Consider the following 57254-nt stretch of genomic DNA (forward strand, 5'->3'; position numbering starts at 1 on the left):
GGGCGCGCCGCGGGGGGCGGATTGGGGCTCGGGCCCGGGGGGGGCCCGGGCCGCCGCGCCGCGGCGGCGGGGCAGCCGCCTATCGACGGCGTCGAAGGCGGAAGGCCAGAACTCAGCGCTCGCGCAACGCTTCGGCGCGGGCGCGGAGGATCGGCTTGAGCAGGTAGCTGAGGATGCTCTTCTTGCCGGTCATGATGTCCACAGAGGCGACCATGCCGGGGATGATCAGCAGCGGCGCCTCGTCGGAACCCAGGTGGCTCCTGTCCGTGCGCAACTGGATCAGGTAGAAGCTGTTGCCGTCCTCATCCGTTACCGTGTCCGCGCCGATCTGTTCCAGCTTGGCCTGCAGGCCGCCGTAGATCGTGTAGTCGTAGGCGGTGAACTTGACCACCGCCTTCTGCCCCGGATGCAGGAAGGCGATGTCCTGCGGACGGATGCGCGCCTCGACCAGCAGGTTGTCATCCAGCGGCACGATTTCCACCAGATCGCTGCCCGGCTGGATCACCCCGCCGATGGTGTTGACCAGCATCTGCTTGACGATGCCACGCACGGGCGAGGTCACCAGCGTGCGACTGACGCGGTCCTCCAGCGCCTTGCCGGTCGCCTGCGCCTTGCTCAGGTCGGTGCGCGCCTCGTTGAGGTTGCCAAGGGCTTCGCTGCGAAAACGCCCGCGGGTCTCGTCGATCTTGCGTTGGACTTCCTTGATCGCCGCTTGGGCGCGCGGAATGGCCAGGTCGGTGGCCTCCATCTGCCCGCGGTTCTCGATCTCGGCGCGGCGCAGGCGCAGCACCTCGACCTGGGAAATCGCACCTTCCGCCACCAGCGGCTCGGACATGCGGATTTCCTGGCTGAGCAGTTCCAGGCTGCGTGCGTACTGGCTGCGCTTGGAGCCGAACTCGCGCAGTTCCTGCTGACGCTGGACCAGTTGCTCCTCGAGGCCGCCGATTTCATCCTTGAGTTGCTGCTGGCGGCTCTTGAACAGCGCCAGCTCGCTCTGCGCAAGACCTGGAGCGGCCTTGACCAGATCGGGCGAGAGTTCCAGCTCGGTGCCGTCGACTTCCGCCTGCAGGCGTTCGACACGGGCCTGCATCGCCAGGCGATCGGCCTCGGTTTCGCCGACGTTGGAGGTGAAGCGGGTGTCGTCCAGGCGCAGCAATGGCGCGCCGGCTTCGACGATCTGCCCTTCGCGGACGAACAGCTCGGCGACGATGCCACCCTCGAGGTTCTGGATCTTCTGCAGCTTGGAGGACGGAATGGCCTTGCCGTCGCCGCGGGTGACCTCGTCGACCACTGCGAAATGCGCCCAGAACAGGGCGAAGACGAAAAACCCGACCAGCACCCAGATGGTCAGCCGGACGACCCGCGGGGCATCCTCCACCAGCGCCTTGTCGACCTCCGGCACCGGTTGCCCGGCCAGCGAATCACCGCCGTTGAAGTAACCACGCAGGGCGCTGAACAGCCCCTGTCTACGCGAATCAGGCGACATTGATCTGCCCCTTCTTCAAGGCTTCCATCACTGCTTCCTTGGGTCCGTCGGCGATGATCTGGCCCTTGTCGACGATGATCAGCCGGTCCACCAGGCTGAGCATCGAGGAGCGGTGCGTGACCAGCAGCAGGGTCTTGTTCTGGATCACCGCGGCGAGACGCTGCTTGAGCCGCTCCTCGCCGGGGTTGTCCATGGCGCTGGTCGGTTCGTCGAGCAGCAGGATCGGCGGGTCGAGCAGCAGTGCGCGGGCCAGGGCCACGTTCTGCCGTTGACCACCGGACAACTGATGGCCGCGCTCGCCCACCTGCAGCTCGTAGCCTTCCGGATGCAGGCGGGCGAACTCATGCACACCGGCCAGCTCGGCCGCGCGCAGGACACGCTCGTCCTCCACGTAGCGCGCACCGGACACCAGGTTGTCGCGCAGGCTGCCGCTGAGCAGCTGGATGTCCTGCGGGACATAGCCGATGTTGTGGCGCAGGTCGCTGACATCGAGCTGACGAACGTCCACGCCGTCCACCAGCAGGCTGCCGGCGTCCGGCTCGTAGAGGCCGATCAGCAGCTTGGCCAGCGAACTCTTGCCGGAGCCGCTGCGACCGATGATGCCGATCTTCTCGCCGGGACGAACGATCAGGTTGACCCCGCTGAGCGCGGCGTTCTGCTGGTTCGGGTAGTGGAATTCCAGGCCACGGCACTCGATGGCGCCCTGCAGCGACTGGCGGACCAGCGGGCGCTGGTTCTCCTTGCGTTCCTGCGGCAGCTCCATCATCTGGTCGATGTTGACCATTGTCAGACGCGCCTGCTGGTAGCGCGTGAGCAGCCCGGAGAGCTGCCCCAGCGGCGCCATGGCGCGACCGTTGAGCATATAGCAGGCGATCAGCCCGCCCATGCTCAGCTTGCCGTCGATGATCAGGTAGACACCCAGCACGATCATCGCCACACCGGCCAGTTGCAGGATCAGCTGGGTGATGTTCAGCGCCAGGCTGGAGAGCATCTTCGCCCGCAGCTCGAGCCGGCCGAGGGTGCCGATGGTCTGCTCCCACTGATACTGGCGCTCGCTCTCGGCGTTGTTCGCCTTGATCGCATCGAGCCCGGAAAGGGTCTCGATCAGGCTCGACTGACGCTCGGCGGACAGCGCCATGGTTCGGTTGAGGGTTTCCGCCAGCGAACGCTGCAGGACCCAGCCGATCGCCAGCGCCAGCGGGAACGCCAGCAGCGGAATCCACACCAGGTGCCCGCCGAGAATGGCGATCACCGCCAATACCAGCAGGGTGAACGGCATGTCGATCACGCTGGTCATGGTCAGCGAGGCGAGGAAGTCGCGCAGCGTCTGAAACTCGTGGATGTTCTGCGCGAAACTGCCGACCCGCGCTGGGCGCATGCGCATGGCCATGCCGGCAATGCGCTCGAACAGCGTCGCCGAGATGATCATGTCGGTCTTCTTGCCGGCCAGATCCAGGCACAGGCCGCGCATGGTCTTGAGCAGCAGGTCGAACAGGTAGGCCCCGGAAATGCCGATCGCCAGCACCCAGAGCGTCGACGCGGCCTGGTTCGGCACCACGCGGTCGTAGACGTTCATCACGAACAGCGGCGCGAACAGACCGATCAGGTTGATCAGGAAACTGGCGGCGATGGCATCGACATACAGCCAGCGGGAGCGCCGGAGGGTGTCGCGGAACCAGGCGCGCGCACGCGGCACGAGGTTGCCGTGGTTGAGGTCGTACTTGTGCCGCGGCTGTGCGAAGAACACCTCGCCGCTGTAGTCGGCGGCGAGCTGTTCGGCATCCACGACCGCCTCGCCTCCCTCGCTCTCGCTGAGCATCAGCCGATAGCGGCCCTGCTCGTCGCGACCCAGCAGGATCGCCGAACGGCCTTCCTTGAGCAGCAGCAACGCCGGCAGCGCGAGCTGCGGGATCTGCCCCAGGCTGCGACGCAGCAATCGGCCCTGCAGCCCCACCCGTGCGGCGGCGCGCGGCAGCAGGTCGGCGCTCAGGCGCTGATCCGGCAACGGCAGGCCCGCCGTCAGGATCGCACGGCTGGCGGGCCGCTGATGGAGCGTGCACAGAGACAACAGACTATCGAGCAGAGGGTCGTCGTAGCGGCTACGCGGATCGCCTCCGGGCTGCGCTTGACTGGCTTGGGACACCACGCGGGAACACTCTCGTGACGGAGGAAAGGAAAGTCCGACAACCACCGAAGGTCGCGGCCGGGCCGCATGCTCCAGCATTTCGCCGGCCCGCACCAGAGCGGAACGACGAAATCCGGCCTAGCCGGACAGTCCCCGCCGGACGGCGGGGACTGCGGTGCATCAGTTCAGGCCTGGCAGCTGGACCTTGGTCTTGACGTCGGACATCGCGGTCGAGGCCATCGGCGCGACCACGCCCTGGCTCTTCAGCAGGTCACCCATGGTCGCCTTGATGCGGTACTGGGTCATCAGCTCGATGAAGTTGACGTCGGAGAGGCGGCGTTGCGCGGTGAACAGTTCGTTCTCGCTGTCCAGCAGGTCGAGCAGGGTGCGCTCGCCAAGACCGAACTGCTTCTGGTAGGCCTCACGCACACGCTTGCTGAAACCGACGTTGTCCTCGGCGATCGGCTTCTGCGTGCGGGCGTTTTCGAGGGCGTTCCAGGCCAGGCCGAGTTCTTCGTTGAGCTGGCGCAGGGCATTGTTGCGAATGTCCAGCGCTTCGTTGATCTGGTAGCTGCGGGCTTCCAGTGTGGCCTTGTTGCTGCCACCCGAATACAGGTTGTAGCGCATGCGCAGCATCGCCTGCCATTCGTTGGAGTGACCTTCGATGCCGTCGATGTTGTTGTCGAAGCTCTGCGAAACCTCGGCGTCGACGCGTGGCAGGAAGGCCGACTTGGCGGCGGCGTACTGGCTTTCGGTGGCGGCCACGTCGGACTCGGCCGAACGCAGGCTCGGGTTGGTCGCGACCATCTGCTGCTTGGCTTCGGCGAGGGTCGCCGGGAGCAGGCCGTTGAGGCTGTTGGGCATGCTCAGATCGGTCGGCTCGCTGCCGATGACGCTGTAGTAGTTGACCCGCGCATCGGCCAGGTTGGTCTGCTCGGTGATCAGGTTGTTACGCGCCAGGGCCAGACGTGCGTCGGCCTGGTCACGGTCGGCGGTGCTGCCGACGCCACGCTGGCTGCGCAGGCTGATCTGGTCATAGATGCGCTGGTGGTTCTTGAAATTGTCCTCCGCCAGACGAACCAGTTCCTCGCGACGCAGCACTTCCAGGTACACCTGGATGGCGTCCAGCGCAGTGCGCTCGGAGGTGGCGAGCAAGCCGTAGGCGCGGGAATTGACGATGGCGGTCTGCCGGCCGACCTCTTCACGGGTGGCGGACCCGTCGTAGATCATCTGTTGCAGACGAATGGAGGATTCACCGCGGGTCAAGGTGCGGTAATGATCGTTGTCGTTGCTGTTGAAACGGGTGGTGGTGTTATCGGTGCCTTCGCGGCCGATGCCGGCGAGGATGTCGACCGACGGCAGGTATGCACCACGAGCCGCTTTCAATTGATAATCAGCCGCCAGACGGCCGTTGATGCCTGCCTGTACTTCCGGGTGATTCTCGATGGCTTGCTGGACGGCTTCCGTCAGTGTCTGAGCCTGGGCGTGAACAGTGATCGCCAGGGAAAGTGGGAGCAGAGCTAAATAGGGAAGACGCATTTATGATTTCCTTGTTTGACGGTGACGGCGCGCATCGCGGAGCCAAAAAACCATTCCTTCGTACACCTTTTCTACCCAACTTTCGGAGGGCCTACAGGGCTTGAAACGGTCGATCAAGAAGTGCAATTAATATCAAAGTGACATGATGTAGCAGATTCTTTAGGATAGGCCTCGATTGGTCAAGACATTGGCGATTTTTCCCGGCAGGCGGATGCCATGCCAGATACTTGACACAGCGTATTTTGTCCATCTTTTTATTGTTCTGCGGGCACTCTTCGATGCCGGAAGCATCGAAGCGTTCGGTTTAAAATAATCGGGAGTTACCTTAGTCATGAGCAGCGTGATCGCGATCGTCAAAAGTGTTGTCGGCCAGGTCTTTGCGGTATCTCCCGAGGGCCTCAGCCGCCTGCTCGTGGAGGGTGACCGCATATTCCAGGACGACCAGGTGCTGACCGGCACGTCCGGGATGATCACGCTGGAAATGAGCGATGGACGGATGCTCGATCTGGGCCGTGATACCCAGTGGAGCGAGCAGACGGGCTCCGAGTACACCGAGGATGTCGCCGCCACCGAACAGTCGGTCGCAGACCTTCAGCAAGCCATCGCTGCCGGCGCTGACCCGACGCAAGCCTTCGAGCCCACCGCAGCAGGCCCGACCGCTGCGGGTACCGGCACAGGAAATGCCGGTGGCGGGCACAGTTTCGTGGTCCTCGACGCCACGGCGGGTAGCGTTCAGCCCACCATCGGCTATCCCACCTCCACCGATGGCTTCGCGATCGCTGCCGACGACACCTTCATCGGTGAGACTCAGCTGCCGCAGGACCTGATTCCTCCGACCGTCTCCATCGCCCTCGACCCGATCACCTCGGACGACGTGATCAACCGCGCCGAAGCCAACAGCGGCACCATTACTCTCACCGGCACCGTGGGTGGCGACGTGCGGGTCGGCGACGCCATCACGCTGAACATCGGCGGCGTGGTCTACAACGGCAACGTGATTCAGTTGGCCAACGGCAATCTGGGCTTCAGCATCGACGTCAGCAGCAGCAACCTGGCGGCGAACAACAACGTTATCGCAACCGTCACCAGCAGCGACGAGGCCGGTAACGTCGCCAGCGCGACTACCGATCGACCGTATACCGTCGATACCGAGGCCAATCTCACCGTCACCCTCGACGACCTCAACGGCGCCACCGTGGCCAATGCCGCGCTGAGCGGTACTTCCGACGTCGGCGGCGGGCGCACCGTGACGCTGGTGATCAGCGACAGCGACCCGAGCACGCCGGACATCACCGTCACCGCAGTCACCAACCCCGACGGCAGCTACAGCACCACGGCCGACCTCAGCAGCCTCAGCGACGGTCCGCTGACCGTGAATGCCAGTGTCACCGACGCCGCCGGCAACCCGGCCCAGGCGGTCGACGACGCCAACCTGGACACCATCGCCAACCTCACCGTCAGCCTCGACGACCTGAATGCCTCGAACGTCGGCGATGCCCCCATCACCGGCACCTCCGATGTGGGCGGCGGTCGCACTGTCACCCTGGTGATCAGCGACAACGACCCGAACACGCCGGACATCACCGTCACCGCGACCACCAACCCGGACGGCAGCTACAGCACCAACGTCGACCTGAGCAGCCTGAGCGACGGTCCGCTGACCGTGAATGCCAGCGTCACCGACGCCGCCGGCAACCCGGCGCAGGCCAACGACGATGCCGCGCTGGACGCCACGCCGACCGATGCACCGACCATCGTCATCACCAGTGACGTCAACAACGACGCGTTCCTGAGCAACGGCGAGCTGGGCAACAGCACCACCGTCGCGGTCACCGTGGGTCTGCCGGCAACCGCGGTAGCCGGCGACACGCTGACCGTTACCGACGGCGTCAACAGCCAGGACATCATCCTCACCGCCGACCAGATCGCGGCGGGCTCGGTGGAAACCACCGTGCCCCGTCCGCCGGAAGGTGCCGAGCTGGTCGTCACCGCGACGGTCACCGACGCGGCGGGCAACGTCTCCGCGCCGGCCACCGACAGCGCCGTGCTCGACACCACCGCGCCGTCGGCGCCCACGGTCGTCATCGTCGATGACAACAACCCGGACGACGGGCAGCTCACGGTCGGCGAGATCGGCAACGACGGCGTTCAGGTCAGCGTGCAGGTCAGCAACGCCGAGCTGGTGGCCGGTGGCTCCGTGACGCTCGAGATCACCAATGGCAACACGTCGGGCACCGTCAATCTCAGCCTCGACAACGGCACCGCCCAGTTCACCGACGCCCAGGGCAACCCGCTCAGTGGCTTCAATTACGACAACGGCACCATCACCTTCACCGAAAACGCACCGCCGCTCGGCGGCTCGCTGACCGTCGTAGCGACCCAGACCGACCTCGCCGGCAACCAGTCGGCACCGGGCAGCGACAGTGCGATCGTCATCAACACCCCACCGGACGCCGTCGACGATATTTCCGGTACGCCCTACACGGTCACGCTGGGGGACCGCAATCTCAGCTCGGCCGGCACCGGCTACGACTACGGCAACAACCGTTGGAACGAAGTCGACAGCAAAGGCAACCCGACCTCGGTCGTTGCGCTGAATGCCGACGGCAGCACCGGCACGCTCTACCAGGGCGGCTGGGATGGCAACGCCAACGCCATCGGCGTCGATGGCACCACCCGTCCGGGCAGCCAGGTGGCCCCGCAAACCGAATTCGACCCCACCACCGGCAAGTCCGAAGCGATCGTGCTGAACTTCAGCGGCAACCTGGACAAGGCGCAGTTCACCGTCGCCCACCTGATCGGTGATGAAAACGGCGGCGAAGTCGGCCGCTGGGTCGCGATGTACAACGGTGCGGAAGTCGCCAGCGGGACCTTCCAGCTGGACCCGACGAACACCACCGGCTACGCGACGTTCGGCATCGACACCGGCGGCAAGGCCTTCGACAGCATCCGCTTCGAGTCTCTGGACACCGCCGCTGGCGGCGGCGACGGCTCCGACTACTTCCTTGCCGGCTTCTCCGGCAGCGGCAGCGCGGCGCTCAACAGCCCGTACACCCTCAGCGAAAACGGGACGCTCGCTATTGCCAATGGCAGCACCAGCCTGCTCGCCAACGACAGCGACGCCGATGGGGATGCCATCGCCGTGACCGCGGTGAACGGCCAGCCGTTGAGCGGCACCGTCACCCTCGCCAGCGGCGCGCTGCTCACGGTGAATGCCGACGGCAGCTTCAGCTACGACCCGAACGGCAAGTTCGACGCCCTGACCGCCGGGCAAGTCGGCAAGGACACCTTCACCTACACGATCTCCGACGGCCACGGCGGCACGGATACCGCCACCGCAACCATCACCATCATCGGCACCAACGATGCCCCGCTCATCGCGGGCGACGATGCGAGCGCCGTCGTCGAAGACGCCGCCAATCCCGTCCTGACCGACGCAGGCACCCTCACCATTGCCGACGCCGATGCAGGCCAGTCGGTGTTCCAGACCACCGGCATCACCGCCAGCAACGGCGCGCTGGGCAGCCTGAGCATCACAGCCGCCGGCGCCTGGACCTACAGCGTCGCCAACGCCGACGTGCAGTACCTCAAGGCCGGCGAAGTGAAGACCGAAACCTTCACCGTGCGCAGCGCCGACGGCACGCCGCACGATATCGTCGTCACCATCACCGGCACCAACGATGGCGCGACCATCGCTGGCGACGACCGTGGCGCGGTGACCGAAGACGCCAGCAATCCGACCCTGACCGACAGCGGCACCCTGGCCATCACCGACCCGGACACCGGGCTAGACGGCAGCGGCGAGGCCAGCTTCCAGACCACCGGCATCACCGCCAGCAATGGCGCGCTTGGCAGCCTGAGCATCACCAGCGCCGGCGTCTGGACCTACAACGTCGCCAACGCCGATGTGCAGTACCTCAAGGCCGGCGAAGTGAAGACCGAAACCTTCACCGTGCTCAGCGCCGACGGCACCCCGCACGACATCGTCGTCACCGTCACCGGCACCAACGACCTGCCCGTCGTCAGCAGCAATACGCTGACCGTGGCGGAAGGAAGCGTGGGTACTCCGCTGGGCCTCCAGGCGCCCACCGACGTCGACGGCGATGCGCTGAGCATCACCGTCACCGGACTGCCCACCCTGGGCAGCGTCACCCTGGCCGACGGCACCGCGGTCACCAACGGCCAGACGCTGACCAGCGCCGAACTGCAGGGCCTGAAGTACAACGGGCCGGCCGACTACACCAGCGGTCAAGCGGTCGGCAACTTCACCTACAGCGTCAACGATGGCACGGCCACCGTCACCGGCACCGTCACCCTCGGTGCGACCCCCGTCAACGACAACCCGGATGCCGTGGACGACCCGAGCGGCGCGGCCTACAGCGTCGCCCTCGGTCAACTGGCCGGCGGCACCAGCGCCTCCCATTGGGATGCTCTGGACAGCAAGGGGCTGGGCATCACGCCGGTCGCGCTAAACGCCGACGGCACTCCCGGCACCCTCTACGCGGGGAATGTGGACGGTGATCGCAACGCGCTCGGCGTGGCCGGCACGCCGCGTGATTCCACCGCCGTCGCCAACCAGATCGAATACGACCGGGCTACCGACAAGAGCGAATCCGTCGAACTGAACTTCAACGGCAACCTCAACCAGGCCGAGTTCACCGTCAGCCACCTGATCGCCAACGAGAACGGCGGCGAGATTGGTCAATGGGTCGCCCTGTACAACGGCTCGGTAGTCGCCAGCGGCACCTTCAGCGCCGCGACTGGCGGCACTACGACCGTGCAGATCGATACCGGTGATCTGGTCTTCGACAGCATCCGCTTCGAATCCGTGGATACCGTCAACCGGAGCGGGGACGGCTCCGACTACTACCTCACCGGCTTCAAGGGAACCGGCCCTGCCAGCGCCAACACCGCCTACACGATCAACGAGAACGCCACGCTGTCGATTGCCGATGGCAGCCGCGACCTGCTGGCCAATGACACCGACGCCGACGGCGACACGCTGACCGTCACCCAGATCAACGGCAGCAACCTCACCAGCGGTGCGATCACGCTCGCCAGCGGCGCGCTGCTTGTCGCGAGCGCCAACGGCAGCTTCAGCTACGACCCGAACGGCAAGTTCGACGGGCTGAAAGCCGGTCAGGTAGCCACCGACACCTTCACCTACACCGTCAGCGACGGGCATGGCGGTACCGATACCGCCACGGCGACCATCACCATCATCGGCACCAACGATGCGCCCGTGGCTACCGGCACCTATGCCAGCACCATCAACGACACGCCGGCTACCGACGACTTCGCCAACATCACCGGCACCCTGGTGGCCACCGACGCCGATGACAGCGTGCTCACCTGGAGCGGCAGCGCTTCGGGCACCTACGGGCAACTGATCGTCGAAGCCAACGGCAACTACACCTACGTGGTGAACGACGCGGCGGTCAACGGGCTCAACGCCGGTCAATCGGTCACCGAAAACTTCACCGCAACGGTCACCGACCCGAATGGTGCGATCGATACCCGAACCATCGCGATCACCCTCAACGGGGCGAACGACATCCCGGTAATCACCTCCGCCGCCGCCGCGGCTACCGGTTCGGTAACCGAAGCGGGCGTCAACGGAAACGGCCAGCCCAGCGTTTCCGGCACCCTCGCCTCAAGCGACGCCGACGCAGGAGCCAGCGCGTCCTGGTCGCTGGCATCGACCGCCGGCACCTACGGCAACATCGCCATGACCAGCGCCGGCGTATGGACCTACACCTTGGACAACAACGCCGGGGCCACGCAGGCGTTGAAAGAGGGCGAGTCCAAGCTGGAGACCTTCCAGGCGACGGTTTCCGACGGCCACGGTGGCACCGCCACGCAGACCATCACGGTCAACGTGCTGGGCGCCAACGATGCACCGGTTGCCGTGGATGACCATTACAACCTGGGCCTGACCGGCCAGTACTTCGGCTATGCCCAGGGCGGCTCCAACGCCAACCTGACCAGCATCGCCCAGGTGGAAGGGTTCATCGCCGGCAAGACGCCGAACGCCACCTTCACTGCCACGTCGATCAACTACGGCTCGGTGGGTGGGGACCTCGGCCGCGCCGACCACCTGCAGCAGTTCCTCGGCAACGACAAGGGCAGCCTGTCGCAGGACCCGGGCGATACCTCTGACGCGATCATCAAGCTGAGCGGCCAGGTAACCCTGGCGGCGGGCAGCTACGACTTCAAGGTCACCTCGGACGATGGCTTCATCCTGCGCATCGACGGGCAGGACGTGGTCAAGTTCGACGGCATCCGCAGCCAGGGCGTGACCACCTCCACCGTTCCCTACACCATCGCCACCGGCGGCGCGCACCAGGTCGAGATCATCTACTGGGATCAGGGCGGCGACGCCATTCTCAAGGTGGAAAGCAAACCCGCCGGCGCTGCCGACAGCGCTTACAGCGTACTCGGCGCGAGCGGCGGCACCAGCTCGCTGGTGACCGCCGAAGACACGCCCCTGGCCATCAGCGCCGCTTCGCTGCTGGCCAACGACAAGGACGTCGACGGTACGCTGCTGACCCTCAAGAGCGTGCAATCCGCCGAGCACGGCAGCGTGTCGCTGGTCAACGGGGTCGTCACCTTCACCCCGACCGCCAACTACAACGGCGAAGCGACCTTCACCTACACCGTGCAGGACGCCAACGGCGCCACCGCCGATGCGAAGGTCACGCTCTACGTCACCGCCGCGACCGATGCCTTCAACGACACCGGCTCGGTCAAGGAAGACACGCCGATCACTCTCGACGTGCTGGCCAACGATACCTTCGGCACGGCGGCGAAGACCATCACCGCCATCGACGGGAAGGCCTTCGGCAGCGACGGCACCGTGAGCGTCGAGCACGGGGTCGTGAAGCTCGGCGCCGACGGCAAGCTGACCTTCACCCCGGCCGCCGACTACCACGGTGCCGCGACCTTCACCTACACCGTCTCCTCCGGCGGCGTGAGCGAAACGGCTACAGTCAACCTCGACGTGGTGTCGACCAACGATGCCGTCAACCCGACGCTGAACGTCACGCCGAAAGGCTTCTGGACCTTCAATGAAGCGCCTGGCAGCAGCGTCACGACCAACCAGTCCACCGGTGCCAAAGGCACCCTGGCGGACAGCGACAGCGCGGGCGGGACCGGCCTGCCGACCTTCGTCACCACGCCACGCGCCGAGGGGGCCGGCAACTACATCTCGCTGAACGACACCGGCGACCGCATCAACCTCGACGCCAGCGCGACCCATGCGCTGATGGGGGCCGCGGCCACCCTCACCTTCTGGATCAAGGCGGCTGCCCAGCCAGACAGCGGCAACGATGGCGCAGGAAGATCCTGGGACCTGCCGAGCGTCATCGGCAGCGAACACAACGGTGGCGGCAACGACATCCAGTGGGGCGCGATCAACAACGCCGGCCAGATCGGGCTGGCGGTCGGCAATGCCGCTGGCGTCTACAGCACCACCTCGGTGACCGACAACCAGTGGCACAACGTGGCGATCACTCACAGCGGATCGACCGTCGACATCTACATCGACGGCGTTCTCAACGCGAGCGGATCGACCAGCGACTCGGCGTTCAACGGCCTGTACAACCAGTTGCTGTCGATCGGCGCGACCAACCGCTTCGACCTCAACGGCAGTAACGTGACCGATTTGACGGACACCAAGTACCTGACAGCCGCCCTCGACGACCTGCGGATCTACAGCGGCGTGCTGAGCGCCGGCCAGATCGCGGCGATCCACAACGTCGAGAACGGTTACGAGCACACCGCCATCGCCAACGCCTGGGGTTCGGCCGCCGACAAGCTCAGCCTGGGCCTGGCGGAAAGCGCCGGAGTGACCTCCACCACCGTCAGCGGTCTGGCCAAGGACATCGTCATCAGCGACGGCACCCACAGCCACACATCGACAGGGGTCAACGACAACGTCGACCTGACCGGCTGGACCCTGGGCTCGCTGACCCTGAGCAACACGGGTACGGAATCCGGCACCCTGGTGTTCACCGCCACCAGCACCCTGCCCAACGGCGACTCCGCCAGCACCAGCGAGTACCTGACGCTGGCCAGCGGCAACTCGGTGCTCAGCACCGGAACCTCGGGCAACGACACGCTGAAAGGCTCCGACACCCTCGCCGCGGCCGACCTGCTGCGCGGTGGAGACGGCAACGACACGCTGTATGGCTACGGTGGCGACGATCGCCTCGAAGGCGGCAACGGTAACGACACGCTGTATGGCGGTGACGGCAACGACATCCTCATCGGCGGGAAAGGCAACGATGTACTGTGGGGGGGTGCCGGTGCGGACACCTTCGTCTGGAAATCCGGCGATGCCGGCAGCATCGGGTCGCCGGCTGCCGACATCATCAAGGACTTCAGCCTGAGCCAGAAGGACAGCATCGACCTGCGCGACCTGCTGCAGGGCGAGACCACGGACTCCATCGACCACTTCCTGCAGATGAGCACGCAGAACGGCATCAGCACGCTGCTGGTCAGCACCACCGGCCAGTTCGATACCGCTGCCAGCGCCACCGCCAACACCGGCAAGGCCGACCTGACCATCCAGCTCGACGGGGTTGACCTGAGCAGCAGCAACCTGGGCGCCAACTCGTCGCAGATCATCAGCTCGCTGATTCAAAGCGAACACCTGAAGGTCGACCACTAAGCGGCGAGGTCTCCGGCAGCACCCCAGCGGGTGCTGTCGGGATCGTCCGTTCGATAACGAGGATCAGCGATGCTTTACGTGCAACGCGACATGCAGGGACAGCTGGTTCGCGTGGAGGCGGCCGATTTTCCTGGCAGAACCGAGACGCTTCCGGCGGACGATCAGGAAGTGCTGGCCTGGTATTCCAACCAGTCGGTGGAGACCAGCCTGCTGCAACTCAAGCAGAGCGACCTGGACATGATCCGGGTGCTCGACGACCTGTTGCAGTTGCTGATGATCAAGGGCGTCATTCGCCTCACCGATCTGCCGGCCGCGGCGCAGGCCAAGCTGCTCAACCGCAACCAGGCGCGTGAAGCCCTGGGCGGGTTGAACAGCCTGATCAACGAAGAAGAAGACGGGATGATCTGAACGGCACCGCCGGACGGAACGGCATGACATCCAGCGCAATGAAAAAGGACGCGACCTCGGTCGCGTCCTTTTTCATTTCAGCCTGGCAGGCGGCGATCAGTTGCTCACCCACGGCCCCGGCTCGCCGAACAGGCGGCCCTTCACGCCCTGGATGCCCATCTCGCGCAGCACCTGCAGCTCCCCCTCGGTTTCCACGCGCTCGGCGATCAAGGGCAGGTCGATGCTGTTGGCGGCGCGCTGGACGGCCTCGATGAACAGGCGCTTGTCGCTTTCCCGGTCGATATGGCGGATGTAGCTGCCATCCACTTTCAGCCAGGCGAGGCCGAGGCGCGCCAGGTTGCCAATCATGCTGAAGCGTCCGCCGAAGTGTTGCAGGCTGAGGTTGAAGCCCAGGTCATGCAGGCGCTTGTTCAGGCGCTCCAGGCCCGCCTGGTCGGGCAGACGGTTCTCTTCCAGCTCCAGGGTCAGGCGTGAACCGAAGGCGCTGTGGTGGGCCAGTTTGTCCAGCACCGCATTGAGCGCCGTCGAGTCCTCCAGCGTCGCGCCGGAGAGATTCAGGGCCAGCGATTTGTCATGGGTGGCCATTTGCGCCAGCACCAAGTCCAGCATCACCAGGTCGAGCCGGCCAGACCAGCCGAAGCGTTCGATCCAGGGCAGGAAGCGACCCGCGGGAATCAGCGCACCCTCACCGTCCTGCAACCGCGACAGCACCTTGTAATGGAGCACGCGGTCAGTCTCGTGACTGTCCACCACCGGCTGGAAGAACAGCTGGAAGCGCTTGTGCAGCAATGCCTGGTCGAGCAGCGCATGCCAGGTATGGGTCTCGTCGCCCGGCTGCGATTCGCCGGCGAGCTCCACGCAGGCCCAGCAACGCTCGCTCAGACCTTCGGCCTGGGTAAGCGCCTCGTCCACCTGGTTCAACAGCGTGGCCGGCGAGATTCCCGGGCTGAAGGGAGCCAGCCCGATACTGGCGACCGGCAACACATCGGTGACGCCCGTGGCATGCAGGCTGGCCAGCGCGCTCTCCAGGCTGCTCGCCAGTTGCTCGGCCTCCTCGCGCACCAGGCCGGGGATCAGCAAGGCGAACTCACCACCGCGGGTGCGGGCAATCAGCACGTCGCTGCGCGTCGGCGCGATCGGATGGCGCAGCAGCTCGCCGATGGCCGTCAGCAACTGGTCGGTCCGCTGGCCGCCCAGACGGGCGTTCAGCCCGGCCAGGTCGTTTACGCGCAGCAACAGCAGGTAGCCGTGGCTGGCCTGCTCCTCGGTGCCTAAGCGGCTCTGCAGCTGCATGTCGAAGTAACGCCGGTTGGCGAGACCGGTAAGGCTGTCCTGGTAAGCCTCCTCGCGCAGCTTCTCGCTGCGCAGTGCCTGCTCCTGGAACAGCGTCTTGAGCTTCTCGACCATCTGGTTCATCGCCTGCACGACCCGGCGCAGTTCCGGCGTGCGCGGCAGGTTCGGCAGGCTGAGGAATTCGCGACGGGCGATGGCGTGGGACTGTTCGACCATGTAGTCGAGCGGGCGCAGCTGACGGCGCAGGAGAAACGCGCCGAGCAGGCAACTGACGACGCCGCAGACCGCCAGCCAGGCCAGGCTGCCGAGGGCGTTGCGCCACAGCCGGGCGACGGCGAACATCGGATGGCTGACCACCTCGACCCGCGCCGCCTGCTCCCAGCCGCGGCTGACGATTGCATCGCCGCCGGCCGGTTCGAGGCCGATCAGCTTGACGAACCAGGCGGGCACCGAGGGCACGTCCGGCGTACCGCTGCGTTCGACGATCACGTTGCCGCTGGCCAGGTCGACCACGCGGATGCTCTCGTAGTAGCCGCTGTCGAAGATGGAGCTGACCATCAGCTCGACCATTGCCGGATCATCGATGTTCGGCGTCAGCGACAGGCCAAGAGCCGTCGCGGCGTCCTGCGCGTGGGAACGCAGCTGGTTGACGTACTGCTCGCGCGAGCTTTCCAAGCCAACCAGGAAACTTCCGCTGAACGCCACTACCAGGAACAGGCAGATGGCAAGCAAGAGCTGTTTGAACAGGGACATCGTTTCTCCTATTGGGGCAAGTCCGTGGGGAAACCCTCGGCTTCCATCTTCTTCAGCAGGTCCTGCCAGCGCGACAGCCGTTTGGCGTCGCCGACACGTTTGTTGCCCGCGGCGCCCTGCAACCAGAGACCGTCGGCGTTGAAGGCATAGACCGGTAGCAGATCCTTGCGTTGACTCGCCGGCCGAATGCTGTCGATCAGGTTGTCCAGCACAAGGGGCACCGCTTCGGGGGTTTCGTAATAAGTCAGCACCATGTGTGCCTGATTCAGCTTCAACGCCTTGACGTAGGTGATGCGCAGCTTCTCGCTGGGAATCCCCAGGTGACGCAGGCTCATGTACTTGGCGATGGCGAAATCCTCGCAATCGCCGCCTCCGACCCGCAGCGCCTCGACCGGCGTTGCCCAGTAGTCCTCGGTGTTCCACAGCGAGCGGTCGTCGGTGAACTCCAGCGACCGGTTGAAGAAGTCGTTCACTTCGCGCATCTGTTCATCCACCGGCTTGCCGGCCTCCGCTTCGAGCAGACGCTGCCAGGCGTTGATCCGTCCACGCCCGGCACCCAGCGGACCGTACAGCGACTCGGCGCGTTCGGTGATCAGGGAGAAATTCCAGTCCGCCTGCAGCGAACCGATCAACACGCCCAGCAGCAGACACAGCAGCGCCGTCAGCGAACAGCGCCGACGCCATGCGCAGAACCTGACGGAGCCTTTGAACACAGCCTGGATTCCCGAAAAAGTGACGCTGGCTCGCCCAGCGACCGATGGCCGCTGGGCGAACGCCTTCATGGGGGAGGAATGGTGCGGGCTGGCGGGTGAAAAGACAATGGCACTCTAGAATCACAGCGAGCACTGCTCACCGTGGCAGGCAGGCGCCGCCGCTGCGCCCGCGACCTGGCGCAGCCGCCGTCAGCGGCGCGGCATGCCATGAATCGCCCCACCCTGCGGGCGCCCGTGCGGACGCGGCCCGCCGTAGCCAGGCGGACCGTAGTGACGCGGCGGCTGGTAATAGCGCGGCGGCGGTGGCGGCCGGCGGTAATGGTGGCGCGGCAGTGCCTGACGATAACGGTAATTATCGTTGCGGAAATCCTCGCGGTAGTAATAGCGGCCATCGTTCCAGCGACGCTCGATGGGAGTAGCCCGGTAGTACTCGTAGGAGTCGTAACGCTGCACGTTGTAGCCGCCGTAGCCACCGCCACTGTAGATACGCACGCCATCGGCGTCGGCATAGGGCGAGGCGCAGCCGACCAGCGAAAGACCAATCACGGCGAACAGCAATGCTTTGAGTGACATGGGCGGCCTCCTGCGACCGCTGGAGAACCTGCTCACGAACCACGGGGGCGGCATTCGCGGGCGATTCTGGGAAAGCGTCGACGGGCGTCGACACCCGGGATTCACTCCCTGCCAGATTGGACAACAAATCTGCGATTTTGCTGTGTGACGGCGCAAAATCTTGATTTCCAGTTATGTCGTGCACCGTTAGAGAGCACGACTGGCGACCTGCCCGTTCCGTGGAAACCCGGCGAAACGCCCAGCCCGTGCCGATCGCCCCCAGGTTGGCACGTCATTCGCTTTGACCTTGGAGTGCAGGAGCTGCCCAGGACACCGGGTACGGCACCACAATTTGCAAATAGCCGACTAGGGTTCCGGCTCGCCACCTTCGGGTGCGACGAGTGTCTGGTCCGAGAGTTGGCGACCTCCAGTCGAGGTTACACGGCGGGATAAAAGCCCGGGAGAACGCGCGCCCTCAACGCTGAGGGGATAGATCGCGCAGCTCCTGCCCGCCCCGAAACGAACTGGAGGTTACATGCACGATCCCCGCTCAATCGCCTTCCTCGTTGCCCGGCACCCGGGCGCCACGGCTCACATCGCGCTGCGTTCCGCCACCCACGGCGGCAGGCGCTGATGCACGCGCCCGCCCGACGACGCCCCGCTTCCCGCACGAGGACACGCCCATGCGCCTGATCAACCGCTACCCGGATCGGCCCAGCCGGCTGCTCCTGGTGCTCATGCCGTTCGCCCTGGTGTTGCTGGTGTACTTCATCGGCTCGGCGGACAGGCTCGCGGAAAACCCCAACGACAAGCTGCTGCCCAGCGCCGCGCAGATGGTCGATGCCGTCCACCGGCTGGCTTTCGAAGCGGACAAGCGCTCCGGCGACTACCTGTTCTGGGGCGATACCCTGTCCAGCCTGCAACGCCTCGGCATGGGCCTGGGCATCGCCGCGCTGGTCGGCCTGTGCCTGGGCATCGCCGCCGGTAGCCTGCCGCTGTTCGGCGCACCGCTGTCGCCACTGATCGGCGTGCTGTCGATGGTGCCGCCGCTGGCGATCCTGCCGATCCTGTTCATCGTCTTCGGCCTAGGCGAACTGTCCAAGGTGATGCTGATCGTGATCGGCGTCGCCCCGGTGCTGGCCCGGGACCTCGAACAGCGCGCCCGCGAGATCCCCAGCGAACTGCTGGTCAAGGCACAGACCCTGGGCGCCACCACCTGGACGCTGATCCTCCGGATAATCCTGCCGCAGTTGCTGCCGCGCCTGCTGATCGCCCTGCGCCTGGCGCTCGGCTCGGCCTGGCTGTTCCTCATCGCGGCCGAGGCGATCGCCTCCACCGATGGCCTCGGCTACCGGATCTTCCTGGTGCGCCGCTACCTGGCGATGGACGTGATCCTGCCCTATGTCGCCTGGATCACCCTGCTCGCCTGGCTGATGGACCTCGGCCTCAAGCACCTCACCCGACTGGCCTTTCCCTGGTACGAAGGGGGCCGGGCATGATCGAAGTACGCAATCTGTGGAAGCAGTACGGCGACCAGACCGTGCTCGAGCGCATCAACCTGACCATCAAGGAAGGCGAGTTCTGCTCCCTGGTCGGCGCCTCCGGCTGCGGAAAGTCGACCTTCCTGCGCATGCTGCTCGGCCAGGAACGGCCCTCGCGTGGCGAAATCCTACTCGACGGCAAACCCCTGGCGGATGAGCCGGACAGCAGCCGCGGCGTGGTTTTCCAGCGCTACTCGGTGTTCCCGCACCTGTCGGTGCTGGACAACGTCGCCCTCGGCCTTGAACTGCCGCGCGCGCCCCTGCTCGGCCGCCTGCTCGGCAGTGCCAAGGCCGAAGCCCGCGAACAGGCGCGCCAGCTGTTGCAGCGCGTCGGCCTCGGGCATGCGCTGGAGAAGTACCCGGCGCAGCTCTCCGGCGGCATGCAGCAGCGTCTGGCGATCGCCCAGGCGCTGATCATGAAACCGCGCGTGCTGCTCCTCGACGAACCTTTCGGCGCGCTCGATCCGGGCATCCGCAAGGACATGCACGCGCTGTTGCGCGAGCTCTGGCAGGAAACCCGGCTGACCGTGTTCATGGTCACCCACGACCTCAACGAAGGCTTCAGCCTGGCCAGCCGCGTGCTGGTCTTCGACAAGCTGCGCGTCGATCCGCACGAACCGGGCGCCTATGGCGCGCGCATCACCTACAACATCCCGCTCAGCCGCCGCCGCGAACCGGTGTCGCTGGCTGCAGTGGTCACGTCGCCCGGCGCTTCAGCCGCGGCCCTGATCCCGAGGTAATCGCCATGACTTCGAGCTTGCCCCTGCGTCCCGCCCTCTACCAGGAAACCGTTCCGGGCGGCGGCCACACCTCCTTCGTGCTCAAGCGCGGCCAGCTGCTGCGCATCACCGATCTCGAAGGCGGCGCCAACGTCAGCCTGATGCTGCTCAACGCGGCCGAGAAGAGCGAACGGCTGAACCTGCCGGACACCCTCAAGTGCCAGCACACCGCCAAACTGACCACCGGCCACTGCCTGTACTCGGACATGGGCCGCGTGCTGGCGGCGATCACCGCCGATACCTGCGGCTGGCACGACAGCTTCGGCGGCCTGCTCAACGCCGCCGAGGTGAAAGAGAAGTACGGCGAAGGCCGTTACCAGGAACTGCGCAACGGCTTCTTCCGCAACGGCGTGGACAACCTGCTGGTGGAAATGGGCAAGTGGAACCTCGGCCTGGCCGACCTGCTGATGGTGCTCAACCTGTTCAGCAAGGTCAGCGTCGATGCCGAGGGCTACTTCCATTTCGAGGCGGAGAACTCCAAGGCCGGCGACTACATCGAGCTGTACGCGCCGATGGACTGCCTGGCGGTGCTCACCGCCCTGCAACATCCGATGGACCCGAACCCCGAGTACGCGCCCAAACCAGTCCAGCTGAGCTGGAGCCAGGTCGCCAGCGATGGCATCAGCGTGCTCTGTCGCACGTCGCGCCCGGAAAACGGCCGCGGCTTCCACAACACCGAACGTCTGTACCTCTGAGGGCTGCCGCCATGTCCCTGACCACCAGCGAAAAACATTCCGACGCCGCCACCCGCACCTACATCCCGGCGGGCGAACCGAGCCTGACCGAGCTGAAAGCCGGGCAGACCCTGCGCATCCACGACCTGGAAGGGAACCAGGCGGTCGACACGCTGTTCTTCAGCGCGCGCAACCCGCGCGAGCGCTACGACGCCCAGCGCACGCTGCGCAAGCAGAACCGCGTCTACCTCACTACCGGCACGGTGCTCTGGTCCAACCTCGGCAACCCGATGCTGACCATCGTCGCCGACACCTGCGGCCGCCACGACACCCTCGGCGGCGCCTGCGCGCAGGAAAGCAACACCGTGCGCTACGCCCTCAACAAGCGCTACATGCACAGCTGCCGCGACAACTTCCTGCGCGCCAGCCTGCACGACGGCCGCCTGAGCAAGCCGGACATCGCGCCGAACATCAACTTCTTCATGAACGTCCCGGTGACCCCGGAAGGCGGGCTGACCTTCGAGGACGGCATCTCCGCACCGGGCAAATACGTCGAACTGCGCGCCGAGATGGACGTGATCGTGCTGATCTCCAACTGCCCGCAGCTGAACAACCCGTGCAACGGCTGGAACCCCACGGCGGCCGAGCTGCTGGTCTGGGAGTGACGCAACGTCTGGAAAGGACAACCGGAGGATGGGTTGAGCCCGCGATACCCATCGCTTTCCAACGGCGGTCCTGCTGGGTACTGCTTCGCCCGACCCAGCCTCCGAATACGCAACGCCCTGACCGTCCGAAAGGGATGAGGAAATACAGAGATACCACCCACCACGGACGACCGTGGTGTCAACCGAATAGCGGCGGGACGCCCCGCCCCTTCATGGGGAACACCTCATGTTCAGCACGCTGCTGATCGCCAACCGCGGCGCGATCGCCTGCCGCATCCTGCGAACCCTGCGCACGCTGCAGGTGCGCGGCGTCGCCGTGTACTCGGAAGCCGACGCCGCCAGCCTGCACATCAGTCAGGCCGACGAAGCCTTCAGCCTCGGCGAAGGCCCTGCGGCCGGCACCTATCTGGACGTCGCCAAGCTGCTCGACATCGCCAAACGCAGCGGCGCCCAGGCGATCCATCCCGGCTACGGCTTCCTCTCCGAAAACGCGGCGTTCGCCGAAGCCTGCGAGGCCGCCGGCATTGCATTCGTCGGGCCGACGCCCGAACAACTGCGCGTGTTCGGCCTCAAGCACACCGCCCGCGCGCTGGCCAGGCAGCACGGCGTGCCAATGCTCGAAGGCACTGAGCTGCTGGAAAACCTCGACGCCGCGCTCAGCGCCGGCGAGCAGGTCGGCTACCCGGTGATGCTGAAAAGCACGGCCGGCGGCGGCGGCATCGGCATGCGCGTGTGCCGCTCGGCGCAGGAACTGGCCGATGCATTCGACGCGGTGAAGCGCCTCGGGCAGAACAACTTCAGCGACTCGGGCGTATTCATCGAGAAATACATCCAGCGGGCCCGCCATCTGGAAGTCCAGGTGTTCGGCGACGGCCAGGGCGAAGTCATCGCCCTCGGCGTGCGCGACTGCTCGGTGCAGCGGCGCAACCAGAAGGTGCTGGAAGAAACCCCGGCACCCAACCTGCCGGCCGGCATGGCCGACGAGCTCTGCGCGGCGGCGATCAAGCTGGCCAAAGCGGTGAATTACCGCAGCGCCGGCACCGTCGAATTCGTCTACGACAGCAAGGCCGAGCGCTTCTACTTCCTCGAAGTGAACACCCGCCTGCAGGTCGAGCACGGCGTCACCGAACAGGTCTGGGGCGTCGACCTGGTGCGCTGGATGATCGAGCTGGCGGCCGGCGACCTGGCGCCGCTGGGCGAACTGACGAAGCACCTGAAACCCGGCGGCCACGCCATCCAGGCGCGTCTGTATGCCGAAGACCCGGGCCGCGACTTCCAGCCCAGCCCCGGCCTGCTCACCGCCGTGGACTTCCCCAAGGCCGACGGCAAGGCCCTGCGTATCGACACCTGGGTCGAGGCCGGTTGCGAGATTCCGCCCTACTTCGACCCGATGATCGCCAAGCTCATCGCCTGGGCACCGACCCGCGAGGCCGCCAGCGCCGGGCTCGACCGGGCGCTGGCCGACACGCGGCTGTACGGCGTGGAATCCAACCGCGACTACCTGCGGCAGATCATCGAAGACGTGCCCTTCGCCAGCGGCTCGCCCTGGACCCGCTGCCTGGAAAGCCTGGTCTACCGGGCCAACACCTTCGAGGTGCTCTCCGCCGGCACCCAGACCACCGTGCAGGACTTCCCCGGTCGCCTCGGCTACTGGGCGGTCGGCGTGCCGCCGTCGGGGCCGATGGACGACCGCGCGCTGCGCCTGGGCAATCGCCTGCTGGGCAACGACGAAGGCGCCGCCGGCCTGGAAATCACCATGAGCGGCCCGCTGCTGCGCTTCAACACCGACGCCGTGGTGGCGGTGACCGGCGCGCCGATCCCACTGAGCGTGGATGGCGTCGAACGCTCGATGAACACCGCGCTGCTGATCAAGGCCGGCAGCACGCTGAGCCTCGGCACCCTCGCCGGCAGCGGCGCGCGCGCGTACCTGACCCTGCGTGGCGGTCTGCAGGTACCGGAATACCTGGGCAGCAAAAGCACCTTCACCCTCGGCCAGTTCGGCGGCCACGCGGGCCGCGCCCTGCGCGCCGGCGACGTACTGCACCTTCCGGCCCTGAGCGACGCCGGCAACGGCGCGCAGCTGCCTGCCGAGCTGTGCCCCGCCCTGCCCGCCGTGCGCGAAATCCGCGTGATCTACGGCCCGCACGGTGCGCCGGAATACTTCACTCCGGCCTACATCGACACCTTCCTCGCCACCCATTGGGAAGTGCACTTCAACTCCAGCCGCACCGGCGTGCGCCTGATCGGCCCGAAACCGGAATGGGTGCGCGACAGCGGCGGCGAAGCCGGCCTGCATCCGTCGAACATCCACGACAACCCCTACGCCATCGGCGCGGTGGATTTCACCGGCGACATGCCGGTGATCCTCGGCCCGGACGGCCCGAGCCTGGGTGGTTTCGTCTGCCCGGTGACCATCATCGAGGCCGATCTCTGGCAGCTCGGCCAGCTCAAGGCCGGCGACAGGCTGCGTTTCGTTCCGGTGAACATCGAGACCGCCCGCGAACTGGCCAAGGCGCGCAAGGCGGAAGTCGCCGGGCTGGAAGCGATCGCGGTGAACTGGAAGCCGATCCCGCTGGAACCGCCGGTGATCCTCGACATCGGCAGCCAGGACAAGCGCCTGGTCGCCCGCCTCTCCGGCGACACCCACCTGCTGCTGGAAATCGGCCAGCCGGAACTGGACCTGGTGCTGCGCTTCCGCGGCCATGCGCTGATGCAGGCGCTGGAAGCCAAGAGCCTGAAGGGAGTAGTCGACCTAACCCCCGGCATCCGCTCGCTGCAGGTGCACTACCAGCCGGAAACCCTGTCGCTGGCGAACCTGCTGGCGGTGGTGATCGGCGAGTGGGATGCGGTGTGCAACACCCGTGACCTCAAGGTGCCGTCGCGCATTGTCCACCTGCCGCTGTCCTGGGACGATCCGGCGTGCCAGCTGGCCATCGACAAGTACATGACCACCGTGCGCAAGGACGCGCCCTGGTGCCCGAGTAACCTGGAGTTCATTCGCCGGATCAACGACCTGCCGAACCTCGACGAGGTCTACCGCACGGTATTCGACGCCAGCTACCTGGTGATGGGCCTGGGCGATGTCTACCTCGGCGCGCCGGTGGCCACGCCGCTGGACCCGCGCCACCGCCTGGTCACCACCAAGTACAACCCGGCGCGCACCTGGACCGCGGAGAACTCGGTGGGCATCGGCGGCGCCTACCTGTGCGTGTACGGCATGGAAGGCCCCGGCGGTTACCAGTTCGTCGGCCGCACCCTGCAGATGTGGAACCGCTACCGCGAAGTCGGCGCCTTCCACGGCAAACCCTGGCTGCTGCGCTTCTTCGACCAGATTCGCTTCTATCCGGTGGGGGCCGAGGAGCTGCTGCAGATCCGCCGCGACTTCCCGCTCGGGCGCTTCGACCTGCGCATCGAGGACAGTGAGCTGGCCCTGGCCGATTACCAGGGCTTCCTCAACGAGGAAGCCGAGGGCATCGACGCCTTCCGCACCCGGCAACGCGCTGCCTTCGACGCCGAACGCCAGCGCTGGATCGCCTCCGGCCAGGCCCACTACGAAAGCGAGGAAGTGGTCGCCGAGCTGGGCGACGACGCCCCGCTTGCGGCCGGCCTGCACAGCATCGACAGCCACATCGCCGGCAACCTCTGGCAGGTGCAGGTCGAGGAAGGCAGCGCGGTGAAAGCCGGCGACGTGCTGGTGATCCTCGAGTCGATGAAGATGGAAATCCCGCTCACTGCCCCGCGCGATGGCGTGGTCCGCGAAGTCCGCGTGCAACCCGGCTCGCCGGTCCGCGCCGGGCAGCGCGTGGTGGTGCTCGAAGAGGCCTGAAACCGATCCGGGAGGCGGCTGGGAACACACCCTCCGCCCCGAAACTCACAGACGCGCGGCGCCGTAGGGTGCGCCGCGCGCACCAACCGAACCTGCGGTGCGCACGGCGCACCCTACGAGGGAACTGCGATGACCCACGAATTCGACCTGCGCCTCGGCGCTCTGAAAACCGCCTATGCCGAAGGCCGCCTGAAGCCGCGCCAGCTGATCCTCGCGCTGCGCGAAAAAGCCGCCGCGCTGAACCCGGAATTCAACCTGTTCATCCACCTGCTCAGCGTGGAAGAACTGGAGCCCTACCTCGCCGCACTGGACGGCAAGGCCCCCGACAGCCTGCCGCTGTTCGGCGTGCCCTTCGCGCTGAAGGACAACATCGACCTCGCCGGCATTCCCACCACCGCCGCCTGCCCGGCCTTCGCCTACACGGCGGAGCGCTCGGCGACGCTGGTCGAGCAACTGATCGCCCTTGGCGCGGTGCCGATCGGCAAGACCAACCTCGACCAGTTCGCCACCGGCCTCAACGGCACCCGCTCGCCCTACGGCGAATGCCGCAACAGCGTGCACCCGGACTACCCGTCGGGCGGTTCCAGCGCCGGCTCCTCGCTGGCCGTGGCGCTGGGCGTGGCGAGCTTCTCGCTGGGCACCGACACCGCCGGCTCCGGCCGCGTGCCGGCGGCGCTGAACAACCTGGTCGGGCTGAAGGCGACCAAGGGCCTGGTGTCCACCGCCGGCGTGGTGCCGGCCTGCCGCACCCTGGACGTGGTCAGCTTCTTCACCGCCAGCGCCCGCGAAGCCAGCCAGCTGCTCGCCCTGACCGCCGCCCTCGACCCGCGCGACGCCTACAGCCGCGCCAACCCGCTGTGGAACGACGGCAGCGCCTTCGGCAAGCCACGTCCGTTCCGTTTCGGCGTGCCGACCCAGCTGGAGTTCCTCGGCTGCACGGAAAGCCCGGCGCTGTTCGCCGAGGCCGTCGCCAGCCTGGAAGCCCTCGGCGGCACCCCGGTGGCGCTGGACTTCGCGCCCTTCCTCGAGGCCGCACGCCTGCTCTATGAAGGCCCGTGGGTCGCCGAGCGCTACAGCGTCGCTGGCGAGCTGATGGAGAAGGACCCGGAAGCCGTGCTGCCGGTGATCCGCGCCGTGCTGGCCAAGGCGCCAGGCGCCACGGCAGTCGAGGCGTTCCGTGCGCAGTACCGCCTGCAGGAGCTCAAGGCGATCTGCGACAAGGCGCTCGAGAATCTGGATTGCGTGCTGACGCCAAGCATTCCGCGCCCGGTGACGCTGGCCGAACTGCACGCCGAACCGGTCGCGCGCAACTCCGACCTCGGCTACTACACCAACTTCATGAACCTGCTGGACTACGCGGCCGTCGCCGTGCCGAGCGCCTTCATGGCCAACGGTTTGCCGTGGGGCGTGACACTGTTCGGCCGCGCCTTCACCGACCAGTACCTGCTCGGCATCGCCGACGCACTGCAGGGCGAACGCGACCTGCCGCTGGTGGGTGGGTGGACGCTGGAAGCCGCAGTCCCGTCCACGCCGGCACGCAATGACAGGGCCCGCGTGGTGGTCTGCGGCGCGCACCTGGACGGCCTGCCGCTGAACTGGCAACTGCGCAAGCGCGGTGGCCGGTTGCTGCAGACCACCCACAGCTCGCCTGACTACCAGCTCCATGCACTGGCCGGCGGCCCGCCGTTCCGCCCGGGCATGGTGCGGGTCGCCGAGGGCGGCGTGGCGATCGAAGTGGAAGTCTGGGAGCTGCCGAGCGCCGAGCTGGGCTCCTTCCTCACCGGCATCCCCGCGCCACTCGGCCTGGGCAAGGTGCAACTGGCCGACGGCAGCTGGGAAACCGGTTTCATCTGCGAGCCCTATGGCCTGCAAGGCGCCACCGACATCACCTCGTTCGCCGGCTGGCGCGCCTACATGAAGAGCCGCTGACTCCGGCGCGACCGCGCGCCTCCCGGCGCGTGACGCCCCGGCGGCGCCACGCTAGCATGGCGGCGCGTTCAACCAGGCCCGCCGTCCATGCCGCTGACCACCGATTCCGGCGCTCGCGCCGCATCTTCCGTCGATCCCGCTCGCTGCCCGTTGTGCGGGCAAGCCAACCGCTGCGCGCAGAGCGACCCGGCGACCCGCGAGCTGCCCTGCTGGTGCTTCTCCACGCCGGTTTCGCCACGCGCCCTCGAGCGCCTGCCGGAAGAGGCACGCGACAAAGCCTGCCTGTGCCCGTACTGCGCTGCGCTCGACGAGCCGGGCTGACGCGTGCGTCTGGATCGTTTTCTCGCCAACCTGCCGCAACTCAACCGTCAGCAGACCCGGCGCCTGCTGGTGGAACGGCGCGTGCGGGTCGACGGCGAGCCGGTTACCGATGGCCGTCACGAGGTGCGTGTGTTCAGTCGCATCGAGCTGGACGATGAACTGCTGCAGGCCGGCAAGCCGGCGCGCTACTTCATGCTGCACAAGCCGGTCGGCTGGGTCAGCGCCACCGAGCATGACGAACATCCCACGGTCCTCGACCTGCTGAACGAGCCGGACAAGCACGAGCTGCACCTGGCCGGACGCCTCGACCTCAACACCACCGGGCTGCTGCTGATCACCAATGACGGCCGGTGGTCGAGACGACTGACCCAGCCGCAGACGCACCTGCCCAAGGTCTACCGTGTCGAGACCGGAGAGCCGATCCAGGAGGAATACGTCGGGGCGTTCGCCCGCGGCCTGTATTTCCGCTTCGAGAACCTCACCACCCGCCCCGCCGGGCTGCGGATTCTCGACAGCCACCATGCGCTGCTGACGCTGGTCGAGGGGCGCTACCACCAGGTCAAGCGCATGTTCGGTCACTTCCAGAACCCGGTGCTGCGCCTGCACCGGCAGAGCATCGGGCCGCTGCAGCTGGACCCGGCGCTGGCCGAAGGTGCCTACCGCGCACTGCGCGCGGATGAACTGCAGGCGCTCCAGCGCGCGGTGGCAGACGCCTCGTCGGCCGACGGCCTGGCGGATGGCATCCAACCGGACTAGTCGCCTGATGCGAGACGCCCAGCCGCAGGCAAGCCACCACGGGCTTCAGCAAATCCCAGCCTGAAAAGACGCGACGACCAGGCCGCACAGGCCGCTTTTCGCGCACGGCCGGGACGCGCGCCAACGCCCCGCAGGCCGCCAACCACGGTGCATGCAGCCACCCGTCCGAGCCGATAGGTGGCAGTTGGCCGTTACCGGGAAACGGCGCATGCTCTGGCTCGCAGCTGTCCCGGTTCGCGGCACGTCCAGCCTTTTCTGGCGGGAACCCCGAACGCCATCTGCGTCTTCGGTCCAGACTTAACTGAATGCCTCGTCAGCCCTTGCTCCCGCCAGCAACGGGCCGTTTGTGGTAAGGGGTAGATGGCCATGGGTTTCTGCTCGATCCGCAACGCCGCAGGCGCCCCTACGCCTATTCCTCACGTCCGGGCGATCGCCAGCATGAGCCGCAGGCATATTTTCAAAACCGCCGAACGTTATTGCGAGAAACCGGGTCAATTTCCGTCGCGGGATACGGGTGTTACGCACGACACGCAGTCCGGGGATAAAAATGCGCAAAGGATGGGGCTGGTATGAAGAAGTCTGATAGCGAGATCACCAAGATCGCATTCGTTTTCGTGCCCATGGTTCTGCAACCGCTGCTGAACTTCCTCTTCCTGATCCTCGTGGCCAAGCATTCTTCGCTGGAGGAATACGGCTCGCTGGCGCTGAGCATGGTGCTGGTGTCGGTGGTGGTCGGCTTCTCGGATTTCGGCCTGCGCGATTACCTGCTGAGCAAGGGAGCCATCGCCAAGGGCCTTTCCAGCGGCGAGAACCTTTTTCTGCCGGCGACCGTGGGCTACCTGATTCTGGTCATGGCCACGATGTTCTACCTGGGCAAGGTCGGCGGCACCAATGCGTCCTACTACCTGCTGATCTGCTTTCTGCCCGAGGCGCTGGCCTTCGCCGTCCTGCAGCGCTGCCTGTTCTTTCACTACCAGCGCCAGGACCGACTGGTGCGCTTCTCGTCGCTGGACTCGATCTTCAAATCGCTGCCCTTCGCGGTGAAGATCGGCGTCTTCCTGCTCACCGGCAACCTGATCCTTTCCGTGGCGCTCGGCGCGAGCGTGGCGATGGTGGCCTACCTGGCCTGGTTCTACCTGCGCTGCATCCGTGAGCCGGGTTTCTTCGCCGCCAATACCCAAGTCTTAGCGACGCTGGGCAAGATGATGACGCTGTGGCGCTCCTGGCTGCCGTTCACCATTTCCTTCTTCGCCTTCTTCCTCTACTTCGGCGCGGACCGGATTCTCATCGAGGCCCTCCTCGACTCCGAGCACCTGGCGATCTACGCCGCCGCCACCTCGTTCATCGCCATCGGCCAGATCGCCGTCACCGCCTTCTGGTCGCTGTACATGCCGCGCATCTCCCGCGGCTACAACGAACTCGGCCAGCGCAAGTTCATCGTGCTCGCCTTCGGCCTGTCGCTGGCCATGTTCGCCGCGTACCAGATCTTCGCCCTGTTCCTGTTCCACCTGTTCTATCCGAACACCTACGCCGGCGCCTCGCTGATCCTCAAGATCATGGCCTGCTTCTTCATTTTCCGGCTGGTCAACGTGGTGTTCGAGATGTACTGGGTGGCCAAGGAGCGCTACGCGATCTTCGTCAAGATGCGGGTATTCTGCGGGCTGCTCAGCGTCGGCCTGAACTGGATCTTCATCCCGGTGTTCGGGCTGATCGCGCCCGCGGTCATCGTGGTCCTCTGCGAACTGACGCTGACGCTGTTCATTCTCGTCGCCGAGTACCGCTGGAAAGCCCTGCCCGTCGCGGAATTCCAGGAAACGCCGGTGGAAATCCTGCCGGCGGCCATACCGCTCGAGGTCAACGCAGAATCGCCGCCGGGCGCGATCGCCAGCAACACCTTCGTCGAGCAGACGGTGCTGGGCTCCGGCCGGCCTGGCACCTGACCCGCCCCGCCGCTCAGCGACGGCTGCGCAGCGCGCGTTCGCGCAGGTAGTCCACCAGTTCGTCCTGCTTGCCGGCGAATTCGATGCGCTCGGCCTTGCTCTCGCGCTGGAAGGCGTACATCGGATCGTAGTACTCGCGCAGAAGCCCCTCGATCCAGCCACGGTGCAGGTCCACCGCGCCGCTGCGGCGCTGCTCGTCGAGCGCCGCCTGCATGATCGCCAGCAAGCGCTGGTAGCGCTCGCCGCCGAGGCGCTTGTGGATGTTGCCCAGGCTCTCCAGCAGCCGTGCGGCATATTGCTCGAAGCCGGCCTCGCCCTGCAGGTCGACGAATTCGGCGCACAGATCGACCACGTAATCGCGCAGGATGCGCTCCACCCGGTCGTCGAACGCATCCTCCAGCCAGACCAGCGGGAACCCCTGCATGCCCTGGTGCAGTTCCAGCGGCAGCGCGCAGCGACCGATCATCCGCCCCTCGTCCTCGACCACGAACTGTTCGATGCCGGCGGCGCGCTTCTTCAGTACGTCGACGGCCAGGCGGTTCTCGAAATCGATGTTCGACGGCTGCCCGGTGGCGCGCTTGCCGAAGCTGGAGCCGCGGTGGTTCGCGTGGCCCTCAAGGTCGAGGCTGTTGTCCAGCCGGGCGATGACGTCGGTCTTCCCGGTCCCGGTCAGGCCGCCGACGACGACGAACGCGCACTGCTCCAGCGCCTCGCGGGTGGTTTCGAGGAGAAAGGTACGCATCGCCTTGTAGCCGCCGACCACCCTCGGATAGGCGATGCCCGCCTCGCTCTGCAGCCACTGCTGGACGATCTGCGAGCGCAACCCTCCGCGGAAACAGTACAGGTAGCCCTGCGGGTTGGCCTGGGCGAACGCCGCCCAGCGGGCGATGCGCTCGGCCTTGGTGGCGCCGGAAACCAGCTGGTGACCCAGCTCGATGGCGGCCTGCTGGCCGTGCTGCTTGTAGCAGGTGCCGACGCGCTGGCGCTCGACATCGGTCATCAGCGGCAGGTTGACGGCGCCGGGGAAGGCGCCCTTGTCGAACTCGACCGGTGCGCGGGCGTCCATCATCGGCAGGTCGTTGAGGAAGATTTCGCGGTAGTCGGCGCTGTTGTCTCGCATCAGCAGACCTCGACCGCGTAACGCTGTCGCTCGACCAGCTCACCGATCGGCGCCAGGTCCAGCCCGAGCTCGGCGGCAACGGCGAGGAACTCTGCTTCCCCCTCGGCACTCACCGCCACCAGCAGGCCGCCGCTGGTCTGCGGGTCGCAGAGCAGGTGCTGCTGCTCCTCGCTGAGCACGCCGATGCGCTCGCCGTAGCTTTCGTAATTGCGCAGGGTGCCGCCGGGCACACAGCCTTCGGCGAGGTAGTGCTCAACGCCGGGCAGCCGCGGGACCCGGGCGTACTCCAGACGCGCGCTGAGCCCGCTGCCGTCGGCCATCTCCACCAGGTGGCCGAGCAGGCCGAAGCCAGTGACGTCGGTCATCGCAGTGACCCCGGCCAGCTTGCCGAAGCGGCTGCCGGGCTTGTTCAGCGTGCACATCCAGTCGCGCGCCAGGCCGACGTCCTCGGCACGCAGCCTGGCCTTCTTCTCGGCGGTGGTGAGGATGCCGATGCCCAGCGGCTTGGTCAGGTAGAGGCGGCTGCCGACGCGGGCGGTGTCGTTGCGCTTCATGTGGCGCTTGTCCACCACGCCGGTGACGGCGAGGCCGAAGATGGGCTCGGGCGCATCGATAGAGTGCCCGCCGGCCAGCGGAATTCCGGCGGCGTCGCACACCGCGCGGCCGCCGCGGATTACCTCGCGCGCTACTTCCGCAGGCAGCAGGTTGACCGGCCAGCCGAGGATGGCGATGGCCATCAGCGGATCGCCGCCCATGGCGTAGATGTCGCTGATCGCATTGGTCGCGGCGATGCGGCCGAAGTCGAACGGATCGTCGACGATCGGCATGAAGAAGTCGGTGGTGGAAACCACGCCGCGCGCCTCATCCAGCGCGTAGACCGCCGCGTCGTCGCGCGACGCGTTGCCGACCCAGAGCTTCGGGTCGAGGTTTTGCGCGCCGCTGCCGGCGAGGATCACTTCCAGGACCTTGGGAGAAATCTTGCAGCCGCAACCGGCGCCGTGGCTGTACTGGGTCAGACGAATCGGCTCGCTCATGGGGTTACCTCGGGACTGTGGCGGCGGATTCTAGCAAAGCGGGCCGCGCCTGCCCGCGTCGCTCCATCGGTTCACGCCTTGAGCCTGGAGGCCGATGCACGCAGACAGGGACAACGCTCGCGACCCGGTGCCGCCATGGCGGCACGGCGAAACCGTGAATCCATGGAGGACACCAAGCGCTGGAGTTCGAAACGCTAGCAGTCGGCGCCCAGCCGCGCGGACAACGGCTCGCAACGACCATCCGTCGAGCGAAACTGCTGACAATCGCTGGCAGTCACAGTCATCCTTCTTATAATCGCCGCCACCGCGATCCGCCGCGAAGCATGCTGCGGCATCTCTTTCCTTTTTCCGCCATTGAACCGGAGAACTCCCATGCTCAAGCGATCCCTCGCGCTCGCCGCCGGCTTTGCCCTGTCCCTGACCGCCACCCTCGCCAGCGCCGCCGACGTGCTGCGCGTCAGCGCGATTCCGGACGAAGCCCCCACCGAACTGCTGCGCAAGTTCAAGCCGCTGGGCGAGTACCTGGAGAAGCAGATCGGCATGAAGGTCGAGTTCGTCCCGGTCGCCGACTATCCGGCGGTGGTCGAAGCGCTTGCCACCGATCGCCTGGACATGGCCTGGCTCGGCGGCTTCACCTTCGTGCAGGTGCACCTGAAAGCCAAGGACGCCATTCCGTTGGTGCAGCGCGAGCAGGATGCGCAGTTCACCAGCAAATTCATCAGCGCCGATCCGGCGGTGAAATCCCTCGCCGATCTCAAGGGCAAGACCTTCGCCTTCGGCTCCATCTCGTCCACCTCCGGCAGCCTGATGCCGCGCTACTTCATGCTGCAGGACGGCATCAAGCCGGAAACCTACTTCAGCCGCGTGGCCTACTCCGGCGCGCATGACGCCACCGCCGCCTGGGTCCAGGCCGGCAAGGTCGACGCTGGCGTGCTCAATGCGAGCGTCTGGCAGAAGCTGGTGGACAGCGGCAAGGTCGACACCAGCAAGGTGCACGTCTTCGCCACCACGCCCAGCTATTACGACTACAACTGGACCGTGCGCGGCAGCCTCGACCCGGCCATCACCGCCAAGCTGAAGGCCGCCTTCCTCGCCCTCGACCCGGCCGTCCCGGAGCAGAAGGCCATCCTCGACCTGCAGGCGGCCAGCCGCTTCATCGAAACCAGCCCGGACAACTACAAGGGCATCGAGGAAGCCGCGCGCGCCGCCGACCTGCTGAAATGACTCTGCGCCTCACCCAGGCCGGCCTGCAGCATCGCGACGGCAGCCACGCCCTACGTGGCGTGGACCTGAGCATCGAAGCCGGCGAACGGGTCGCCATCATCGGCCCGTCCGGCGCCGGCAAGTCGAGCCTGCTGAATTTGCTGGGCACCGCCACGTCGCCCAGTTCGGGGCGGCTTGAGGTGCTCGGCCAGCAGCCGTGGCAGCTGTCCGGCCGCCAGCGGCAGAAGCTGCGCGCACGCATCGGCCTGATCCACCAGGCGCCACCCCTGCCGCCGCGTCAGCGGGTGGTCACCGCGGTGCTGGCGGGCAAACTCGGCCAGTGGGGGCTAGGCAAAAGCCTGCTCAACCTGCTGTATCCGCTGGACATTCCCGGCGCCTGCGGGCAACTGGCGAAGCTGGATCTGGCGGACAAACTGTTCGCCCAGTGCCAGCAACTGTCCGGCGGCCAGCTACAGCGGGTCGGCATCGCCCGCGTGCTGTACCAGGCGCCGGAGTTGCTGCTGGCCGACGAGCCGGTGTCGGCGATGGACCCGGTGCTGGCCGACCACACGCTGTCGGTGCTCTGCCGACATGCAGGCGAGCATGGCGTGACGCTGGTCGCCAGCCTGCATACGGTGGAACTGGCGCTGGCGCACTTCCCCCGGGTGATCGGCCTGCGCGAAGGACGAATCGTCTTCGACCGCCCCGCCGCGGAGGTCGACCGAAGTTTGCTCGACGCCCTCTATGCCAACGAGCAATTGCTCCCGCCGGCCCCACCGCACGTCGGGGCGGCGGCCGTACAGATTCCCCGATGCTGAAGACTGCCGAACGCGACCCCGCCGCCCTGCCGCGCCTGCTGATCGCGCTGCTGGCCATTGTCCTGCTGTGGCCGGGCGTGCGCCTGAGCGAACTGGACCTCGGGGTATTCCTGCAGTCCGGCAGCAGCGAGGTCGGCCGCTTCCTCGCCGGTTTCTGGCCGCCGGCGCGGGATGCCGAGTTTCTGCAGATCCTGCTCGACGCCACCCTGCAGACCCTGGCCATCGCCACCGCAGGGATGACCCTGGCGCTGCTCATCGCATTGCCCGCCAGCCTGGTGGCCAGCCGCGCGTTGTCGCTGTCCGCCGCGGTGCGCGGCGGCCAGCCGCTGTGGTGGGCGCAGTTGCTGCGCTGGCCGGTGCGCGGTCTGCTGATCTTCCTGCGCAGCGTGCCGGAGATCGTCTGGGCGCTGCTGTTCGTGCGCGCCGTCGGCCTCGGCCCCACGGCCGGCGTTCTGGCCATCGCCATCACCTACAGCGGCATGCTCGGCAAGGTCTATGCGGAAATCTTCGAGTCGGTGGACCAGCGCCCGGCCCAGGCCCTGATGCAGGCTGGCAGCGGTCGGCTGACGGCCTTCCTCTATGGCGTACTGCCGAATGCCGCGGCGGAAATGCTCTCCTACAGCGTCTACCGCTGGGAGTGCGCGATCCGCGCCTCGGTGGTGATGGGCTTCGTCGGCGCCGGCGGCCTCGGCCAGCAGATCGATCTCTCGCTGCGCATGTTCGCCGGCGGCGAAGTCGCCAGCATCCTGCTGACCTTCTTCGTCCTGGTGCTGCTGGCCGACCTGCTCAGCCGCCTGTTGCGCGGGAGGCTGGGATGAAGCGCCTGCTCGACGCCGGCCTGCTGCTGGCATTGCTGGCGGCAGTGATTGCCGCGTTCGCCTACCTGCGCATCGATCTCGGCGCCCTGACCGGTAGCGAAAACCTCGGCCACATGGGCGACTACGCCAAGCGCTTCCTCAGCCCGGACCTCAGCGCCGGGCACCTCGCGGCGATCGGCAAGGGCGCACTGGAAACCCTGGCGATGTCGGCCGTGGGCACGCTCCTCTCGGCCGTCTTCGGCCTGCTGCTCGCGTTGCCCGCTTCCGGGCGTTTCGGCTGGGCCGCGGCGAACCCGGCGCGGCTGCTGCTGAACGCACTGCGGGCGATTCCGGAACTGGTCTGGGCGGCGCTGATGGTGTTCGCCGCAGGCCTCGGGCCGAATGCCGGCACCCTCGCCCTCGCCCTGCACACCAGCGGCGTACTCGGCCGGTTGTTCGCCGAAGCGCTGGAAAATACCCCACCGGCACCGGCCCAGGCGATCCGCCTGCAGGGCGGCGGCGCCGTGCTGGCGTTCGTCTACGGCACCTTGCCGATCCTCTGGCCGCAACTGCTCGCCTACAGCCTGTATCGCTGGGAAAACAACATCCGTATGGCCAGCGTGCTCGGCTTCGTCGGCGCCGGCGGCCTCGGGCAGATGCTCTACGTGCACCTGAGCCTGTTCCAGGAGGCCCAGGCCAGCAGCGTGATCATCGCCATGCTGGCGCTGGTGTTCGCCGTCGACGCCTTGAGCGGCTGGAGCCGTCAGCGCTGGGTCAAGGCCTGAGCGCGGGAGTGCTCGGTTAGCGCGAATCCGCTCAGCGTTCTTCGCGCCGGGGCGCCAGTTCGTCGACCTGGAGGTCCGGCCCCCAGTCGTCGGAGGCATGCCAGTCCTCGCCGAAGAGCTCCGCCGGATGCTGGGTGCGGCTGGCGCCATTGCCGCAGTCCATCGCATCGGTCGCGCAGTAGCGGTCGCAACCCCAGCAGATGCGCTCGGGATGCTTGGGGTTCAGGGGAAATTTCTTGGCCATTGGCGTGGTGTCTTGTCGATTTCACGTTCGCAGAGGGTGCGCCGACGGCTTTTCCCGGGGCTTGACCATGCTCAAGACCTCGGCCGAAGCCGCGACATTTTGCCCGCAGTGCGGTCGACCGGAACCCTTGCTGCGCCATTCTGTCTGAGCCTCGGTTCCCCCTCATCCACCGCCCCGCCAAGCCTGCCGATCCGCGAGAACGAAGCGACGGCGCACCTGTCCACCGCTTAGCTACCTCGCCTCCGGAACCGCCGAACGACGGGGGCTGTGCTACGCTTGAAGTCACTCACCGGCTCCATTTCAATAGGGCCGGAGCGGCCGGAAACGGAGGTTGGGAAGCTGGATCGTTCATGACCAATGACCCGGACCGCAGACTGATCCGGCCCCCATTCAAGCGGCAGAGAAGCGCTGCAATGATAGGAAGAGTGAAGGGATTGTGGCTGACAGTGATGTCGGTGCCCGGCGACAATCCTCGGCTGTTGAAGGCCCAGTACGTCGCCTTGTCCCGCCAGCTGCCGATGATGTATTTCATCCTACTGGTGAATACCTGGGCGCTCGCTGTCACCCACTTCGACACGGCGCCTGGCTGGCTGACCCTTGCAATGCCGGCGTTGCTCACGATCATCAGTTTCCGGCGTGCGCAGATCTGGTGGCGCAACCGGAACGATCCGGTTTCCGAAGCCGACATTCTCGCCACCCTGACGCGCACGAATCAGTTGGCGCCGTTCATTGCCGCCGGATTCACGGCCTGGTCCCTGGCCCTTTATCCCTATGGCGATGCCTACGCCCAGGCCCATGTGGCGTTTTTCATGGGCATCACGGTGATCGTCTGCATCTTTTGCCTGATGCACCTGCGCTCGGCGGCGCTGATCACCACACTGGTGGTCGACGTGGCGTTCGTGGTGTTTTTCGCCTCCACCCATAACCCGACGTTCATCGCGACGTCCATCAACATCCTGCTGGTATCGTCGGCGATGCTCATCGTCCTGCAGAACAACTACCGCGATTTCACCAGCCTGGTGAACGTACAGGCAAAAACCGAGCAGCTGAGCAACGAGAACCTTCGCCTGGCCAATCTGGACAGCCTCACCGGCCTGCCGAACCGGCGCCAATTCTTCACCACCCTCGATAACGCGGCGTCCGAGGCATTGAAAAATCGCAAACGCCTGGCGGTCGGCATTCTCGATCTCGATGGCTTCAAGCCGGTCAACGACCTGTACGGCCACAGCGTCGGAGACAAGGTGCTGACGCTGGTCGCCGAACGCCTGCTGGAACTATCCAGCCCGACCGTGCACGTGGCGCGGCTGGGTGGCGACGAGTTCGCGCTGGTGATGAAGGACGACCTCAGCGACGAATCGCTGCAGGCCTTCGGCCGCAAGGCCTGCGGTCTGCTGCGCACCGAGTTCATGCTCGCCGACGTGCCCATCCACATCGGAGCGACCCTGGGCATCGCCACGTTTCCCGGCTCGGCCTCCGACACCACGCAGCTCTATGAGTACGCCGATTACGCGCTGTACCAGGGCAAACGCAGCAATCCGGGCACCGTCTGCCTGTTCTCCGCCAGCCACCACGAACAACTGCATCGCGACGCCATGACCGAGCAGGCGTTGCGTCGCGCCGACATGGAGGACGAGTTCTACGTCCTGTTCCAGCCGATCCTCAACAGCCACAGCCAGGAAACTGTGGCATTCGAGGCGCTGGCCCGATGGAACAGCCCCGAGCTGGGTCAGGTCGCGCCCGGGGTGTTCATACCCGTGGCCGAACACACTGGCCTGATCAGCCGGCTGACGCCTCCGTTGCTCGGCAAGGCGCTCCGCGAAGCCCACGCCTGGCCGGAGGGCATACGCCTTTCCTTCAATCTCTCCGCGATCGACTGTGGGTCACACGAAAGCGTCCAGCAGATCATCGCGCTGATCCGGGACAGCGGATTCGACCCCGCCCGCCTTGACTTGGAGATCACCGAAACCGCCATCGTCCAGGACATGGCGCAGATGCAGCGCGCGATCATCCAGTTCCGCCAATTGGGCTGCGGCATCTCGCTGGACGACTTCGGCACCGGCTATTCCAGCCTCAGCCAGCTGCACGCCCTGTCCCTCACCAAGCTGAAGATCGACCGCAGCTTCGTCGCCGGCATCCAGCACAATCCGGCGACCTTCAAGATCGTCAAATCCTTGGTGGGCCTGACCCACGACATGGATCTGGAGTGCGTTATCGAAGGCGTCGAAACCCGTGAGGAGCTTGCCGCCCTCACCAGCCTGGGATGTACCCAGGTACAAGGCTACCTGTTCAGCCGCCCCATCCCCGCCGCCGAAACGCTGGCCTGGCTGGGGCAGGCCCGTGTGGAGCGGCTATCGAGCTAGGCCCACGAATCCCCCGCAAGCAATCGCCAGAGCCTTCCCGCCCCGCAACCTGCCCCCGGAAAACGAAAAAGCCCCGAAAAACGGGGCTTGCCAAAGCGATTCTGGAGCGGGCGAAGGGAATCGAACCCGTTTCGAGCGCTGTTCGTAGAGGGTCTATGCTGGTCAAAACTAGCTAGTACAAGCCCTCACATCCGCCCGTTCTGGTAGCTGCTGGCGTTCTATAGCCAGTGATTTCGACACTTTTTCGACATGCCAGCTAGACAGGATTAACCAGTAGCCATAGCGTACCTCACGTCAAACGTTGGCATCCGGCCGGAGAAAAACTTGAAATTTTCCCAAAGAAAAGGGTTAACCCCGACAGGAAAGACACTTCAGATCGACTCTATTGATGAAGAGTTAAAGAATTCACTATGGAATGCTCTCACCGTATTTTATTGGAAGAATTTCAACCGCCCCCGGCTTGATATGGGTAGCCGATCAGACTATATCTCCAGAAGCAATTTAAATATTTTATTCAAATCCCTATGGTTGCATTATTTCAAGAAGCCAATCGATACCATACCAACGTTTTTTTATGATGAAAGCAATGGACTTGGGGTACTGAGACGTTATTTTTTCTCCGCCCACTGGTATGAGATATACGACTTTATCGAATCTATCGCGGCATACGGCCCGGAAAAAAATAAAGAGGATTTCATTAAAACATGCAACATATTTCTTGAAAGAGAAAACTCAGCATATCGCTTCGTCGATGGGAAAATTGCTGAAATTAGCTCATCAGATGAGATTGAAGAGATTGAAGATGCAATATCTAGCTCAACTCCTTATTACGGAGTGCGACAGCATCTCAGCACCGCAATTTCAATGCTGAGCGATCGTGTAAATCCGGACTACCGAAACTCGATAAAAGAGTCAATTTCTGCAGTTGAAAGTTTGTGCAGAACTGTTAGCGGCCAAGAAAAGGCTACATTAGGGTCGGCTTTAAAGGCTTTGGAAAATAAAGAGCTAATGCATCCCGCTCTAAGGTCGGCGTTTAGCTCACTATATGGTTACACAAACGACTCGGGTGGTATTCGTCACGCGCTTATGGAAGAAAATAATCTCACAAGTGCCGACGCTCGCTTTATGTTGATAAGCTGCTCAGCTTTTATTAATTATGTAATAGCGTCAACAATTAATGCTTAATAAATGGTTCAAACCGTTCGCTTCGCTCACTGGGACGGGCTCAAGCCCGCCCCTTAACCAAACGTTATGTGCCTACGCTGCCTAAGCATGTGGAAATTAATTCTATTTTTATCTGCACTAATCCACCTTCCGGCTCAAGCAACTACCTACACGGAAGAGCCTGATCCTGAGTATCAAAAAATTACTATAGCCATCGTGTGCATGAACCACTTCTACAATAGAAGCTCAAGCTTCCTGGGTCACCAAGCCGGAATGGCAGCACAACAGTCCTTAGAGTCCATGCTAACCAAACTTGAAAATAAAGAGAAAATGGCAGACGCAATCAGAATTGCAACAATGGCAATAAATAAACCTCAAAATAATCCAGAAGTCCCTTTTAGCTGTTATGGGTACATCCCGAAAGAACACGGTCTAACTGAAGACGAAATCGAACACTTCATACTCAACAGCACTGGTAGTTAGCAGCGAGTGCATAACAATGTGCTCAACCCCGTTCGCCTCGCTCACTGGACTCGCAAAAACTACGCTTTTGCTCGCCGGTTAGTACAAACGCTAAGCATCAATGAGGTATTCATGAGTGAAACTCTAAGTTTTATACAAATAGGAACCAATGGATTCGCCTTATTGGTGGCCGGCTGGATATATACGGCATATGTAAAAAATATTAGAGCAACGCTCGCACAGAAAGATGAGCAAATTGAGATAGTTGAAAAGAACCTCACATTTTGGAAAGACAAAGCGAAAGATTTTGAAAAGAAGACTCCGGAGTATATAGAGGAAGTTCTAGCAAAAAGAATAAAACATCGTGAAGAAGAGATTGAGCGCCTGGACCAAGATCGTGAGAGCAATATAAAGCTTCTTGGCCAAAAAACAGCAGAGGTAACTCGGCTAAGAGAGCAATTAGAGAATGCAACCTATCTCGGCAGGGCGTTAACTTACTATGATTTGGACTCTGATGAAGATATTGTTATTCCTGAAAGCGATATTGAGATTGAACATCTTGGCGAAATATTCGTCGATTCGGCTTCTATATTAATAACTGACCCTCAGTATGTAGAGCAAGAATGGCGAACTGATATTGAATATGAAGATCCCCGTATCTACAAGTATACCCCTACAGGAAAGCTATATCGTTTGGGCGTAGATTTTAATCATTACGAAGAAAACATTGATGACTTAAACCAAACGCCAAACCAGCTCATAGCCGATAAAAAGTTTGTGCAGCTGGAGTTGGAGCGTGAATATACTTATTCATTGCCTGGGGCATTGTACGCAAGTTCGTCTAAAGAGGGCTACGCTGAACTAAAGTTTGCCAAGGGGCATACTGGAGCAGGAATCTGTGTTAGAACTGTACATGGTGACGGTGGCTATCAAGTTTATGGCGAGCGTTATAAAGGTAGTATTTATCGCATTTATATAGAGCTGCAATAAAGTGCTTAACAAACGCTTGTAGCCTGATGCCAAAACCTCCGCGTTTTGTGTCACTCGAAGCGTTCAAACATTAACACAAAAGCACTCCTGTTTTGGCACAGCCGAAGCGGGCGTTAGGCATGATATTTCGATTTACTACTATTGCGTCTAGCCCATTGGATTAAAGCTGCTAGCCGCCACGCAATACCGTTGTTTCATTCGGTCGCTGTGGGGGCTGCGGTCGTTTTCCCACCTGTCATCCCACACGCGGCACTGCTCTTTGAAGTACTGTTTGGCGCCCTTGCGACATTCCCGATAATCGATCGATCCGCGCTTATGGTTGGCGCAGACTGTAGTTCCGTCGATGTAGTTATTGATGGCAGTCCACTTTGCCAGATACTGTGCACCGCCGCTCCACTTATCCACCCAGTGACTGTCGTAGTCTACGGTCCGGCTTGTTGTGGCTTGCGGCTGCTGGGTTGAGCGTTGATATGTGTTCGCCTGGGTGGTTACCTGGGCGGTTACGATGTTTGCGGGCTGCTTTGGCGTGTAGTTGCTGTCGTTGAATTCGGTCTGCCTGACTTTCGGCTGCTGTTGTTGCTTTTCGTTCACACTCGCCCAAAACAGCTCTTCGGCTGTTTTATTCGGTTTGATTTCTTCGAACTCTGGAAACTGACTCTGATAGGTTGTTTGTGCAGCCGGCGCTGGCTTCTTCGGATTTATTGCGGCCCAAAGCATGTTTAGGTCTATGACTATAGGTTTCCCGTACAGCGCAACCAATGTCCAGAAAATCGCGGATGTAGTTATAAGCGCAACAATAAAAGGAAGATGGTTCTTTTTCTGCGGCCTTAGAAAGGCTGGGCCATCGTCTCTATCAGCTTTCATCTAAAAACCCTCTCCTTGGGTCGCATGTATTCGCATGTATTGAAAAGAAGCAGGTCCGTCATTAGCGCTTTGTTGTTCATCCTTGACACTTCCTTCGGGCGTACCATCGCCTAGCTGTTTCTTGCGTGATTGCTATCCCGCGTTTTGACTGGTCAAGTTTCTGTTTGCTTCGTCGTATTCCGGACTGGTCTGCCCACACTCTGGAGCAGTCTTGCCGCTCGCGATCCATAAAGCGTACTGCGGGTATATCCGAGTTAGCGCTTCAACTTCTTGGGTGCTGATCCGTGTGCGCTTGTCATAGCGCACCGTCCGCCAACGCGTGCTGCTTATGTCGGTCTTTTTTACAAGCTCGTCCATGCCTGCCTTATCGACAAGTGATCTAACGCGGTCGTCAATTGATTCCATAATGATCTTGTAATTTACATTTGTAAGGTACAACCATTCCACGAGCTGTTGTATATTACAGACGTAGATTACGGAAGGGCTCGCATCTAGCGTCCCAACATTGACCAACATAGTGCAGCAAACACCATGGAACTGGAAGAACTCGCGCTCAAGGACCTGCTCTCTCCCCCGCCGCTGATGCCGTGGCGTCAATTCGCTAACTGGATTCGCATGGAAGGCGAGCACGACATCGTTTGGGGCTGGATTCGTAACGGCTACATCCCTTCGCACAAGGTCGGCAAACACGTGCTGGTCAACGTCGCACTCCTGGGCAAACAGCTGCTGGAAAAGGAGTGGACGGCATGAATGACACCATCCTGCGCGATCTGCTGCGCCTGCTTGTTGTGCTCCGTGCTGGCTCGTCGATGTCAGACGCGCTCACAGTCGGTATCCGGCTTGGCCGGTGTTATGGCTTCACGTCCGCTCTGCATACGTCCGGCCTGATTTCGCTTGATGAGTGGTTCCGTCTCGATAAGTTGGCTGAATCCGCTTTCGCTCACGATGGCGATCCCTTCCCTGATGCCTGTAACGCCGGCCCGGTGATGCCCGCCAGTGTCCGCCTGGAGCGTGCAAAAAAGCCGCAACCGGAGGTAGCCCAGCATGACGACTCTGGTCAGCTACCTGCGGATTACCCACGCGCCGGACTGCTCCTGCTCTGTGTGCTGGTCAAAAGCCGCTTTTCGTCACTGCGCGCCCTCCCCGTGCACACCCTGTCCCGACTGCACGCCCCGTGGCGAGCCGTATCAGGTCGATGGCCGTTGGTACTGCCAGACGGCCTCCTTCTGCGCGAAACACACGCCGTCCAGGCGTCCCCCGAAGTTCTGGAGCGTTGTCTACGACAGCGGCAAGCCGACGCCTTTCGTCCCGGTGCACGAGCCGTTCGAGTTGGAGTGACTGCCTGATGACACAGCCAACCGCTCTGATCGCTTGCGAATACTCCGGACGCGTACGTGATGCCCTGACCGCCATCGGTTTCTACGCGGTCAGCTGTGACCTGCTGCCATCCGAAACCGAAGGCGAACACATCCAGGGCGATGTTCTGGACGTGCTCGACTGGGGCTGGGATCTGCTGATTGCACATCCGCCGTGTACTGACCTGGCTGTGTCCGGTGCGCGCCACTTTGCCGCCAAGATCGCTGATGGCCGCCAGCAACGCGCCCTCGATTTTGTCCGGACGCTGCTCGCTGCGCCCATTCCGTTCAAGGCGCTGGAGAACCCCGTTTCGGTGATTTCCAGCCACATCCGCAAACCGGACCAGACTATTCAGCCCTGGCAGTTCGGCCACGGTGAGGTCAAGCGCACCTGCTGGTGGCTTGAGAGCTTGCCGCTTCTCACTCCAACCGATGTGGTGGACGGTCGCTCGCCAGTCGTGCACCACATGGCGCCCGGCCCGGATCGCTGGAAGAACCGCTCCCGTACCTATCAGGGGATCGCTGATGCCATCGCCGATCAGTGGGGGCGCTATGTACTACGGCAGCTCGCTGCTGAGCGTGTACCGCAGGGCCGGATACAGGAGATGTGTCATGTCACCCATTGAAGTCCCCGACTCGCTCTTTTTCGCACTGGCGTTCACGGGTTGGCTGCTGGTGCTGTTTCTGCTCCCCGGTGAAGACGCCCCCGAACCCGATGAGGTCAGGGGCCGCCGTACCGGCTCGTCTGGACAGGCTTCATCGTCCAGTCGAACGGAACGCCGGGCGGAGCGAACCCTTGACCCACCCCGACCCGATACAGCCTCAGCGCTGGAGAGTGGGGCAGCTCCACCGCCCCGCGCTCCTGAGCCCTCGGCGGCAAGAGTGGGATGACAAGGGCAAAGCCCTTGGTGTGAAAGAACAACCGAAGTAACGCAAGACAGCCAGCAACTTTGAAAAGGCCCGAGTTAAGGGCGGGGGATTCCTCACGCCAAATTTCGCCAATCGAGTTCACGGCTAATTAACCGACCGCGCAACCAAGCGCATTTAACTGAGGTACGAAACCATGATGTTCGATATTCCGACTGCAAAAGCCACCCTGGAAATTCTCGTCGTTCAAAGCGACTGGTACGCCAAGAAAGACACCGGCGAAGTGTTCGCCAGCCTGCAAGGCTTCTCGCCGATTCCGAAGGGCTCGAAAGAGCGCCCCAACGCCCGTGGCTTCGAATTCACCGGCTACAACTGCGACCCGGCCGTGCTCGAACAGATCAACTTCGACCAAGGCCCAGTGAAGATGAAGTTCGAAACCGCCGTGCGCCCGACCCGCGACCAATACGGCCGGATCGAAAACAAACAGGTCATCGTCGCCATCGTCCACGACGAACCCGCCCCGCGTCAGCAACAGACCCGCCCGAACGCGCAGGCATCCGCCAGCGACGCGGCCAAGTCCTGATCGGGGGTGGACGGTGATCTTCCTGGATGAGGTCTTTTGCGATTGCTGCGGCGCCCCGATGGGCAAGCTGTATTGCCAGCCGGCGCCGCAAGCCGACCTGCTGCCGGATCTGCGACTACCGCCGCACTTCGCCGTCTGCCCTGACTGCTGGGAAAACACCACCCCCGTTATCGCCGCACTGCCTCACGGGGCGTGCGCATGAATTTCCTCGCCTGTGACGGCTCGTGGCAGGTCGGTGCCGGTGGTGAATCCATCTGCGCGGGCACGCTGCAAAGCATCACCGGCGAGGAAATGCAGACCCAATTCGGGACTGCGCTTAGTTGGGACGAAGTGGCCGAGTTACGCGGCGACATCATCACGTTGTTCGCCATCGTGTTCGGTTTTCTGGTCCTGAAAAAACTCCTTTGATTCGAGGTATACCGCAATGAAACAACTCCAAACCCAACTGAAAAACGCCGCCTACACCTACGGCCGGCGCGCTGGTCGTCTCGCTGCAGGTGTGTCTGCCGGCTCCCTGGCGCTGGCCGCGCAAGTACATGCCGCTGTTCCGGCCGATGCCACGGGGGCGCTCGATACTGCCAAGACCGACGTCGGCACCATCGGCTGGGCGGTTTTCGCCGTGATCGTGGCGGCCGTGGCGTTCAAGTACATGCGCCGCGCCCTGTGACGCCATCCGTTCCTGCACCTCATACGTGCCGAAGCAAGTAGACCCCGCTCCGGCGGGGTTTTCTTTTTCTGGATATCGCCATGAGTTATCAAGTTTACGTTCTGATTCTGACTTCACTCGCCTTTTATCTCTTGTTCTTTGGGCGGGTCTAATATGCAGGCGATCCTTCTTGCACTTGTTCTTTTATTTTCTACGTCTTCATTCGCTGATAACTATGTGTGGAAGGCCGTTCTTAACGGTACTGTTTGGGGTGCTGGCGCATCTCCCGCTGCTGCTTGTGCCGCTGTTTCTGCGCAAGTTGGGCAGACTGTTAGCGCGGTCAAACAGCCTAACGGGACGTTCTATTGCAAGTTCCCTGACGGGCGAGGTGAATGGGTTGTTGGCCGCTCCGGCACTAATTGCCCTAATGCTGACGACACATATAACGATGCAACCGGCGAATGTGTTCCAGCTCCGAACATGTGCGCATCTAAGGCTGGTGAATCCGTTAGTTGGGGCTTGTCTGTAACTGGATATCTAACAAACGGCAATCAAAGCGGCATTGGCGATACAGGCAATATTGAAGGGTGCCAAGTAAGTATCTCGTCGTTTACGTGCTCGCCTGCGAATGATGGTTCGAACGTTGGATATTGCCAGGGCATCGGCACTTTCACCGGTGAGAAGGGCAACACAGGAACACCGTCGCTTGGTGGCCCTGGAGCCGGGCAGGACCCGAATCCTCATCAGGATTCATGCGGCGAGGGCTACTCCTGGAGTGGGTCTGTCTGCGTTCCGAATCCGCCTCACGTCTGCGACCCCTCCACCGGCGAGGTTTGCACGCCCAGCAACCCTGATAACCCCGGTGATGGCGGCAACGGCGATGACGGCGGTGATGATGACGGCGGCAACGGCGGTGGAGGCTCTGGCGGTGGTAGTGGTGGTGGTTCTGGTGACGGCTCCGGCTCCGGCTCCGGCTCTGGTGATGGATCCGGCTCTGGTGGCGGGGATGGTGGCACAGGCAGTGGTGAAGGCGATGACGGCGGCGATGACAAGCCTAGCGTATCCGGCGATGCGTGCGGCTCCGACCTTAAGTGTTCCGGCGACGCTGTGCAGTGCGCCACGTTGCGCCAGGAAAAGGCGCTGCGCTGCCATACCGAAGATCAGGACGACTACGGCAAGTACAAGAACCAGATCAAGGCCGAGCTGCAGGGCGACAAATTCAAGCCGGGTGCCGACGATGAGGTTCGGGTGCCCAGCTTCATCGAAGGCAAAACCCGCTTCCTCCCCTCGAGCTGCCCGACCGCCAAAACCTTTTCCCTGAGCACCGGTGGCGGACGCACGTTCGCCATCAGTTACGACCCCCTGTGCAGCCTCGCATCCGATCTGAGCTACCTGATCGTGATCGTCGCCACTGTTTTCGGCGCGCTCTACGTCGGCCGCGCCTTTGGAGGTGAATGATGCAATTTCTCTACGGCGTTCAACTGCTGATCATGATCCTGATGCCACTTATCCAGATGGTCATGAAGGCCATCGGCATCGGTTTCGTTTCCTACCTCGGCTCGAACCTGATCATCGATCAGGCCATGAACTACATCGTCTCGCAAATGAGCGGGGCCGGTGCGGTCGTCCAGCAGATCCTCGGCCTGGCCAAGATCGACGTCGCCATCAACATCTACTTCTCCGCCATTACCACGCGCATGGTGTTGTCCGGCCTGAACAAGCTTCAGGACCGCAAACGGGCACAGGTCTGGCGGGCACCGGGTGGCACTTCGATAGAGGCTTGAGGACTGAACCATGCTCTATATCCGCACCGGTAAACCCGGCCATGGCAAGACCCTGAACACCATCCGGGAAGTCGATGAAAAGGCCCTCAAGGAAGGCCGTGTTGTCTACTTCCACAATGTTGCTGGCCTCAAGCCTGAGTTGCTCAAAGCGTCATGGTTCGAGTTCGAGGATCCGCACAAGTGGTTCGAGCTGCCGGAGAACGCCATCATCGTCGTCGATGAGGCGCAGGGCTGGTTCGGCATCCGCGACCCGCGTCAGAAGCCCCCGGAGTACGTCAGCCGCTTCGAAACCATGCGCCATCATGGGCACGAAGTGCATCTGGTTACCCAGGATCCGCGCTACATCGACGTGCACCTTCGCCGCCTGTGCAATGGGCATATCCACTACTGGCGGGTGTTCAAGTCCCAGCAATTGCTGCGCTTCGAAAGCGAGGCAGTGGTGGAAAAGGTCGAGGTCAAAACCAGCTTCAAGGACAGCGACAAGACCCACATCAAGCTCGACAAGAAATACTTCGGGGTCTATCGCTCCACCAATGCCGAACACCACTTCAAGTTCAAACCCTCGAAGAAATTCCTGATCGCCTGCGCCGTGCTGGTCGTTGTGCCTTTCGTCGTCTTCAGGGCGTATTCGCGTTACCTGGAGGGTACGCAACCAGCGGCGCCTAGTTCGCCTCGCGCGGCAGATGCCAGCGCCGCACAGAAGGTGCAATCGGCGGTCAGCTCGCTGATCAATCCGGTGGGTGGTACGTCCCAGGCCGAGGCGGTGCAAACGCCCGCGCAATACATTGCCAAGCGATTACCGCGCATTCCTGACGTGCCCTCTACCGCGCCGATCTATGACGGACTCTCCGCGCCGGTCTCGCATCCCAAGCTCTACTGCGTCTCCACGACGGATCCCGTGCTAGTAGCCAAGCGGCCCGCTTCCACCGTTCGGAACGGCACGGCCTGCCAGTGCTACAGCCAGCAGGTCACGAAGATACAGACGGCCTTCGACTTCTGCATGAGCGTTGCCCAGGACGGCTATTTCGATCCGACCATTCCCGATCGGGGCCAACTCACGGCGCAGATCCCGCCGCAGTCACCCGGCCAGCCTTCGTTCACGCCCAGCGAACGCTTGCAGCCAACCGTCATCGCACCGCGCCTGACCCAGGTCCCCTACGAAAAAGGGAAGTTCCTGTGGTGATGCCTGCGCGTGGTGAAGCCCCTTTCGCTCGCCGAGCGAGGCACGAGCGGGCGCGCGAAAGGGGCGCGCAGGGGACGTCCCTGTAGCACGTCTTATAACTAGTTTTTGAAGTTGTCTTTTTTGGCAATTACTGGAGATTTAAATGAGAAAGGCAGTAGATCAAATTCGCCTCAATCCAATGAACGCACTCGAAGATAGGCACGGTCGCCTTTTCATTGATCCCAACTCTTTGAAAATGACCGATCTATCTAACGCCAAGCTGCTCGGCTGCCGCGTCGATACCGTCCGCCAACTCTACCGGGGCCGCATCCGTCCCGATGTGCTCGTCCTGGTCGAAGAACCGGGCCTCGTCGAGTTCGCCGGTCACCAGTGGCACGCCGGACGCGTTGGCCGTGACTCCGGCTACCAATTCAAACTGCAAAACGCCGACCTCGGTTTCGTCCTGCTGCTGAAAAACTTCAACGTGAAGGTCGATGTGATCGGCGCCCACATGAAGATCGAAGTGAGCCCGCATGCCATCCAGTCCTGCACGCCCGCCGTGCTGCAAGAGTGGATGGACCGCTTCGCAACCGAAGCCCTGGAATTCGTCGAGCCCAATCAGTGCGCCGTGCATCTCGCCCTGGACGTGCAAGGCTGGACGCCACCCGCGGATCTGATCGACCGCCTACTGTGCCGCGCCCGAACGCGCCGCGACCTCTCCGGCATCAAGGAGATTCACTACGACGGCGAAGCTGTCAGCTACGGTCGTGGGCAATCCTTCCTGTTCGGTTCTGCCTCGGGCATTCAGCTGGCGATCTACAACAAAACGCTGCAAGCGTATGCCATCGATAAGCTCGACTACTGGCGCACCACCTGGGCCAGCCTGGACAACCCGTTCGACGCCGAAGACCCGCAGAACTACGACCCTGACGCGCCTGTCTGGCGGATCGAACTGCGCTTCCATCACTCCATCGTCCAGCAGTTCGCAGACGGCTCCGAATGCGCTGGCCGCGTGCTGGAAAGCTCCACCTATGCCGAACTCGCCGGCCACCTCGACGGGCTCTTCCAGTACGGTCTGGAGTCCTTCCGGCTGTGTTCGAGTAAGGGCGTCTTCGACGCCTTCTGGACCTTGATGCGGCACGACGTGCACGTCTCCGTCCCGGTCGAATCGCTGCTCGGCCAGACCTACTACAAACGCCACTTCAAGACCTCCAAGGGCTTCAGCGGTAAGAACGTCGAACTGTTCCTGGGCAACTTCATCAGCCTGGTTTCAAGGGAGCGGATCGGCGCGGAAAAGGCGTTCGCCAGCCTCCGGGAGTGGGAGTGCTGGCCGGTAATCCGAGATCATTACGCCGACAAAGGAAAGACTGAGCGCGATATCTACAAGCACGTCCAGAAGCTTCTGACGGAACGAACGGTTCGATGGGGCCGGGCTGTCTGATGGCGATAGAGCAACTGCCTGACGGCCGCTGGCGTGTCGATGTTGAGCCGATCAAGGGAAAGCGATTCCGCAAGACGCTCAAGACCAAGGGCGAAGCCCAGCGCTTCGAAGCGACGTGCCGTTCGAAGTGCATCGATACGCCCAATTGGGCACCAAGGCCGAAAGACAGGCGTCGCCTCTCCGAGCTGGTCACACTGTGGTTCGATCTGCACGGAGTATCGCTGTCAGATGGGGTACGGCGTCATGCCATTCTCAAAGCCACGGCAAAGACAATGGGTGACCCGCTCGGCCGATCCGTCGAGGGCTCACATGTCGCCGCGGTACGCGCACGCTGGATCTCCAACGGCATAACGGGCAAGACCGCGAACAATCGCCTGGGCTACCTGAAAGCCGTCTACAACGAACTGCACAAGCTCGACGTGATTGACTATCCCTGCCCTTTCACCCGCATTCGCCCGATTCGCCTGCAAGAACGCCCGCTGGCCTACCTGACCAAGCCGCAAATCGCCGAGCTACTCGATGCGCTACGCGCGCGCCAGACCGCGCCCCATACCGCTATGGTCGCCTGCATCTGCCTCGCTACCGGCGCTCGCTGGGGTGAAGCTCAGGCGATCCGGCCGGACAGCATCAAGGGCAACTCCCTGGTCTTCTCCAACACCAAGTCGAAGCGGGTCCGAGTGGTACCGGTCTCCCCTTCCCTGATTGACGCGATCCGCCAGCACTGGAACCAGCATGGCCCTTTTAGTAACTGCATCGGCGTCTTCCGCAAGATCCTGCTGGCGACATCGATCAACCCGCCTCGCGGCCAATCCAGCCATATTCTCCGGCACACGTTCGCCGCGCACTTCATCATGGGCGGTGGGCATATCGTTACGCTGAAAGAGATCCTGGGCCACGCCTCACTGAGCATGACGATGCGTTATGCGCACCTCGCTCCGGATCATCTGAATGATGCGATCAGGCTCGGGCCAATGGCTGATTTCGACACTTATTCGACACCAGCAAACGCCGAAAACGAAAAAGCCCTGTAAAAACAGGGCCTTAACATAGCGATTCTGGAGCGGGCGAAGGGAATCGAACCCTCGTCATGAGCTTGGGAAGCTCAGGTAATGCCATTATACGACGCCCGCTGAGGGCGCTCTTTTTACCAGAAAGCGTTTGGGAATTGAAGCGCGTTCGGCGGTTGGACAGGCAAAGGCCGCGGCTGGCCGTGGGGCGCGTCGTCAGTTTAGTGGAGATTTGCTGCCGCGAGAGCAGCGCCTGCGTACCTTCATAACCCGTTGATCTTCCGTGAAATAGCCGCTCATCCGAGGGCAGGCGCCGGCATTTTCGCGTGATTCGCATGAAGTCCATCTCGACGAAAAATTCAAGATAGTCTCTTGCAGAGTGAAATCCACCCATTTAGATTATGACCGTAATTTTAAAACCCAGAATCATTCGCGATGAAGAAGACCCGCTTCCAGAGCACACTATGTCCCGTCGCGCGGAGCCTCGAGCATGTCGGTGAGTGGTGGAGCATCCTCATCCTGCGCGATGCCTTCTACGGACTGAGCCGCTTCGACGATTTCCGCAAGAACCTCGGCATCGCACCGAACATGCTTACCCGGCGGCTCAACGGGCTGGTCGACAGCGGGTTGCTGGAGCGCCGCATCTACAGCGAAAAGCCGCTGCGCCACGATTACCTGCTGACCGACTGTGGCCGTGACTTCCGGCCGGTGCTGCTGACCCTGATGGACTGGGGCAACAGGCATTTTGCCAAGGGCGGCACCAGCGTGTTGCTTGCCGACAAGGCCAGCGAGCAGCCCGTGCGCCTGCAACTGATCGACGCCCATAGCGGCGCGCCCATCAGTCGTGAGCGGCACGTGGTGCGCCCAGGCCCGGCGGCGGACGAAGCCCTGCATCGGCGGCTGGACAGCGGCCGGCGGCGGCGCGCCGAACGTGATACCCAGCTGCCCTCCACCTCGGTGACCCTGCCATGACTTCGCTGAGCGGCATCGAGCCCGCCACCCAGGCCGCCATGCTGAAACCTGCGCGCGGCAAGCCGTTCAAACGCGTCGTCGCCCTGCTGGCCTTGATCGCCCTATTGGTCGCTGCGGCACTCTATGCGCTGCACTGGTGGCAGGTTGGTCGTTTCATCGAGCACACCGACGATGCCTACATCGGTGGTGACGTGACGGTGATCGGGCCGAAGGTCGCCGGCTACATCACCCAGTTGCCGGTGACCGACAACCAGCAGGTCCGCGCTGGCGACCTGCTGGTGAAGATCGACGACCGCGATTACCGCGCACGCCTGGATCGCGCCGAGGGTGCGGTGGCGGCCGAGCAGGCGCTGCTGGCCAATCTGGACGCCACGCTGAACCTGCAGCAGGCGCTGATCACCCAGGCCCGTGCGGATATCGAATCCGCCAGCGCCGAGCAGAACCGCGCGCGCAACGACAACCGGCGCTACGTCTCGCTGGTCAGCAAGAACGCCGTTTCAGTGGAGAACGCGCAGCGCGTGGAAGCCACCTACAAGACCGCCCAGGCGAACCAGGCCAAGGCCCAAGCCGGGCTGCTCGCCGCCCAGCGCCAGCTGGATGTGATCGCCACGCAGAAGCAACAGGCTCGCGCCGCGTTGATGCAGGCAACCGCGGAACGCGAGATGGCGCAGTTGGACCTGAGCTACACCGAACTGCGCGCGCCGGTGGACGGGGTGATCGGCAACCGCCGTGCGCGGGTCGGCGCCTATGCCGCTGCCGGTACGCAGCTGCTGGTGGTGGTGCCGGCAAGCGGGCTCTGGGTGGATGCCAACTTCAAGGAAGACCAGCTGGCCGAGATGCGTCCCGGCCAGCCGGTGAGCGTACGCGCCGACGTGCTGCCCGGCCGCGAGTTCCATGGCCACCTGGACAGCCTGGCGCCGGCGACCGGCGCGCAATTCAGCGTTCTGCCCCCGGAGAACGCCACGGGCAACTTCACCAAGATCGTCCAGCGCGTCCCGGTGCGGGTGATCCTCGATCCGGCCGACGGCCTGCTCGGCCAGTTGCGGCCAGGGCTTTCGGTGACCGCGTCGGTGGACACCAGGGCGCAGGCCGAAGCCGCCTCCGCGCCGCTGGCCAGCGTGCCGTGAGCGCTGTCGCCGGCGCCCCGGCATTCGATGCCGCCAGCATGCCCACCACCCAGAAGGTATTCGCCTTCGCCGCCATGTGCGTGGGCATGTTCATCGCGCTGCTGGATATCCAGATCGTCTCCGCCTCGTTGCGCGACATCGGCGGCGGGCTCTCCGCCGGCGCCGACGAGACCGCCTGGGTACAGACCAGCTACCTGATCGCGGAGATCGTGGTGATCCCGCTGTCCGGCTGGCTGTCGCGGGTGTTCTCCACGCGCTGGCTGTTCTGTGCCTCAGCGATCGGCTTCACCCTGACCAGCCTGCTCTGCGGCCTGGCCTGGAACATCCAGAGCATGATCGCCTTCCGCGCGCTGCAGGGGTTCCTCGGCGGCTCGATGATCCCGATGGTGTTCACCTCGGCGTTCATCTTCTTCAGCGGCAAGCAGAAGGTCATCGCCGCCTCCACCATTGGCGCCATCGCGTCGCTGGCACCAACCCTCGGGCCGGTGATCGGCGGCTGGATCACAGAGGTGTTCTACATCAACCTGGTGCCGGGCATCTTCGTCGCCGTCGCGGTGCCGATGCTGGTGCGCATCGACAAGCCGGACCTGTCGCTGCTCAGGGGCGCCGACTACGCCAGCATGGCGTTCATGGCGATCTTCCTCGGCTGCCTGGAATACACCCTGGAAGAAGGCCCGCGCTGGAACTGGTTCAGCGACAGCACCATCGTCGCCACCGCGTGGATCTCCGCAGTCGCCGCCCTGGCCTTCGTCAGCCGCAGCCTGATCGTATCGAATCCGATCGTCGACCTACGCGCACTGAAGGAGCGCAACTTCGCCCTCGGCTGTTTCTTTTCCTTCGTCACCGGCATTGGCCTCTTCGCCACCATCTACCTGACACCGCTGTTTCTCGGCCGGGTGCGCGGCTACAGCGCGCTGGACATCGGACTCGCGGTGTTTTCCACCGGTGTGTTCCAGGTGATGTCGATTCCGCTCTACGCGTTCCTCGCCAACCGTATCGACCTGCGCTGGATACTGATGGCCGGCCTGGCGCTGTTCGCCGTGTCGATGTGGGATTTCTCGCCGCTCACCCATGACTGGGGCGCCCGGGAACTGCTGCTGCCGCAGGCCCTGCGCGGCATGGCCCAGCAACTGGCGGTGCCGCCGGCGGTTACCCTGACCCTCGGCGCGCTGGCTCCGGCGCGCCTCAAGCACGCGTCCGGCCTGTTCAACCTGATGCGCAACCTCGGCGGCGCGATTGGCATCGCCGCCTGCGCCACCCTGCTAAACGACCGTACCAACCTGCACTTCACCCGCCTGGCCGAACACCTCAACAGCAGCAACGAGGCACTGAACCGCTGGCTCGACCAGGTCGGCGACAACTTCGCCAGCCTTGGCCAGAGCGGCATCGAAGGCAGCACCGCCGCCCTGCGCCAACTCTGGCTGCTGACCTACCGCGAGGCGCAGACCTTTTCGGATGCCTTCCTGACCATCATGTGCTGCTTCATCGTCGCCACCGCGCTGGTGCCGCTGATGCACAAGGTCGTGCCACCGGCCGCGCCGTCGGCGGATGCGCACTGAGCAGAAGCGCTGGCGCGCATCCCTTCAGCCACGCGGCTGGTCGTCCCAGAACGGGCGGTTGAATTCCTGCTCGACGTCCACGCGGGTCAGGCCGATGTCCTTCAGCGTCGCGTCGCTGAGGCTCGCCAGGTGACGACGCTGCGCCGCGAGGCGGTGCCAGCGCGCCAGCAGCGCCAGCAGCCGGCGCCAGTACGGGGGGCGCGATGCCGGGGATAGCTGCCCGCGCATCACCAGCGCATAGCCCTTCTGTTGTTTTTTCATCGCAGCCTCCTTCCGCGCAGGCGGGGTTTCGGGCGGCTAACGCGCCGGTGTTTCGAGGAATATCGCCAGGCGCTCGGCTTCGCTGGCGAAGGCATCGAGCGCGGGATAAGCGCGGGCATCGACCGCATCGCCGAGCATCATGCGGGTAAAGCTCCAGACGACAGCGACGGTGATGCCGTCTTGGCCGATCGTCTCGCCACCCTGCAAGGGCCGCCGCACCAGTTCGGCCTCCAGCTCGGCGTAGGCCGCGAGCAGTTGGCCGTTGACCCGTTCCAGCCAGGGCGCGTGCTGTTTCTCCACCGGGCGCAGGTTCTGCTCGTAGACGATCTGCACAGTCTTCTCCGCCGCAGCGAGCGCCAGGCCGATCACCCTCAACGCGCGCAACCGCTCTGGGAGTGCGGAAGGCATCAGGCTGCGGCCCGGTCCGGCGAAGGCCTCCAGGTAGTCGATGATCAGTGTGGAATCCATCAACGATTCGCCGCCGTCGCAGACCAGTGTCGGCGCCTTCACCACGGGGTTGATCTGGCTAAAGAGCTCGAAGGTGCTGAACACCGAGAGCGGCTCGTGCTCGAAGGCAATGCCCAGCCGCCGGAGGGAAATGGCGACACGGCGGACGTAGGGCGAATCCAGCATACCTATTAGTTTCATTAACGAATTCCTTTGGGTGTCGATAGCGCCAAGCTGTTTCCCTGAGCGCCTCATGGCGGCTCCATGGCAGTTAAATTAGCGCTTAATCGGCCGCGCGAAAATCGATAGAAATTAAGCAATTCTGTTAGATTTGCTTACATGACCACACTTCCCCCGCTCTCCGCACTGCGCAGTTTCGAAACTGTCGTCCGCCTCGGCAGCATCACCCTGGCGGCCGGTGAGCTGCACGTCACCCATTCGGCGATCAGCCAGCAGATCAAGCTGCTCGAACAGTTGCTCGGCCTTTCGCTGTTCGTCCGCGAGGGCCGCGGCCTGACGCTGACCGAGGACGGCCGGCTGTATGCGCTGCAGATTCGCCACGCGCTGGCGAACATCGCCGAGGCGACGCGGCTGGTGCAGGATCGCCCCGGCCGCGACGACCTGGTGATCGCCGTGGTGCCCTCCTTCGGGCTGAGCTGGCTGCTGCCGCGCCTGCCGGGTTTCCAGGCGCGATACCCGCGTTACCGGGTGCGCCTGCAGGCCAGCCTGGGCCTGCAGAACATCCGCCAGGAGGCCATCGACGTGGCGATCCGCATGGGCCAGGGCAACTGGGAAGGGGCGACGCAGAAGAAGCTGTTCGACGACGAACTGATCCTGGTCGCCTCGCCACGGCTCAACGGCGGCGAGTTGCCGGACACCCCCGAAGCGGCCATGCGTCTGCCACTGATCCGCACCGGCGAGCCCTGGCTGCGCTGGTGCCAGGCGGCCGGTGTGGAGGAGCCGTCCGACAGCGCGGGCCTGTGGATCAACGATTCCAACCTGGTGCTGGAAGCGGTCCGGCTGCAGCAGGGCATCGCCCTGGAGCGCCGCAGCCTGGTCCACGCCGCGTTGCAACGCGGCGAACTGGTGCAACTGACCTCGATCGCGGTGCCCTATGCGCATCCGTACTGGCTGGTCTGGCCACCGCGCGAAAGCAGCCGGCGCAAGCAGGAGGAATTCGCCGGCTGGCTGGAGGAGGAAGTCGCGCTCTATCTGGCGCAGCTGAGCCACTAGGCGCTATCTGCGTTGCTCCGTCCAAGACCCGCGTAGTTCTCTCCAACCCGGCGCCGGACGGGTTGCGCACACTTCTGGCAGGCAAACCGACAGGAGACCTGCCATGAGTGACTACGTGATCGCCCCCAACGCCCTGCCCTCGGTGGCCGTCGCCGGCCAGTCCGCGCGCTTCCCGCTTCGCCGGGTGTTCTGCGTCGGGCGCAACTACTCCGAGCATGCGCGCGAGATGGGCCACGATCCGGACCGCGAACCACCGTTCTTCTTCATGAAACCGGCCGACGCGGTCGTCCCGGCGGAGGGCACCCTCGCCTATCCGCCGCTCACCGCCGACCTGCACCACGAGGTGGAACTGGTGGTGGCGATCGGCAAGGGCGGGGTCGATATCGACCCCGCGCAGGCGCTGGATCACGTTTGGGGATACGCGGTCGGCCTGGACCTGACGCGCCGAGACCTGCAGGCGCAGGCCAAGAAGATGGGCCGCCCCTGGGAATGGGCCAAGGCCTTCGACGGCTCCGCGCCCTGCAGCCCGCTGGTGCCGGCGAGCGTGGCGGGGCATCCGCAGCGCGGCGCGATCTGGCTTGAGGTGAACGGCGAGGAGCGTCAGCGCGGCGACCTGGCCGAGCAGATCTGGCCGGTCAGCGACGTCATCGCCCATCTCTCGCGATCGGTGCAGCTCAAGGCCGGCGACCTGATCTTCACCGGCACTCCGGCGGGCGTCGGCGCCTTGCAACCGGGCGACCGCCTCGAAGGCGGCATCGAGGGCATCGCCGAATTCAGCCTGGGCATCGCCGCACGCTGATTCCCGCGCGCAGCGGGCGAACCCGCGAACTCTCCGGGACCAAGGCGCTCCCACAAGCAGGTAGGATGGCGCAGCGCACCTGCGCTCGCCCTCCACTATCACCCTGCGGCCTTCACCGCCCGAGATTCCGGTTACGCCGAACATGCCCGATCCGTCCCGCGTGCCCACGTACGGCATGCACCAACGCAGCGACCGCGCG

51 protein-coding genes, 1 tRNA gene, 1 pseudogene and 1 riboswitch (1 of these 54 running past the window's edge) are annotated in these 57254 nt (G+C 64.0%); of the genes and pseudogenes, 37 read left to right on the top strand and 16 right to left on the bottom strand.

Features of this window, described 5'->3' with window-relative positions; translation table 11 throughout:
- Window positions 1-112 precede the first annotated feature (112 nt).
- From QMX85_RS11180 to QMX85_RS11190, 3 genes are all read right to left on the bottom strand, one after another.
- Complete coding sequence (locus QMX85_RS11180; protein ID WP_282340855.1) at window positions 113-1486, bottom strand: HlyD family type I secretion periplasmic adaptor subunit; 1374 nt, start codon at window positions 1484-1486, stop codon at window positions 113-115.
- Entirely contained in the window at window positions 1476-3632 is a 2157-nt protein-coding gene (locus tag QMX85_RS11185; protein ID WP_282340856.1) for a type I secretion system permease/ATPase, read from the bottom strand. Before QMX85_RS11185 ends, QMX85_RS11180 begins: the two co-directional genes overlap by 11 nt.
- Before the next feature lie 159 nt (window positions 3633-3791).
- On the bottom strand, window positions 3792-5150 hold the full coding sequence (locus QMX85_RS11190; RefSeq protein WP_282340857.1) for a TolC family outer membrane protein: 1359 nt from the start codon (window positions 5148-5150) through the stop codon (window positions 3792-3794).
- 331 nt (window positions 5151-5481) lie between these two features.
- On the opposite strand from QMX85_RS11190, the gene QMX85_RS11195 reads away from it, so the two are divergent.
- Together QMX85_RS11195 and QMX85_RS11200 are read left to right on the top strand one after the other, a co-directional pair.
- Window positions 5482-13821 (top strand): retention module-containing protein, encoded by an 8340-nt coding sequence (locus tag QMX85_RS11195; RefSeq protein ID WP_282340859.1) that lies wholly within the window; start codon window positions 5482-5484, stop codon window positions 13819-13821.
- A gap of 69 nt (window positions 13822-13890) precedes the next feature.
- Window positions 13891-14229 carry a tryptophan synthase subunit beta gene (locus tag QMX85_RS11200; protein WP_282340861.1) on the top strand — a complete coding sequence of 113 codons (339 nt, stop codon included), beginning with the start codon at window positions 13891-13893 and terminating at the stop codon, window positions 14227-14229.
- On the opposite strand, the gene QMX85_RS11205 is transcribed toward QMX85_RS11200, so the two are convergent.
- From QMX85_RS11205 to QMX85_RS11220, 4 genes are all read right to left on the bottom strand, one after another.
- Complete coding sequence (locus QMX85_RS11205; protein WP_282340863.1) at window positions 14201-14341, bottom strand: hypothetical protein; 141 nt, start codon at window positions 14339-14341, stop codon at window positions 14201-14203. The two genes, QMX85_RS11200 and QMX85_RS11205, sit on opposite strands and share 29 nt — an antisense overlap.
- Window positions 14326-16275 carry a cyclic di-GMP receptor LapD gene (gene lapD / locus QMX85_RS11210; RefSeq protein ID WP_282340865.1) on the bottom strand — a complete coding sequence of 650 codons (1950 nt, stop codon included), beginning with the start codon at window positions 16273-16275 and terminating at the stop codon, window positions 14326-14328. The genes QMX85_RS11205 and lapD overlap by 16 nt, the downstream gene beginning before the upstream one ends.
- A gap of 8 nt (window positions 16276-16283) precedes the next feature.
- Window positions 16284-16988 (bottom strand): cysteine protease LapG, encoded by a 705-nt coding sequence (gene lapG / locus QMX85_RS11215; protein WP_282340867.1) that lies wholly within the window; start codon window positions 16986-16988, stop codon window positions 16284-16286.
- A gap of 189 nt (window positions 16989-17177) precedes the next feature.
- On the bottom strand, window positions 17178-17561 hold the full coding sequence (locus QMX85_RS11220) for a hypothetical protein (protein WP_282340869.1): 384 nt from the start codon (window positions 17559-17561) through the stop codon (window positions 17178-17180).
- Window positions 17562-17895: 334 nt separating this feature from the next.
- Window positions 17896-18006: riboswitch (guanidine-I (ykkC/yxkD leader) on the top strand.
- Between the two features lie 217 nt (window positions 18007-18223).
- Between QMX85_RS11220 and QMX85_RS11225 the strand changes: the two genes are divergently transcribed.
- The 9 genes and pseudogenes from QMX85_RS11225 (at window position 18224) to QMX85_RS11265 (ending at window position 29971) form a co-directional block, all read left to right on the top strand.
- On the top strand, window positions 18224-19039 hold the full coding sequence (locus tag QMX85_RS11225; protein WP_282340871.1) for an ABC transporter permease subunit: 816 nt from the start codon (window positions 18224-18226) through the stop codon (window positions 19037-19039).
- Window positions 19036-19821, top strand: coding sequence for an ABC transporter ATP-binding protein (locus tag QMX85_RS11230; protein WP_090229908.1), 786 nt, complete (start codon window positions 19036-19038; stop codon window positions 19819-19821). The genes QMX85_RS11225 and QMX85_RS11230 overlap by 4 nt, the downstream gene beginning before the upstream one ends.
- A gap of 5 nt (window positions 19822-19826) precedes the next feature.
- Window positions 19827-20555, top strand: coding sequence for an urea amidolyase associated protein UAAP1 (locus QMX85_RS11235; protein WP_282340873.1), 729 nt, complete (start codon window positions 19827-19829; stop codon window positions 20553-20555).
- A gap of 11 nt (window positions 20556-20566) precedes the next feature.
- Window positions 20567-21199, top strand: coding sequence for an urea amidolyase associated protein UAAP2 (locus QMX85_RS11240; RefSeq protein WP_282340875.1), 633 nt, complete (start codon window positions 20567-20569; stop codon window positions 21197-21199).
- 226 nt (window positions 21200-21425) lie between these two features.
- A complete protein-coding gene (gene uca, locus QMX85_RS11245) occupies window positions 21426-25025 on the top strand; it encodes an urea carboxylase (RefSeq protein ID WP_282340877.1) in 3600 nt (1199 codons plus the stop codon).
- A 129-nt stretch (window positions 25026-25154) separates the two neighbouring features.
- Window positions 25155-26954, top strand: a complete 1800-nt coding sequence (gene atzF / locus QMX85_RS11250) for an allophanate hydrolase (RefSeq protein ID WP_282340879.1) — start codon at window positions 25155-25157, stop codon at window positions 26952-26954.
- 87 nt (window positions 26955-27041) lie between these two features.
- The gene (locus QMX85_RS11255) at window positions 27042-27275 is read left to right on the top strand and encodes a cysteine-rich CWC family protein (RefSeq protein WP_282340880.1); all 234 of its coding nucleotides are present in this window, start codon (window positions 27042-27044) and stop codon (window positions 27273-27275) included.
- Window positions 27276-27278: 3 nt separating this feature from the next.
- Window positions 27279-27968: pseudogene (locus QMX85_RS11260) on the top strand (16S rRNA pseudouridine(516) synthase); the annotation flags it as partial.
- A gap of 632 nt (window positions 27969-28600) precedes the next feature.
- Window positions 28601-29971: an oligosaccharide flippase family protein gene (locus QMX85_RS11265; protein ID WP_282340883.1), complete on the top strand. Its 1371-nt coding sequence runs from the start codon at window positions 28601-28603 to the stop codon at window positions 29969-29971.
- A 13-nt stretch (window positions 29972-29984) separates the two neighbouring features.
- Here the strand turns inward: QMX85_RS11265 and mnmH are convergent, their stop codons facing one another.
- Window positions 29985-31091: a tRNA 2-selenouridine(34) synthase MnmH gene (mnmH, locus tag QMX85_RS11270; RefSeq protein ID WP_282340885.1), complete on the bottom strand. Its 1107-nt coding sequence runs from the start codon at window positions 31089-31091 to the stop codon at window positions 29985-29987.
- Window positions 31091-32125: a selenide, water dikinase SelD gene (gene selD / locus QMX85_RS11275; RefSeq protein ID WP_282340887.1), complete on the bottom strand. Its 1035-nt coding sequence runs from the start codon at window positions 32123-32125 to the stop codon at window positions 31091-31093. The genes mnmH and selD overlap by 1 nt, the downstream gene beginning before the upstream one ends.
- Window positions 32126-32497: 372 nt before the next feature.
- Between selD and QMX85_RS11280 the strand changes: the two genes are divergently transcribed.
- From QMX85_RS11280 to phnE, 4 genes are read left to right on the top strand one after another with little or no spacing between them, the layout of a single operon-like run.
- Window positions 32498-33349 (top strand): putative selenate ABC transporter substrate-binding protein, encoded by an 852-nt coding sequence (locus tag QMX85_RS11280; protein ID WP_282340889.1) that lies wholly within the window; start codon window positions 32498-32500, stop codon window positions 33347-33349.
- Entirely contained in the window at window positions 33346-34146 is an 801-nt protein-coding gene (locus tag QMX85_RS11285) for an ATP-binding cassette domain-containing protein (protein ID WP_282340890.1), read from the top strand. Before QMX85_RS11280 ends, QMX85_RS11285 begins: the two co-directional genes overlap by 4 nt.
- Window positions 34140-34964 (top strand): ABC transporter permease subunit, encoded by an 825-nt coding sequence (locus QMX85_RS11290; RefSeq protein ID WP_282340892.1) that lies wholly within the window; start codon window positions 34140-34142, stop codon window positions 34962-34964. The genes QMX85_RS11285 and QMX85_RS11290 overlap by 7 nt, the downstream gene beginning before the upstream one ends.
- A complete protein-coding gene (phnE, locus tag QMX85_RS11295) occupies window positions 34961-35728 on the top strand; it encodes a phosphonate ABC transporter, permease protein PhnE (RefSeq protein ID WP_282340893.1) in 768 nt (255 codons plus the stop codon). Before QMX85_RS11290 ends, phnE begins: the two co-directional genes overlap by 4 nt.
- Window positions 35729-35759: 31 nt before the next feature.
- Here the strand turns inward: phnE and QMX85_RS11300 are convergent, their stop codons facing one another.
- Window positions 35760-35972 (bottom strand): DUF3079 domain-containing protein, encoded by a 213-nt coding sequence (locus tag QMX85_RS11300; RefSeq protein WP_282340895.1) that lies wholly within the window; start codon window positions 35970-35972, stop codon window positions 35760-35762.
- Window positions 35973-36385: 413 nt separating this feature from the next.
- On the opposite strand from QMX85_RS11300, the gene QMX85_RS11305 reads away from it, so the two are divergent.
- The 4 genes from QMX85_RS11305 to QMX85_RS11320 all read left to right on the top strand — a co-directional run bounded on the left by QMX85_RS11305 (window position 36386) and on the right by QMX85_RS11320 (window position 40948).
- On the top strand, window positions 36386-38332 hold the full coding sequence (locus QMX85_RS11305; protein WP_282340897.1) for an EAL domain-containing protein: 1947 nt from the start codon (window positions 36386-36388) through the stop codon (window positions 38330-38332).
- Between the two features lie 324 nt (window positions 38333-38656).
- Window positions 38657-39517, top strand: a complete 861-nt coding sequence (locus tag QMX85_RS11310; protein ID WP_282340899.1) for a hypothetical protein — start codon at window positions 38657-38659, stop codon at window positions 39515-39517.
- Between the two features lie 87 nt (window positions 39518-39604).
- Window positions 39605-39979, top strand: a complete 375-nt coding sequence (locus QMX85_RS11315) for a hypothetical protein (RefSeq protein WP_282340901.1) — start codon at window positions 39605-39607, stop codon at window positions 39977-39979.
- Window positions 39980-40090: 111 nt separating this feature from the next.
- Complete coding sequence (locus QMX85_RS11320; protein WP_282340903.1) at window positions 40091-40948, top strand: hypothetical protein; 858 nt, start codon at window positions 40091-40093, stop codon at window positions 40946-40948.
- 147 nt (window positions 40949-41095) lie between these two features.
- Here the strand turns inward: QMX85_RS11320 and QMX85_RS11325 are convergent, their stop codons facing one another.
- Window positions 41096-41812, bottom strand: coding sequence for a hypothetical protein (locus tag QMX85_RS11325; protein ID WP_282340905.1), 717 nt, complete (start codon window positions 41810-41812; stop codon window positions 41096-41098).
- Window positions 41813-41944: 132 nt separating this feature from the next.
- The gene (locus tag QMX85_RS11330; protein WP_282340907.1) at window positions 41945-42217 is read right to left on the bottom strand and encodes a hypothetical protein; all 273 of its coding nucleotides are present in this window, start codon (window positions 42215-42217) and stop codon (window positions 41945-41947) included.
- A gap of 126 nt (window positions 42218-42343) precedes the next feature.
- Here QMX85_RS11330 and QMX85_RS11335 point away from each other — a divergent pair, with 126 nt between their 5' ends.
- A complete protein-coding gene (locus QMX85_RS11335) occupies window positions 42344-42562 on the top strand; it encodes a DNA-binding protein (protein ID WP_282340909.1) in 219 nt (72 codons plus the stop codon).
- A gap of 62 nt (window positions 42563-42624) precedes the next feature.
- Here QMX85_RS11335 and QMX85_RS11340 read toward each other — a convergent pair whose 3' ends face one another.
- Window positions 42625-42858, bottom strand: coding sequence for a hypothetical protein (locus QMX85_RS11340; protein ID WP_282340911.1), 234 nt, complete (start codon window positions 42856-42858; stop codon window positions 42625-42627).
- Between QMX85_RS11340 and QMX85_RS11345 the strand changes: the two genes are divergently transcribed.
- The 11 genes from QMX85_RS11345 to QMX85_RS11390 all read left to right on the top strand — a co-directional run bounded on the left by QMX85_RS11345 (window position 42857) and on the right by QMX85_RS11390 (window position 50681).
- The gene (locus QMX85_RS11345; RefSeq protein WP_282340913.1) at window positions 42857-43150 is read left to right on the top strand and encodes a DUF5447 family protein; all 294 of its coding nucleotides are present in this window, start codon (window positions 42857-42859) and stop codon (window positions 43148-43150) included. The genes QMX85_RS11340 and QMX85_RS11345 overlap by 2 nt on opposite strands.
- Window positions 43151-43157: 7 nt before the next feature.
- Window positions 43158-43793: a DNA cytosine methyltransferase gene (locus QMX85_RS11350; protein ID WP_282340914.1), complete on the top strand. Its 636-nt coding sequence runs from the start codon at window positions 43158-43160 to the stop codon at window positions 43791-43793.
- A 437-nt stretch (window positions 43794-44230) separates the two neighbouring features.
- Window positions 44231-44617, top strand: a complete 387-nt coding sequence (locus QMX85_RS11355) for a DNA-binding protein (protein ID WP_282340915.1) — start codon at window positions 44231-44233, stop codon at window positions 44615-44617.
- A gap of 13 nt (window positions 44618-44630) precedes the next feature.
- Window positions 44631-44819 (top strand): hypothetical protein, encoded by a 189-nt coding sequence (locus tag QMX85_RS23495; protein WP_348775231.1) that lies wholly within the window; start codon window positions 44631-44633, stop codon window positions 44817-44819.
- Complete coding sequence (locus QMX85_RS11360; RefSeq protein WP_090228929.1) at window positions 44816-45025, top strand: hypothetical protein; 210 nt, start codon at window positions 44816-44818, stop codon at window positions 45023-45025. Before QMX85_RS23495 ends, QMX85_RS11360 begins: the two co-directional genes overlap by 4 nt.
- Window positions 45026-45041: 16 nt before the next feature.
- Window positions 45042-45284 carry a major capsid protein gene (locus tag QMX85_RS11365; RefSeq protein ID WP_090228926.1) on the top strand — a complete coding sequence of 81 codons (243 nt, stop codon included), beginning with the start codon at window positions 45042-45044 and terminating at the stop codon, window positions 45282-45284.
- Window positions 45285-45437: 153 nt separating this feature from the next.
- Window positions 45438-46721 carry a virulence factor TspB C-terminal domain-related protein gene (locus tag QMX85_RS11370; protein ID WP_282340919.1) on the top strand — a complete coding sequence of 428 codons (1284 nt, stop codon included), beginning with the start codon at window positions 45438-45440 and terminating at the stop codon, window positions 46719-46721.
- The gene (locus QMX85_RS11375) at window positions 46721-47047 is read left to right on the top strand and encodes a DUF2523 domain-containing protein (protein ID WP_090228924.1); all 327 of its coding nucleotides are present in this window, start codon (window positions 46721-46723) and stop codon (window positions 47045-47047) included. Before QMX85_RS11370 ends, QMX85_RS11375 begins: the two co-directional genes overlap by 1 nt.
- A 10-nt stretch (window positions 47048-47057) precedes the next feature.
- Window positions 47058-48230: a zonular occludens toxin domain-containing protein gene (locus QMX85_RS11380; protein WP_282340924.1), complete on the top strand. Its 1173-nt coding sequence runs from the start codon at window positions 47058-47060 to the stop codon at window positions 48228-48230.
- 142 nt (window positions 48231-48372) lie between these two features.
- On the top strand, window positions 48373-49650 hold the full coding sequence (locus QMX85_RS11385; RefSeq protein ID WP_282340926.1) for a hypothetical protein: 1278 nt from the start codon (window positions 48373-48375) through the stop codon (window positions 49648-49650).
- Window positions 49650-50681 carry a tyrosine-type recombinase/integrase gene (locus QMX85_RS11390; RefSeq protein WP_282340928.1) on the top strand — a complete coding sequence of 344 codons (1032 nt, stop codon included), beginning with the start codon at window positions 49650-49652 and terminating at the stop codon, window positions 50679-50681. The genes QMX85_RS11385 and QMX85_RS11390 overlap by 1 nt, the downstream gene beginning before the upstream one ends.
- Window positions 50682-50706: 25 nt before the next feature.
- Here the strand turns inward: QMX85_RS11390 and QMX85_RS11395 are convergent.
- A tRNA-Gly gene (locus QMX85_RS11395) sits at window positions 50707-50780 on the bottom strand.
- A gap of 312 nt (window positions 50781-51092) precedes the next feature.
- On the opposite strand from QMX85_RS11395, the gene QMX85_RS11400 reads away from it, so the two are divergent.
- Genes QMX85_RS11400 through QMX85_RS11410 form a run of 3 tightly spaced genes read left to right on the top strand, consistent with a single transcriptional unit; the run spans window position 51093 to window position 54315 of the window.
- Entirely contained in the window at window positions 51093-51629 is a 537-nt protein-coding gene (locus QMX85_RS11400; RefSeq protein WP_282340930.1) for a helix-turn-helix domain-containing protein, read from the top strand.
- Window positions 51626-52756, top strand: a complete 1131-nt coding sequence (locus QMX85_RS11405) for an HlyD family secretion protein (protein WP_282340932.1) — start codon at window positions 51626-51628, stop codon at window positions 52754-52756. The genes QMX85_RS11400 and QMX85_RS11405 overlap by 4 nt, the downstream gene beginning before the upstream one ends.
- 38 nt (window positions 52757-52794) lie before the next feature.
- Window positions 52795-54315 carry a DHA2 family efflux MFS transporter permease subunit gene (locus QMX85_RS11410; RefSeq protein WP_282340958.1) on the top strand — a complete coding sequence of 507 codons (1521 nt, stop codon included), beginning with the start codon at window positions 52795-52797 and terminating at the stop codon, window positions 54313-54315.
- 24 nt (window positions 54316-54339) lie between these two features.
- Here QMX85_RS11410 and QMX85_RS11415 read toward each other — a convergent pair whose 3' ends face one another.
- Together QMX85_RS11415 and QMX85_RS11420 are read right to left on the bottom strand one after the other, a co-directional pair.
- The gene (locus QMX85_RS11415) at window positions 54340-54576 is read right to left on the bottom strand and encodes a DUF1127 domain-containing protein (protein WP_282340934.1); all 237 of its coding nucleotides are present in this window, start codon (window positions 54574-54576) and stop codon (window positions 54340-54342) included.
- Between the two features lie 36 nt (window positions 54577-54612).
- Window positions 54613-55224 carry a glutathione S-transferase gene (locus QMX85_RS11420; protein ID WP_282340936.1) on the bottom strand — a complete coding sequence of 204 codons (612 nt, stop codon included), beginning with the start codon at window positions 55222-55224 and terminating at the stop codon, window positions 54613-54615.
- Window positions 55225-55362: 138 nt separating this feature from the next.
- Here QMX85_RS11420 and QMX85_RS11425 point away from each other — a divergent pair, with 138 nt between their 5' ends.
- The 3 genes from QMX85_RS11425 to QMX85_RS11435 form a co-directional block, all read left to right on the top strand.
- Entirely contained in the window at window positions 55363-56256 is an 894-nt protein-coding gene (locus tag QMX85_RS11425; RefSeq protein ID WP_282340939.1) for a LysR substrate-binding domain-containing protein, read from the top strand.
- A gap of 103 nt (window positions 56257-56359) precedes the next feature.
- A complete protein-coding gene (locus tag QMX85_RS11430) occupies window positions 56360-57055 on the top strand; it encodes a fumarylacetoacetate hydrolase family protein (RefSeq protein ID WP_282340941.1) in 696 nt (231 codons plus the stop codon).
- Between the two features lie 142 nt (window positions 57056-57197).
- Window positions 57198-57254, top strand: the beginning of a protein-coding gene (locus QMX85_RS11435; RefSeq protein ID WP_282340942.1) for an AraC family transcriptional regulator. The gene runs 858 nt beyond the window's last position; the window shows 57 of its 915 coding nt (coding positions 1-57); the start codon lies at window positions 57198-57200; its stop codon lies beyond the right edge, outside the window.

Origin of the sequence: Pseudomonas sp. PS02288 (assembly GCF_029959715.1) — a bacterium.
GTDB classification, from domain to species: Bacteria; Pseudomonadota; Gammaproteobacteria; order Pseudomonadales; family Pseudomonadaceae; genus Pseudomonas_O; species Pseudomonas_O kuykendallii.

Coding starts and splice junctions, on each gene's coding strand:
- QMX85_RS11355 (WP_282340915.1), top strand. CDS start 44,231: ATGATGTTCGATATTCCGACTGCAAAAGCCACCCTGGAAATTCTCGTC.
- QMX85_RS11255 (WP_282340880.1), top strand. CDS start 27,042: ATGCCGCTGACCACCGATTCCGGCGCTCGCGCCGCATCTTCCGTCGAT.
- QMX85_RS11415 (WP_282340934.1), bottom strand. CDS start 54,576: ATGAAAAAACAACAGAAGGGCTATGCGCTGGTGATGCGCGGGCAGCTA.
- selD (WP_282340887.1), bottom strand. CDS start 32,125: ATGAGCGAGCCGATTCGTCTGACCCAGTACAGCCACGGCGCCGGTTGC.
- QMX85_RS11425 (WP_282340939.1), top strand. CDS start 55,363: ATGACCACACTTCCCCCGCTCTCCGCACTGCGCAGTTTCGAAACTGTC.
- uca (WP_282340877.1), top strand. CDS start 21,426: ATGTTCAGCACGCTGCTGATCGCCAACCGCGGCGCGATCGCCTGCCGC.
- QMX85_RS11285 (WP_282340890.1), top strand. CDS start 33,346: ATGACTCTGCGCCTCACCCAGGCCGGCCTGCAGCATCGCGACGGCAGC.
- lapD (WP_282340865.1), bottom strand. CDS start 16,275: ATGTCCCTGTTCAAACAGCTCTTGCTTGCCATCTGCCTGTTCCTGGTA.
- QMX85_RS11380 (WP_282340924.1), top strand. CDS start 47,058: ATGCTCTATATCCGCACCGGTAAACCCGGCCATGGCAAGACCCTGAAC.
- QMX85_RS11405 (WP_282340932.1), top strand. CDS start 51,626: ATGACTTCGCTGAGCGGCATCGAGCCCGCCACCCAGGCCGCCATGCTG.
- QMX85_RS11370 (WP_282340919.1), top strand. CDS start 45,438: ATGCAGGCGATCCTTCTTGCACTTGTTCTTTTATTTTCTACGTCTTCA.
- QMX85_RS11240 (WP_282340875.1), top strand. CDS start 20,567: ATGTCCCTGACCACCAGCGAAAAACATTCCGACGCCGCCACCCGCACC.
- QMX85_RS11195 (WP_282340859.1), top strand. CDS start 5,482: ATGAGCAGCGTGATCGCGATCGTCAAAAGTGTTGTCGGCCAGGTCTTT.
- QMX85_RS11315 (WP_282340901.1), top strand. CDS start 39,605: ATGTGGAAATTAATTCTATTTTTATCTGCACTAATCCACCTTCCGGCT.
- QMX85_RS11385 (WP_282340926.1), top strand. CDS start 48,373: ATGAGAAAGGCAGTAGATCAAATTCGCCTCAATCCAATGAACGCACTC.
- QMX85_RS11330 (WP_282340907.1), bottom strand. CDS start 42,217: ATGGAATCAATTGACGACCGCGTTAGATCACTTGTCGATAAGGCAGGC.
- QMX85_RS11430 (WP_282340941.1), top strand. CDS start 56,360: ATGAGTGACTACGTGATCGCCCCCAACGCCCTGCCCTCGGTGGCCGTC.
- QMX85_RS11345 (WP_282340913.1), top strand. CDS start 42,857: ATGACGACTCTGGTCAGCTACCTGCGGATTACCCACGCGCCGGACTGC.
- QMX85_RS11340 (WP_282340911.1), bottom strand. CDS start 42,858: ATGCTGGGCTACCTCCGGTTGCGGCTTTTTTGCACGCTCCAGGCGGAC.
- mnmH (WP_282340885.1), bottom strand. CDS start 31,091: ATGCGAGACAACAGCGCCGACTACCGCGAAATCTTCCTCAACGACCTG.
- QMX85_RS11320 (WP_282340903.1), top strand. CDS start 40,091: ATGAGTGAAACTCTAAGTTTTATACAAATAGGAACCAATGGATTCGCC.
- QMX85_RS11390 (WP_282340928.1), top strand. CDS start 49,650: ATGGCGATAGAGCAACTGCCTGACGGCCGCTGGCGTGTCGATGTTGAG.
- QMX85_RS11235 (WP_282340873.1), top strand. CDS start 19,827: ATGACTTCGAGCTTGCCCCTGCGTCCCGCCCTCTACCAGGAAACCGTT.
- QMX85_RS11190 (WP_282340857.1), bottom strand. CDS start 5,150: ATGCGTCTTCCCTATTTAGCTCTGCTCCCACTTTCCCTGGCGATCACT.
- QMX85_RS11335 (WP_282340909.1), top strand. CDS start 42,344: ATGGAACTGGAAGAACTCGCGCTCAAGGACCTGCTCTCTCCCCCGCCG.
- QMX85_RS11305 (WP_282340897.1), top strand. CDS start 36,386: ATGATAGGAAGAGTGAAGGGATTGTGGCTGACAGTGATGTCGGTGCCC.
- QMX85_RS11300 (WP_282340895.1), bottom strand. CDS start 35,972: ATGGCCAAGAAATTTCCCCTGAACCCCAAGCATCCCGAGCGCATCTGC.
- phnE (WP_282340893.1), top strand. CDS start 34,961: ATGAAGCGCCTGCTCGACGCCGGCCTGCTGCTGGCATTGCTGGCGGCA.
- QMX85_RS11280 (WP_282340889.1), top strand. CDS start 32,498: ATGCTCAAGCGATCCCTCGCGCTCGCCGCCGGCTTTGCCCTGTCCCTG.
- QMX85_RS11225 (WP_282340871.1), top strand. CDS start 18,224: ATGCGCCTGATCAACCGCTACCCGGATCGGCCCAGCCGGCTGCTCCTG.
- QMX85_RS11265 (WP_282340883.1), top strand. CDS start 28,601: ATGAAGAAGTCTGATAGCGAGATCACCAAGATCGCATTCGTTTTCGTG.
- QMX85_RS11365 (WP_090228926.1), top strand. CDS start 45,042: ATGAAACAACTCCAAACCCAACTGAAAAACGCCGCCTACACCTACGGC.
- QMX85_RS11230 (WP_090229908.1), top strand. CDS start 19,036: ATGATCGAAGTACGCAATCTGTGGAAGCAGTACGGCGACCAGACCGTG.
- QMX85_RS11400 (WP_282340930.1), top strand. CDS start 51,093: ATGAAGAAGACCCGCTTCCAGAGCACACTATGTCCCGTCGCGCGGAGC.
- QMX85_RS11325 (WP_282340905.1), bottom strand. CDS start 41,812: ATGAAAGCTGATAGAGACGATGGCCCAGCCTTTCTAAGGCCGCAGAAA.
- QMX85_RS11200 (WP_282340861.1), top strand. CDS start 13,891: ATGCTTTACGTGCAACGCGACATGCAGGGACAGCTGGTTCGCGTGGAG.
- atzF (WP_282340879.1), top strand. CDS start 25,155: ATGACCCACGAATTCGACCTGCGCCTCGGCGCTCTGAAAACCGCCTAT.
- QMX85_RS11410 (WP_282340958.1), top strand. CDS start 52,795: ATGCCCACCACCCAGAAGGTATTCGCCTTCGCCGCCATGTGCGTGGGC.
- QMX85_RS11420 (WP_282340936.1), bottom strand. CDS start 55,224: ATGAAACTAATAGGTATGCTGGATTCGCCCTACGTCCGCCGTGTCGCC.
- QMX85_RS11375 (WP_090228924.1), top strand. CDS start 46,721: ATGCAATTTCTCTACGGCGTTCAACTGCTGATCATGATCCTGATGCCA.
- QMX85_RS11180 (WP_282340855.1), bottom strand. CDS start 1,486: ATGTCGCCTGATTCGCGTAGACAGGGGCTGTTCAGCGCCCTGCGTGGT.
- QMX85_RS11290 (WP_282340892.1), top strand. CDS start 34,140: ATGCTGAAGACTGCCGAACGCGACCCCGCCGCCCTGCCGCGCCTGCTG.
- QMX85_RS11350 (WP_282340914.1), top strand. CDS start 43,158: ATGACACAGCCAACCGCTCTGATCGCTTGCGAATACTCCGGACGCGTA.
- QMX85_RS11220 (WP_282340869.1), bottom strand. CDS start 17,561: ATGTCACTCAAAGCATTGCTGTTCGCCGTGATTGGTCTTTCGCTGGTC.
- QMX85_RS11360 (WP_090228929.1), top strand. CDS start 44,816: ATGAATTTCCTCGCCTGTGACGGCTCGTGGCAGGTCGGTGCCGGTGGT.